Origin of the sequence: Parabacteroides sp. AF27-14, from assembly GCF_003635425.1 — a bacterium.
Classification (GTDB): Bacteria; Bacteroidota; Bacteroidia; order Bacteroidales; family Tannerellaceae; genus Parabacteroides; species Parabacteroides distasonis.
The window spans coordinates 1-56,944 of sequence record NZ_QTLZ01000027.1; the positions used below are offsets into that span (position 1 = coordinate 1).

At 44.4% G+C, this 56,944-nt stretch carries 49 protein-coding genes and 2 pseudogenes; 22 read left to right on the forward strand and 29 right to left on the reverse strand.

Going from position 1 to position 56,944, the window contains the following annotated elements; genetic code table 11:
- Nucleotides 1-44 precede the first annotated feature (44 nt).
- Nucleotides 45-350: pseudogene (locus tag DWY79_RS19435) on the reverse strand (DUF1349 domain-containing protein); the annotation flags it as partial.
- 161 nt (nucleotides 351-511) lie between these two features.
- Nucleotides 512-700: a ferredoxin gene (locus DWY79_RS19440; RefSeq protein ID WP_005854237.1), complete on the reverse strand. Its 189-nt coding sequence runs from the start codon at nucleotides 698-700 to the stop codon at nucleotides 512-514.
- Between the two features lie 216 nt (nucleotides 701-916).
- On the opposite strand from DWY79_RS19440, the gene pruA reads away from it, so the two are divergent.
- Complete coding sequence (gene pruA, locus DWY79_RS19445; RefSeq protein WP_005854238.1) at nucleotides 917-2,548, forward strand: L-glutamate gamma-semialdehyde dehydrogenase; 1,632 nt, start codon at nucleotides 917-919, stop codon at nucleotides 2,546-2,548.
- 90 nt (nucleotides 2,549-2,638) lie between these two features.
- Nucleotides 2,639-3,826: a proline dehydrogenase family protein gene (locus DWY79_RS19450; RefSeq protein WP_048927531.1), complete on the forward strand. Its 1,188-nt coding sequence runs from the start codon at nucleotides 2,639-2,641 to the stop codon at nucleotides 3,824-3,826.
- A 62-nt stretch (nucleotides 3,827-3,888) separates the two neighbouring features.
- On the opposite strand, the gene proC is transcribed toward DWY79_RS19450, so the two are convergent.
- Nucleotides 3,889-4,692 (reverse strand): pyrroline-5-carboxylate reductase, encoded by an 804-nt coding sequence (proC, locus tag DWY79_RS19455; protein ID WP_005854240.1) that lies wholly within the window; start codon nucleotides 4,690-4,692, stop codon nucleotides 3,889-3,891.
- A 154-nt stretch (nucleotides 4,693-4,846) separates the two neighbouring features.
- Between proC and DWY79_RS19460 the strand changes: the two genes are divergently transcribed.
- The gene (locus tag DWY79_RS19460) at nucleotides 4,847-6,064 is read left to right on the forward strand and encodes an aminopeptidase C (protein ID WP_122370126.1); all 1,218 of its coding nucleotides are present in this window, start codon (nucleotides 4,847-4,849) and stop codon (nucleotides 6,062-6,064) included.
- 105 nt (nucleotides 6,065-6,169) lie between these two features.
- On the opposite strand, the gene DWY79_RS19465 is transcribed toward DWY79_RS19460, so the two are convergent.
- The 3 genes from DWY79_RS19465 to DWY79_RS19475 all read right to left on the reverse strand — a co-directional run bounded on the left by DWY79_RS19465 (nucleotide 6,170) and on the right by DWY79_RS19475 (nucleotide 10,988).
- Nucleotides 6,170-6,778, reverse strand: coding sequence for a copper resistance protein NlpE (locus tag DWY79_RS19465; protein ID WP_122370128.1), 609 nt, complete (start codon nucleotides 6,776-6,778; stop codon nucleotides 6,170-6,172).
- Nucleotides 6,779-6,878: 100 nt separating this feature from the next.
- A complete protein-coding gene (locus DWY79_RS19470; RefSeq protein WP_122370130.1) occupies nucleotides 6,879-8,738 on the reverse strand; it encodes a mechanosensitive ion channel family protein in 1,860 nt (619 codons plus the stop codon).
- 15 nt (nucleotides 8,739-8,753) lie between these two features.
- Nucleotides 8,754-10,988: a S9 family peptidase gene (locus tag DWY79_RS19475; RefSeq protein WP_122370132.1), complete on the reverse strand. Its 2,235-nt coding sequence runs from the start codon at nucleotides 10,986-10,988 to the stop codon at nucleotides 8,754-8,756.
- Nucleotides 10,989-11,117: 129 nt separating this feature from the next.
- On the opposite strand from DWY79_RS19475, the gene DWY79_RS19480 reads away from it, so the two are divergent.
- Together DWY79_RS19480 and DWY79_RS19485 are read left to right on the forward strand one after the other, a co-directional pair.
- On the forward strand, nucleotides 11,118-11,633 hold the full coding sequence (locus DWY79_RS19480; RefSeq protein ID WP_057326332.1) for an FKBP-type peptidyl-prolyl cis-trans isomerase: 516 nt from the start codon (nucleotides 11,118-11,120) through the stop codon (nucleotides 11,631-11,633).
- Between the two features lie 365 nt (nucleotides 11,634-11,998).
- On the forward strand, nucleotides 11,999-14,113 hold the full coding sequence (locus tag DWY79_RS19485; protein WP_057326343.1) for an outer membrane beta-barrel protein: 2,115 nt from the start codon (nucleotides 11,999-12,001) through the stop codon (nucleotides 14,111-14,113).
- A gap of 5 nt (nucleotides 14,114-14,118) precedes the next feature.
- Here DWY79_RS19485 and DWY79_RS19490 read toward each other — a convergent pair whose 3' ends face one another.
- Nucleotides 14,119-14,706 (reverse strand): hypothetical protein, encoded by a 588-nt coding sequence (locus DWY79_RS19490; RefSeq protein ID WP_009275619.1) that lies wholly within the window; start codon nucleotides 14,704-14,706, stop codon nucleotides 14,119-14,121.
- Nucleotides 14,707-14,860: 154 nt separating this feature from the next.
- The gene (locus DWY79_RS19495; protein ID WP_122144596.1) at nucleotides 14,861-17,539 is read right to left on the reverse strand and encodes a calcium-translocating P-type ATPase, PMCA-type; all 2,679 of its coding nucleotides are present in this window, start codon (nucleotides 17,537-17,539) and stop codon (nucleotides 14,861-14,863) included.
- Nucleotides 17,540-17,661: 122 nt separating this feature from the next.
- Between DWY79_RS19495 and DWY79_RS19500 the strand changes: the two genes are divergently transcribed.
- The 3 genes from DWY79_RS19500 (at nucleotide 17,662) to DWY79_RS19510 (ending at nucleotide 19,600) form a co-directional block, all read left to right on the forward strand.
- The gene (locus DWY79_RS19500; RefSeq protein WP_008773659.1) at nucleotides 17,662-17,997 is read left to right on the forward strand and encodes a DUF6565 domain-containing protein; all 336 of its coding nucleotides are present in this window, start codon (nucleotides 17,662-17,664) and stop codon (nucleotides 17,995-17,997) included.
- Nucleotides 17,998-18,016: 19 nt separating this feature from the next.
- The gene (locus DWY79_RS19505; protein ID WP_009275621.1) at nucleotides 18,017-18,991 is read left to right on the forward strand and encodes a S9 family peptidase; all 975 of its coding nucleotides are present in this window, start codon (nucleotides 18,017-18,019) and stop codon (nucleotides 18,989-18,991) included.
- Between the two features lie 114 nt (nucleotides 18,992-19,105).
- Nucleotides 19,106-19,600 (forward strand): DUF4251 domain-containing protein, encoded by a 495-nt coding sequence (locus DWY79_RS19510; RefSeq protein WP_122370134.1) that lies wholly within the window; start codon nucleotides 19,106-19,108, stop codon nucleotides 19,598-19,600.
- On the opposite strand, the gene DWY79_RS19515 is transcribed toward DWY79_RS19510, so the two are convergent.
- Nucleotides 19,586-20,512: a TIGR01212 family radical SAM protein gene (locus DWY79_RS19515; protein ID WP_009275623.1), complete on the reverse strand. Its 927-nt coding sequence runs from the start codon at nucleotides 20,510-20,512 to the stop codon at nucleotides 19,586-19,588. The two genes, DWY79_RS19510 and DWY79_RS19515, sit on opposite strands and share 15 nt — an antisense overlap.
- Nucleotides 20,513-20,592: 80 nt before the next feature.
- On the opposite strand from DWY79_RS19515, the gene DWY79_RS19520 reads away from it, so the two are divergent.
- The 3 genes from DWY79_RS19520 to DWY79_RS19530 all read left to right on the forward strand — a co-directional run bounded on the left by DWY79_RS19520 (nucleotide 20,593) and on the right by DWY79_RS19530 (nucleotide 24,798).
- Nucleotides 20,593-22,767 carry a S9 family peptidase gene (locus DWY79_RS19520; protein ID WP_005864227.1) on the forward strand — a complete coding sequence of 725 codons (2,175 nt, stop codon included), beginning with the start codon at nucleotides 20,593-20,595 and terminating at the stop codon, nucleotides 22,765-22,767.
- 3 nt (nucleotides 22,768-22,770) lie between these two features.
- Nucleotides 22,771-23,616, forward strand: a complete 846-nt coding sequence (gene lipA, locus DWY79_RS19525) for a lipoyl synthase (protein WP_005864229.1) — start codon at nucleotides 22,771-22,773, stop codon at nucleotides 23,614-23,616.
- Between the two features lie 63 nt (nucleotides 23,617-23,679).
- Nucleotides 23,680-24,798 (forward strand): hypothetical protein, encoded by a 1,119-nt coding sequence (locus tag DWY79_RS19530; RefSeq protein ID WP_122370136.1) that lies wholly within the window; start codon nucleotides 23,680-23,682, stop codon nucleotides 24,796-24,798.
- A 5-nt stretch (nucleotides 24,799-24,803) separates the two neighbouring features.
- Here DWY79_RS19530 and DWY79_RS19535 read toward each other — a convergent pair whose 3' ends face one another.
- A complete protein-coding gene (locus DWY79_RS19535; RefSeq protein WP_005864233.1) occupies nucleotides 24,804-25,304 on the reverse strand; it encodes a metallophosphoesterase in 501 nt (166 codons plus the stop codon).
- A 58-nt stretch (nucleotides 25,305-25,362) separates the two neighbouring features.
- On the opposite strand from DWY79_RS19535, the gene DWY79_RS19540 reads away from it, so the two are divergent.
- The 3 genes from DWY79_RS19540 to DWY79_RS19550 all read left to right on the forward strand — a co-directional run bounded on the left by DWY79_RS19540 (nucleotide 25,363) and on the right by DWY79_RS19550 (nucleotide 29,332).
- Nucleotides 25,363-27,441 (forward strand): RNA degradosome polyphosphate kinase, encoded by a 2,079-nt coding sequence (locus tag DWY79_RS19540; RefSeq protein ID WP_122370138.1) that lies wholly within the window; start codon nucleotides 25,363-25,365, stop codon nucleotides 27,439-27,441.
- 5 nt (nucleotides 27,442-27,446) lie between these two features.
- Nucleotides 27,447-28,130: a hypothetical protein gene (locus DWY79_RS19545; RefSeq protein ID WP_005864237.1), complete on the forward strand. Its 684-nt coding sequence runs from the start codon at nucleotides 27,447-27,449 to the stop codon at nucleotides 28,128-28,130.
- Nucleotides 28,131-28,327: 197 nt separating this feature from the next.
- Nucleotides 28,328-29,332 (forward strand): DUF4837 family protein, encoded by a 1,005-nt coding sequence (locus tag DWY79_RS19550; RefSeq protein ID WP_048927539.1) that lies wholly within the window; start codon nucleotides 28,328-28,330, stop codon nucleotides 29,330-29,332.
- A gap of 116 nt (nucleotides 29,333-29,448) precedes the next feature.
- Here the strand turns inward: DWY79_RS19550 and DWY79_RS19555 are convergent, their stop codons facing one another.
- Nucleotides 29,449-30,846, reverse strand: coding sequence for an rRNA cytosine-C5-methyltransferase (locus tag DWY79_RS19555; RefSeq protein ID WP_121961763.1), 1,398 nt, complete (start codon nucleotides 30,844-30,846; stop codon nucleotides 29,449-29,451).
- 53 nt (nucleotides 30,847-30,899) lie between these two features.
- On the opposite strand from DWY79_RS19555, the gene DWY79_RS19560 reads away from it, so the two are divergent.
- The 5 genes from DWY79_RS19560 to DWY79_RS19580 all read left to right on the forward strand — a co-directional run bounded on the left by DWY79_RS19560 (nucleotide 30,900) and on the right by DWY79_RS19580 (nucleotide 36,331).
- Nucleotides 30,900-31,604, forward strand: a complete 705-nt coding sequence (locus tag DWY79_RS19560; protein ID WP_005854278.1) for an SAM-dependent methyltransferase — start codon at nucleotides 30,900-30,902, stop codon at nucleotides 31,602-31,604.
- Between the two features lie 10 nt (nucleotides 31,605-31,614).
- The gene (locus DWY79_RS19565; protein ID WP_122145486.1) at nucleotides 31,615-32,208 is read left to right on the forward strand and encodes an acyltransferase; all 594 of its coding nucleotides are present in this window, start codon (nucleotides 31,615-31,617) and stop codon (nucleotides 32,206-32,208) included.
- A gap of 86 nt (nucleotides 32,209-32,294) precedes the next feature.
- Complete coding sequence (locus DWY79_RS19570) at nucleotides 32,295-34,571, forward strand: GH92 family glycosyl hydrolase (protein ID WP_122370140.1); 2,277 nt, start codon at nucleotides 32,295-32,297, stop codon at nucleotides 34,569-34,571.
- A gap of 214 nt (nucleotides 34,572-34,785) precedes the next feature.
- Nucleotides 34,786-36,159, forward strand: a complete 1,374-nt coding sequence (locus DWY79_RS19575; protein WP_122370142.1) for an MATE family efflux transporter — start codon at nucleotides 34,786-34,788, stop codon at nucleotides 36,157-36,159.
- Nucleotides 36,128-36,331 (forward strand): hypothetical protein, encoded by a 204-nt coding sequence (locus DWY79_RS19580; RefSeq protein ID WP_005864247.1) that lies wholly within the window; start codon nucleotides 36,128-36,130, stop codon nucleotides 36,329-36,331. The genes DWY79_RS19575 and DWY79_RS19580 overlap by 32 nt, the downstream gene beginning before the upstream one ends.
- Nucleotides 36,332-36,351: 20 nt before the next feature.
- Here the strand turns inward: DWY79_RS19580 and DWY79_RS19585 are convergent, their stop codons facing one another.
- The 13 genes and pseudogenes from DWY79_RS19585 to DWY79_RS19640 form a co-directional block, all read right to left on the reverse strand.
- Nucleotides 36,352-36,954, reverse strand: a complete 603-nt coding sequence (locus DWY79_RS19585; protein WP_005854288.1) for a sugar O-acetyltransferase — start codon at nucleotides 36,952-36,954, stop codon at nucleotides 36,352-36,354.
- Nucleotides 36,955-36,982: 28 nt separating this feature from the next.
- Complete coding sequence (locus DWY79_RS19590) at nucleotides 36,983-37,213, reverse strand: hypothetical protein (protein WP_008778700.1); 231 nt, start codon at nucleotides 37,211-37,213, stop codon at nucleotides 36,983-36,985.
- A gap of 39 nt (nucleotides 37,214-37,252) precedes the next feature.
- Nucleotides 37,253-38,890 (reverse strand): RluA family pseudouridine synthase, encoded by a 1,638-nt coding sequence (locus tag DWY79_RS19595; RefSeq protein ID WP_122370152.1) that lies wholly within the window; start codon nucleotides 38,888-38,890, stop codon nucleotides 37,253-37,255.
- Entirely contained in the window at nucleotides 38,890-40,431 is a 1,542-nt protein-coding gene (locus DWY79_RS19600) for a family 43 glycosylhydrolase (RefSeq protein ID WP_122370144.1), read from the reverse strand. The genes DWY79_RS19595 and DWY79_RS19600 overlap by 1 nt, the downstream gene beginning before the upstream one ends.
- A 3-nt stretch (nucleotides 40,432-40,434) precedes the next feature.
- Nucleotides 40,435-40,947 (reverse strand): hypothetical protein, encoded by a 513-nt coding sequence (locus DWY79_RS19605; protein ID WP_057319350.1) that lies wholly within the window; start codon nucleotides 40,945-40,947, stop codon nucleotides 40,435-40,437.
- Between the two features lie 739 nt (nucleotides 40,948-41,686).
- Nucleotides 41,687-42,019 (reverse strand): CRISPR-associated endonuclease Cas2, encoded by a 333-nt coding sequence (gene cas2, locus DWY79_RS19610; protein ID WP_005864259.1) that lies wholly within the window; start codon nucleotides 42,017-42,019, stop codon nucleotides 41,687-41,689.
- Between the two features lie 5 nt (nucleotides 42,020-42,024).
- The gene (gene cas1, locus DWY79_RS19615) at nucleotides 42,025-42,960 is read right to left on the reverse strand and encodes a type II CRISPR-associated endonuclease Cas1 (RefSeq protein ID WP_005864261.1); all 936 of its coding nucleotides are present in this window, start codon (nucleotides 42,958-42,960) and stop codon (nucleotides 42,025-42,027) included.
- A 10-nt stretch (nucleotides 42,961-42,970) separates the two neighbouring features.
- A complete protein-coding gene (gene cas9, locus DWY79_RS19620; RefSeq protein WP_122370146.1) occupies nucleotides 42,971-47,533 on the reverse strand; it encodes a type II CRISPR RNA-guided endonuclease Cas9 in 4,563 nt (1,520 codons plus the stop codon).
- A gap of 265 nt (nucleotides 47,534-47,798) precedes the next feature.
- Nucleotides 47,799-48,242 (reverse strand): GNAT family N-acetyltransferase, encoded by a 444-nt coding sequence (locus DWY79_RS23420; RefSeq protein ID WP_309582963.1) that lies wholly within the window; start codon nucleotides 48,240-48,242, stop codon nucleotides 47,799-47,801.
- Nucleotides 48,222-48,659, reverse strand: a pseudogene (locus DWY79_RS23425) (GNAT family N-acetyltransferase); the annotation flags it as partial. The gene DWY79_RS23420 and the pseudogene DWY79_RS23425, both read right to left, overlap by 21 nt.
- Before the next feature lie 7 nt (nucleotides 48,660-48,666).
- A complete protein-coding gene (locus tag DWY79_RS19630; RefSeq protein ID WP_005864267.1) occupies nucleotides 48,667-49,212 on the reverse strand; it encodes a GNAT family N-acetyltransferase in 546 nt (181 codons plus the stop codon).
- Entirely contained in the window at nucleotides 49,209-49,766 is a 558-nt protein-coding gene (locus DWY79_RS19635; protein WP_122144971.1) for a GNAT family N-acetyltransferase, read from the reverse strand. The genes DWY79_RS19630 and DWY79_RS19635 overlap by 4 nt, the downstream gene beginning before the upstream one ends.
- Before the next feature lie 14 nt (nucleotides 49,767-49,780).
- Nucleotides 49,781-50,608 carry an SDR family NAD(P)-dependent oxidoreductase gene (locus tag DWY79_RS19640; protein ID WP_008773639.1) on the reverse strand — a complete coding sequence of 276 codons (828 nt, stop codon included), beginning with the start codon at nucleotides 50,606-50,608 and terminating at the stop codon, nucleotides 49,781-49,783.
- A 149-nt stretch (nucleotides 50,609-50,757) separates the two neighbouring features.
- Here DWY79_RS19640 and DWY79_RS19645 point away from each other — a divergent pair, with 149 nt between their 5' ends.
- Complete coding sequence (locus DWY79_RS19645) at nucleotides 50,758-52,044, forward strand: TIGR01777 family oxidoreductase (RefSeq protein WP_005864272.1); 1,287 nt, start codon at nucleotides 50,758-50,760, stop codon at nucleotides 52,042-52,044.
- A 106-nt stretch (nucleotides 52,045-52,150) separates the two neighbouring features.
- Here the strand turns inward: DWY79_RS19645 and DWY79_RS19650 are convergent, their stop codons facing one another.
- From DWY79_RS19650 to DWY79_RS19660, 3 genes are all read right to left on the reverse strand, one after another.
- Nucleotides 52,151-52,453 carry a helix-turn-helix domain-containing protein gene (locus DWY79_RS19650; protein ID WP_005864275.1) on the reverse strand — a complete coding sequence of 101 codons (303 nt, stop codon included), beginning with the start codon at nucleotides 52,451-52,453 and terminating at the stop codon, nucleotides 52,151-52,153.
- Nucleotides 52,454-52,527: 74 nt separating this feature from the next.
- The gene (locus DWY79_RS19655; protein ID WP_005864280.1) at nucleotides 52,528-53,091 is read right to left on the reverse strand and encodes a flavin reductase family protein; all 564 of its coding nucleotides are present in this window, start codon (nucleotides 53,089-53,091) and stop codon (nucleotides 52,528-52,530) included.
- Between the two features lie 6 nt (nucleotides 53,092-53,097).
- Nucleotides 53,098-53,640: a flavodoxin gene (locus DWY79_RS19660; protein ID WP_005854315.1), complete on the reverse strand. Its 543-nt coding sequence runs from the start codon at nucleotides 53,638-53,640 to the stop codon at nucleotides 53,098-53,100.
- 173 nt (nucleotides 53,641-53,813) lie between these two features.
- Here DWY79_RS19660 and DWY79_RS19670 point away from each other — a divergent pair, with 173 nt between their 5' ends.
- A complete protein-coding gene (locus DWY79_RS19670; RefSeq protein WP_122370150.1) occupies nucleotides 53,814-54,887 on the forward strand; it encodes an alcohol dehydrogenase in 1,074 nt (357 codons plus the stop codon).
- On the opposite strand, the gene DWY79_RS19675 is transcribed toward DWY79_RS19670, so the two are convergent.
- Complete coding sequence (locus tag DWY79_RS19675) at nucleotides 54,853-55,749, reverse strand: HEPN domain-containing protein (RefSeq protein WP_008773635.1); 897 nt, start codon at nucleotides 55,747-55,749, stop codon at nucleotides 54,853-54,855. The genes DWY79_RS19670 and DWY79_RS19675 overlap by 35 nt on opposite strands.
- 543 nt (nucleotides 55,750-56,292) lie before the next feature.
- Here DWY79_RS19675 and DWY79_RS19685 point away from each other — a divergent pair.
- Nucleotides 56,293-56,733 carry a DUF6078 family protein gene (locus DWY79_RS19685; protein WP_008773634.1) on the forward strand — a complete coding sequence of 147 codons (441 nt, stop codon included), beginning with the start codon at nucleotides 56,293-56,295 and terminating at the stop codon, nucleotides 56,731-56,733.
- Between the two features lie 19 nt (nucleotides 56,734-56,752).
- On the opposite strand, the gene DWY79_RS23145 is transcribed toward DWY79_RS19685, so the two are convergent.
- Nucleotides 56,753-56,944: hypothetical protein (locus DWY79_RS23145; protein WP_233564018.1), on the reverse strand; the 192-nt coding region annotated here is incomplete at its 5' end.

Genomic DNA, 56,944 nt, shown 5'->3' on the forward strand with positions numbered 1-56,944 from the left:
ATCATGCTAATTATCGTTAACCGTATTCAATTTTCTTATTATAGTTCATGATTGATACGAAGCATCAGGCCGGCTTGGTCAAAACGCTGCTTGTAATCGCCGGTTATCTTGACTTTCACTTCGAATTCACCCCCATAAGTAGCATAATAAAAAGGAGCGTCATCTACCGTAAACCCGTAATGGGAAATCCTCCAATAGTCACTTTGGGGAGTGACCTGCATGGAAAGCGACTTGTCTTTAATCTCCCATTGCTCCGGCTCGTTGAACCATTGCATCTTATCTAATGATTGCGCCCCGCAAAATTGCAAAGAGGCGACAATAACAAAACTCAGTAACACTAATTTTCTCATTTTACTTCTTATTTCTTATTTCTTATTTCGATTCTTTCTATTCCCGTAAGAGGTTAATGTTATTAACCTTACCTCTGGCAAAGGTAACGTGTTATTATAGATTGCGCAATGATTCTGAGATTTTATCTAGGAAGGAAAAGTAAGGGTTAATGTGTTTTTGTCTATTCGTATTTGATAACCTCGACCGGACAGCTTTCGGCAGCCTCTTTAATACCCGCCTCGAAATCATCGAAATTAACTCCTTCGTTTACACGTGAACGATCTGTAACAGTGAATACTTCCGGGCAAATGCCCTCGCATGTACCGCAAGCGATGCAATCCTCCTCAATCCAAACTCTTTTAATTGCCATAATTTTATTCCTTTAAGATGATTAATATGTTAATGTAACAAACAACTTTCGCGGATTGTTTTCGGGAGAGGTCTTTTAGATCATTGTATAGACCGTGAAATGAGCTTATCTTTGGTTGATATATATTAACGTTTATACGCCACTGTTTTAAAATAAATTTGCTACGTTTACAGCAGAAAGTTTCATTGAATAACCATTTAAAAAATCTGAAGTATTATGGATAATGCTATTTTTAGATTTCCTAAACCCATTAATGAACCGGTAAAAGCGTATGCTCCCGGATCAAGTGAAAAAGCATCCTTAAAGAAAGCGTTAGCGCAGATAAGTTCCGAGGAATGGGATATTCCTCTGGTAATTGGTGGAAAAGAGATCCGTACGGGTAATACCGGTAAGGTCGTTATGCCTCATGATCATCATCATGTATTGGCTACTTATCATAAGGCGGGCGAGAAAGAAGTACAAATGGCTATCGACGCCGCCATGAAAGCGCATAAGGAATGGTCAGAACTTCCATGGGTGGAACGTGCGTCTATTATGCTTCGTGTAGCTGAGTTGTTGGCTACGAAATATCGTTATATCCTGAACGCTTCGGTTATGTTGGGACAGAGCAAGAATCCGTTCCAAGCGGAGATCGACGCTCCCTGCGAATTGATCGATTTCTTGCGTTTCAGTACCTTCTACGCTAGTCAAGTATATGCCGATCAACCCTATTCCGAGACGGGTATATTGAATCGTATGGAATACCGAGCCTTGGAAGGTTTCGTGTTCTCGCTCACGCCGTTTAACTTTACGTCGATCGCTTCCAACTTGAATATGGCTCCGGCTATGATGGGTAACGTGGCGGTATGGAAACCGTCTACTACGGCGATCCATTCGAACTATTTCTTGATGAAGGTTTTCCAAGAGGCCGGCTTGCCCGATGGCGTAGTGAATTTCATCCCGGGACAGGGTAGCGTGATCGGTAAGGTGATTACGGGCAGCCGTGATTTGGCGGGGTTCCATTTTACGGGCTCTACCTCTACGTTCAATACTTTGTGGCGTCAGATCGGAGAGAACTTGGGGCATTATAAATCTTATCCAAAAATCGTAGGCGAGACAGGTGGCAAGAACTTTATCTTCGCTCATCCTTCCGCTCCGGCGTTGGATGTGGCTACCGCTATCGTACGCGGTGCGTTCGAGTATCAAGGGCAGAAGTGCTCAGCGGGTTCTCGGGCCTATATCCCGGCTTCTCTCTGGAAAGAGGTGAAAGATTATGTGGGCGATATGCTGAAAGAGATCAAGATGGGTGACGTGCAGGATTTCACGAACTTTGTCAATGCCGTGATCGATGAGGCTTCGTTCGATAACATCATGAGTTATATCGATTATGCGAAACAGTCTCCGGACGCAGAGGTTCTTTTTGGTGGTAACGGGGACAAATCTGTTGGTTATTTCGTGGAGCCAACGGTTATCCAGACCACGGACCCGATGTTCAAGAGCATGGTAGAGGAAATCTTCGGGCCGGTGATTACGATCTACGTATATGACGACGCTAAATATGAGGAGACTTTGGAACTTTGTGATCGTACTTCTCCGTACGGATTGACGGGTTCTATTTTCGCCCGTGATCGCTATGCGATTGATAAGGCATTCAATACCTTGCGCTATTCGGCCGGTAATTTCTATATCAATGATAAACCGACCGGCGCCGTGATCGCCCAGCAACCGTTCGGCGGTTCCCGTGCGTCCGGAACGAATGACAAGGCCGGTGGCCCGTTGAACTTGATTCGCTGGACGAATCCTCGTTGTATCAAGGAATGCTTGGTTCCTCCGACGAGCTACGGGTATCCGTTCTTAGGTGAGAAATAATTGTCATAATTAAGAAATACCAACTGATTGTGGGGGAGACGGGGCGTGCCCCGTCTCTACGCTATGACGTTACCTTTATCTACATACAATATGTTAGACTTTAACAATACCGAGATCGCTTTCTCGTCGAAGTCGCGGGGAGAACTACAAAATGCTTACTGGCTTTTTAATACGATAAAATATCCTTGGTTGGTAAAATGCGCTAAAGTAGCCACGAGTATAGCCTTGAAAATACATTTCCCGCTGGCTTGGGCGGTGAAGCCTACCTTATATAAACAGTTCGTAGGGGGGGAGACCTTGCAGGACTGCTCCGCTGCCATCAACCACTTGATGAAATACAACGTGAAATCGACGCTCGATTATTCGGCGGAGAGCGAGCAGACCCCGGAGGGCATACAGGCGACTTTCGAGGAAACCTTGCGCTCGATAGATTTTGCGAAAGGAAATACGAATCTGGCCTATGCCGTATTCAAACCATCCACGATCACGACCGATGAGTTACTGGCCAAAGCTTCCGAGAAACGGGAAGAGCTTACGATAGACGATGTCCGGCATTTCCGCGAGTTCCGCGAGCGTTTTATGGCGCTTTGCCAACGGGCTTACGATAACGACGTACGTATTTTAGTGGATGCGGAGGATTATTGTTTCCAAGATGCCATTGATGCGTTGACCGATGAGGCGATGCGTAAGTTCAACAAGAAACGTGCGATCGTATTCGCCACCTTGCAAATGTATCGTCATGACCGGATGCCTTATCTGCGTCGTATCTACGATGACGCCGTGGCGAAAGGTTATATTGCGGGCGTGAAATTCGTGCGCGGGGCTTATATGGAAGCGGAGCGTGCCCGTGCGGCGGCGTTGGATTATCCCGATCCGATTTGTAAGGATAAGCAGGCCACGGACGAGAATTATGATGCGGCGGTTCGTTTCACCATGGATCATTTAGATCGTTTTGAGATGTTTATGGGAACGCATAATGAGGAGAGTAATTATAAGTTGGCGAAATTGATGGACGAGAAGGGGATCGCCCGCGATGACTCCCGTGTTTTCTTTGCGCAGCTATTGGGAATGAGCGATAATATTTCCTTCAATTTAGCCCATGCGGGATATAACGTAACCAAATACGTACCGTACGCCTCGGTAAGGGATGTACTGCCGTATTTGATCCGGCGTGCGGAAGAGAATACTTCTGTCGCGGGGCAGACCAGCCGGGAACTCCGGATGTTGGAGATGGAAATGGCTAGGCGGAAAGAACATAAACCCGCCGAGGGCAGGTAAAGTAGTTTGTCAGCATATTTCGGGGCGTATTGGTGCTGGCAAACTACTTTGTCTGCCTATTTTTATTTACTGGCCTTCAGTCCCCGGATCACGGAAGAGGTAAAACCGGAAAGTTCCATCTCATTTAGACCCTTGATCGTGATTCCGCCCGGAGTCGTTACCTTATCGATTTCCATCTCCGGGTTACTTTTGTTCTCGAGCAATAAATCAACGGCGCCTTTCACGGTATGCACCACGATCTCTTGCGCTTGTTTCGGATAGAAACCCAATTCCACGCCGCCTTCTATCGCCGCACGGATATAACGCAAGGCGAAAGCGATGCCGCTGGAAGCCAATGCTGTTCCTGCGCCCATCAACCGTTCTTCTACCAACATGGCGTTGCCAAGCTCGTTGAAGATATGGATGATTAGATCCGTTTGCTCCTTGGAGGCGTTGCGGGCGGAAACGAAAGTCATGCTGCTCATCACCTCGATAGCCGTGTTGGGCATGATCCGGAAGATCGTGGGAGTAGCCAGACAATCGAAGTCCGTGTTCTTGGTCAAATAAGTATTTAACAGGTCGAAAGTCACGCCAGCCGCTACGGATACGATGATTTGTTTCTCGAAGTCGAGCACCGACTTAATCTCATCTATAATCATTTCTACACGCCAAGGTTTAACGGCGATTATAATGATATCAGCGTTTCGTGCCGCTTCCACGTTATCATGGGTCAAGATAAAGTCCGGATCGATCTTTCTCATCTTCTCCAAGGTCTCATCCGATTGGGCGGTACAAGTGATATCAGAGGCTTTGAACATGGTTCCTTTCGCTAAACCTCGGGCGATCGCTCCACCGATATTACCCGAACCGATAATAGATATTCTCATTTTGCAGATAATTAGTTATATATTATGTTTCCTGAGGAGGCAAACTTAGATAAAATATCTCAAATACGTACGACTTTGTAGAGTTAGCTACGGATAAAAAACTTACATTTGCGGTCGATACGGACTTAATACTAATATAAATATATAAAATTACATGAAAAAGACAATTCTAGTTTCAAGCATGCTATTCGCTCTGACTATGTCCGCTACGATCCAAGCGCAAGACACGGAGAAGAAGGAGAGTGAGGAGGGATTCGTGTTCACGACCGTGAAAGAGAACCCCATTACATCTGTTAAGAACCAAAATCGTGCGGGTACGTGCTGGTGCTACTCCTCGTACTCTTTCTTGGAGTCGGAGTTGCTTCGTATGGGAAAGGGCGAGTATGACTTATCCGAGATGTTTACGGTATATAACACCTATCTGGATCGTGCCGACGCTGCTGTGCGTACGCATGGGGATGTTTCGTTCTCGCAAGGTGGATCTTTCTATGATGCGCTTTATGGAATGGAAACATTCGGCTTGGTTCCGGAAGAGGAGATGCGCCCGGGCGTGATGTATGCCGATACGTTGAGTAACCATACCGAGCTTTCCGCCTTGACCGACGCTATGGTGGCCGCTATCGCCAAGGGAAAGTTACGCAAATTGCAGTCTGATGAGAATAACGCCATGTTATGGAAGAAGGCGGTCGCTGCGGTACATCAGATCTACTTGGGGGTTCCTCCTGAGAAATTCACGTATAAAGGGAAGGAATATACACCGAAATCTTTCTTCGAGTCTACAGGTTTGAAGGCTTCGGATTATGTCTCATTGACTTCTTATACGCATCATCCGTTCTATACCCAGTTCCCGCTAGAGATTCAGGATAACTGGCGTCACGGTATGTCGTATAACTTGCCGCTGGATGAGTTTATGGAGGTCTTTGATAATGCGATTAATACGGGTTATACGATCGCTTGGGGTTCCGATGTGAGCGAATCTGGTTTTACTCGTGACGGAGTGGCCGTTATGCCTGATGATGAGAAGGTACAGGAGTTGAGCGGTTCCGATATGGCTCATTGGTTGAAATTGAAACCGGAGGAAAAGAAGCTGAACACAAAACCGCAACCTCAGAAATGGTGTACCCAAGCAGAGCGTCAGTTGGCTTACGATAATTACGAGACGACAGACGACCATGGTATGCAGATCTACGGTATTGCCAAGGATCAAGAGGGGAACGAGTATTATATGGTAAAGAACTCTTGGGGAACCAACAGCAAGTATAACGGTATTTGGTATGCTTCCAAGGCGTTTGTCCGTTATAAGACCATGAATATCGTGGTTCATAAAGATGCCCTGCCTAAAGCGATCAAAGCCAAGTTAGGTATCAGATAATCGATCTGTTAAGGATGGTTTAAATAGAAACTAAACCCCGATAGCTTCCGGCGATCCGGTAAGACTATCGGGGTGATCTATATATACAAAGATGTGCTGCCTATATTACTGAACAAGTTTTAGTGTGTAGTTAAGATCTGCCGCCGCTTTTTGCAACGCGTCGTTCATCAAGGTCAAGTTATCCCCTTCTACTAGGAAATAGATGACGGGTTCGCCATCATTGGGAATCAACTCGTAGATTACCGCGCTAGCGTCATCGGGAGTTCCGTGCTTTACTTTTTGTTTACCGGTTGTAATGGCTTTCTGAGGAGCTTTCTTCGCCGCTCCGGTACTTGAGGCTACTGCTTCCGGTACGGTATAAAGAGCATCCAACTCGAATACGCCTTCCTCGTCTGCGTTATCTTGTTGATAATACAAGGTTAAGTCATAATCTACATTCACGCTATCCGGAGAAGTCAGGGTTCCCTTATACTTTTTTTGGATAACCGGTCCCTTTTTAGGATCAGCCTTCAAGGAATCTCTCATATTTACGGGTTTTGCCGGTTGAGTCGCCTTAACAGAATGGATCAGTGGCAGAGACGGAGCGTCCGGAGCCGCCGACATTATGGCGAATTCTTCTTCCTCTACTTCTACGGGTACATCCTTTTGGGCTTGTTTCCCGCTACATGCGGCCAAAAATGCCATAGCCGCTACTGCGATAAAATACTTTTTCATTACCATTATTTATTTTATTAGTGACGTTTGGACATATAACATAAAATCCCCCACGATTTGTTTCGTGAGGGATCATTTTTAACTATTTACCGTGAAATATTTATTTCTTTGAAGGCTCTACCCTGTCATCCAGATAGGGAGAGGCCGGGATCGTGGAAGCGCTTCCGTCTCGTCCGGCGAAATAGTGCGGTGACATGATCTCTACGCCAGCCTCATTGAATACGTCCTGTATGTTTTGATGCAGGTCGGAATAGATATCCCCGAGTTTATCGGCGTCCTTTATATAAGCGTTGATTTGATAACAGGGATAGTAATCGCTTAGTTCGGTCTCCAATACGAAAGGCTTCGGCTCTGGCAATACCCCGGTGGTTTGGCGGGCGGCATTGATCAATAATTGATGAACTTGCCGCCAAGGTACGTCGTAGCCGATCGTAACCGTGCTGTGGATGATTAATCCGTATTGCCGTGCGGATACGCTATAATTTGTTGTATGGGAGGACATGATAAAGGAGTTCGGGATGGTCACTACCTCATTCTTAGGGGTACGTAAACGGGTGACAAACGGAGTCTTCTCGATAACGTTGCCAGTCGTCTCGTTTAGTTGGATACGGTCACCCAATTTAAAGGGCCTCATATAAGTAATGACCAGCCCGGCGATGATATTTCCGATCACCGTACTGGAACCCAACGATATGATCAAACCGACAAATACGGATATGCCTTGAAATACCCCCGAGTCCGATCCCGGCAGATAAGGATAGATCATGGCGATCATAAAGGCGTATAGCAGGAAACGGATGATATTAAACGTCGGTTGCGCCCAATCCGGGTAAAAACCTGATATTTTCAGGTTCTCGCTCTCTATCTCGTTGGCTATGTATTGGATTCCTTTTACGATGTATTTGATACAGTAATAGATCACCAAGATGATAAACAAGTTCGGAATATAGGAGGCTACCGATTTAAAGATCATCTTTACCGGCTCCAACAAATAGGAGAATATCTTCAAGGCTAGATCTTCTGTTTGCGGGAAGATAGCGAAAAGGATCGGTACACTGATGGTTAACTGGATTAGTAACACGATCCATCGTATTACGTTGGTGAAAAACACCAATACACGTCCTTGGCGATGTGTGTTGAGAAATTCATAATCCCGGATGGTAATAGATCTGAGTCGGTTCTGCTTTAACCAGATAATTTTCCTGCGTAGTTTCTTAAACAGATAGTTGGTCAGCTTAAACAGGAAATATTGGATGATAATTACGAGGATGAACAATAATACCCGTTTCGCTATCTGCAAGATACTATGTTGCTCCCTTAACTCTTGTATCTTGTTTTGGATAATCGGTTGATATTGTTCTGCGAGGGCTATACGACTGAGATTTTGCCATAGGGCATCTTGGTCGGTGATACTTAGGATAACCTTATCTCCGTACATGATATCCGTTACGTATTCGCTGTCATAGATATAGATGGAATCCTTCTTCAAGGAATGCGAGGTCCCGATCTTTACCATGATATTGAGGATGTCCTCAGCCCGGTCAACCGGGGTGCGGCCTCCGCGCTTGGCGTATAGGTGAAATAAGGTATCCCCCTCCACGACTACAGGTACGCCGGGAGTCAGTGCCCGAAGGGAATCGATACGGTTTCGTTGCTCGGCCATTTTTAGGGAGTCGGCGGTAGCATTGCTGTTCTTCGTGCTTTCCAGCTCGTCTTTGAGCAAAATCTCGTTTAGTTTCATCTCTTGCAGCTGGAGGGCTAGCTCCTGCATTTTGATGGAATCCTTCCGGTGCTGCTCGTCGAGCGAAAACGTATCGGTCGAGGTAACTGGCTCCTTCGGCTCATTGCCTAATGTCGTAGACAATAGTTCTTCGGCCTTTTCCCTTAATTGGGCGTTGGATACCGTTGGCAGGAAACTGATTCCTGCCAAGATCACTAATCGCAATAAAAATTGTTTCATCGAATCGTGGATTAACTATTTACCACCGGCCGGAAGATGCTCCAGCCAGTATTTAGCCATTGTCTTACGTAGGTGAAGAGTCGTTCCTTCCCTTTCGTTGATGCTATGGCTACGCATCGGGTAACTGATTTGCGTAAACATCTTTCCGTTCTTGATCAACTTGTTCACCAGCATCTCGCAATTCTGGTAATGCACGTTGTCATCTCCCGTACCGTGGATAAGCAGCAGATTACCTTCCAGTCCCTCGGCATAGGTAATCGGGGAACCTTTGCGGTAGCCTTCCGGATTGTTCTGCGGAGTATTCATGTAACGTTCTTGGTAGATCGTGTCGTATAGGCGCTGGTCAGCGACAAAAGCGATCGCTATACCGGTATGGAATACTTTCGGATAACGGAACATGCAGTTCAAGGTTTGACTGCCGCCGCCGCTCCATCCGGTAATGCCGATCCGGCTGGCATCGATAAACGGATATTGACGGGCCATATCTAAAATACCTCTGCTTTGATCCTCGGAGGAGAAAGTGCCCACTTCCCCGTAAATACATTTACGCCATTCACGCCCACGAGGAGTATTCGCGCCCCGGTTCTCTATACTCACCACGATATAGCCTTGGTTCGCCATATATTGTTGCCATAAATCTCCGTTACCCCATACATCTTGTACGGTGGCGCTCGCCGGCTCGCCGTATACCTCTATGATAACCGGGTATTTCTTGGATGCGTCGAAATCGACAGGTTTTATCATCCATGCGTCCAAGGTTAGATTGCCGGACTTGACCTTGATAAATTCTTTCGGGTTTAATCCTAAGGCAGCGTATTGGTCCTTGGCTTGAGCATTATCCTCAAGCATGCGTACGGATTGATGTTTCGGAAAAGAAACCATGTCGATAACAGATGGGGTAGAGGCGTTACTATACGTATGTATGGCCCATTTGCCGGTGGGTGACATGTTGTAGCGGTGCTGTCCGGATTGTTCCATGGGGCTTACACGCTCCACTTCTCCATTGCCGAATGCTTTAGCCCGGTACAAGTAGCGTTGGGTGAAATTGTCCGGGGAGGCAATGAAATAGACCCAGCCCTTTTGTAGATCGGTCCCGACCGGCGAGATATAATCAAAATCACCTTTGGTGATGGGTTGTATCTCTTTTCCGTCACGGCTTATCCGGTATAAATGCCGCCAGCCACTACGCTCGCTTTCCCATGTGAAATAGCGGTTGTCCTTTAACCATTGTATGTTATCATTCGTGTCTAGCCATGCGGCATCCGTATCGGTGAAGATATTATTCAGCGAGTTATCGGATATCTTGGCGATCCATACCTTATTTGTATTCTGCGGGCGGTTTAGTTGCTGTATGAACAACTCGTCGCTTTCGGGGATGAATTCCATACGGGGCAGGTAGTTGTTCCGGGGATCTCCGGGTATGGCGATCCAAGTGGTGTTCCCGCCGGTAGAGGAAACGTAGCCTACTTTTACGGCTGAATTGGTGGTTCCTGCCTTGGGGTATGGGAAATGGATTACCTTTGCGTAGATGGAGTCTACATTATTAATAATGTCGAACACTCCCGTTCCTTTCGTATCGCTTTGCCAATAGGCGATATGCTTTCCGTCCGGGCTCCAGCGGAAACCATCCCGGCAACTGAACTCCTCCTCATATACCCAATCGAAGGTTCCGTTGACAATCGTATCGCTTCCGTCTTTTGTTAGCTGCGTGATTTTCCCGGAGTCTATATCTTCTACATATATATTATTGTTGGAAACATAGGCCACACGTGTGCCATCCGGAGAGAATTTAGCGAACATCATGGAGGATTCCGGCATTCCTTTTCCCAATTGACGTAAAGCGCCGTCCTTTAGGTTTAATACCCAATAGTCACCCCGTGTATCATAACGCCATACCCGTCGGGTATTGTTATAAATCAAGACTTTCTCATTATCCGCACTCCAAGAGACGCTACGTACGGGGATAGGCCTTCCGGTAGATTTGTCCGTCAATAGGGATGAGGGGATAATGACTTCACGGGAGTTATCTTTCGCTCGATAGGCGACGATATCCGTGCCTCCGGTTTGCTTATTATTTTCCAAGCGGCTATAACGTTCACCGTCTTTTAGCCAAGTCATGCTTCCGATGCCTTTTGTTTGTATGATGTTACCGGCAACTATATCCTCAAGATTCAACGCTTTTTGTGCCATGCTTATACCTCCCGACAGAAGGCTGATCGTGGCGATCGCTATTAATTTGTTTAGTTTCATGTTGTATTAGTTGGTTACTACTATATTTATGCAAAGAACGGAAAGTTAGTTGATATAACAAAATGGATTTGTATATTCGCGCCTCGGAAATCAAGAATAATCATAGTTTAATTTTATATAGAAATCGGAATGAAAGCACTTTCAATGTATGTATGGTCACTTGTAGTGATCATGATGATGGGATTTACTTCTTGTGGGGATGATGATGAGCTTCAATTCTCGGAAGAGCAATTGGCTTATATCAACAAAAACAAGGAATACATCTGGGAGAAGAAAGCGGAGAAAGACGAGAACGGTGAATTGAAATATAAGCAAGTTGTTATAGGAGGTGATACTGCCTTATATCGGATCATTCAGAAAGAAAATGAGTGGACAACGACACCTTCCGCAACCTCAGTGGTTTATTTGCTTGATCTGGAAGGAAAATATATTGACGGGAAAGTCTTTCAAAAGAAACTGGATAGATCAAGTTTTTCTATGAACGGCATTATCCCGGGCTTAAGCGGTGTCTTATTGAATATCCATCTGGATGAGACCGTGGAGGCGATTATCCCGGCTTCGCTAGGTTATGGATATGGAGATTATAGCGGTATCCCCGGAGGTTCTACTTTAATCTTTACTTTTACCTTGGATAAGGTAGAATGAATAATACCTTGATGGATAAGCCTATCTTCTATATCCGTCTCCGCTGAATGTTCGTTCGCCGCCGCTGAATGTATATTCGTCGCCGCCGAACGAACATTCAGCGGCGGCGAATAAAGAAGATATCGGGTTGCGGGAGGTTTTATATAGTACTGGGAGAACTTTTTATTCGGTTTGATCTGACTTTTATCTTTATAAGATTTGGCACGGTTGCTTAATTCAGCCAACGGGTTAATAGTATAAATAGGTGTGGTGTAATTTCTTTATTTTGAATATGTGTACGATTTGTTCGTAAATATTCGATAGTTTCGTTGATTATCTCCTTTTTTCTTTTTAATTTGGCGGATTATAAACATAATCTTGATATTATGAAGACTGCCATTGTTCCTTTCTTGTTGCTTCTGAATATTCTTGTCGCTGTAAATGCACAGACTAAGGATTCTGTTATCTTGGTGAAAGATAGTATTACGGTAAAATTGCCGGATGTCTACGTTACTTCCGAGCGTCCTTTGGTTACGGTTACGGACGATGCCTTATCTTTCGACGTGCCTAACTTGATCATGGCCAAACCGGTGAATACTGCATTTGATATTTTAGGAGAGATTCCCGGATTGGTGAAAGAAGGGGACAACGTTAGTATCATCGGCGTCCCTACTACGAACATTATTATTAACGGACGTAAAAGCTCAATGTCATTGTCCCAGATTGTAGAGCTTCTGAAATCTAACTCGGCCAGCAAAGTAAAGAGTATAGAGCTTTTGTATAGCTCTCCTCCAAAATATGGCGTAAAAGGAGGTAGTATAAATATCATTATGGAGAAGAAAGTGAATGAGGATTTAAGTGCCGATATCTCTTTGACCGGAAAGCAAGCTTTCTACTTCTCGCCAACCGGGTTAGTGAATTTATCTTACTCCAAAAAGAAATATAGTCTGGATCTATCTTATTCCGCTAATTATAACCATTCCCGTTCAACCGAGGATATGAACGCCTATCCTATCGTGAAGGATCGTCCTTATGAGATCCTGCAAGAAAATACGGCGGTAGGTCGTTCCATGAACCATACGATTGGGGCAAGTGCCAGTTGGTTTATGGATAAGGGGCGTGAGGTGGATATTTCTTATTATGCCAAGATAACGGATTCTAATTCCAAACGATATTCGAACACTCTATTTGTGGGTATTGAGAATGCGGAAAGTAATAATAAGTTATCGGGCCCGAAGAATCTTCAAAATGTACGGTTGAATTATGCACATTCCAAGAACTTGAACGCAGGGGTGGATTATACCTATTATAAGGATCGCAGGGATCAATATATGATCTCGGATTATCCCGATACGAAACAAGAGGTGGAGGCTACCTCCCGGCAAAATATCCATTTGGCGAATGTATTCGTTAACTACGAACGGGTATTAGGAAAAGGATGGAAAATTAACGTAGGCACGAATGTGCAGTTATCCTTTACGGATAATAGCTCCTTTACCTACCAAGATAAACAGGAGGATCTGTCAGCTACGTTTGCCCAAAAAGAAAAAGAGTATACGGCGGGATTGTATGCCGGTTTCTCTAAGCGTTTTGGCAAGAAACTGGTGTTGAGCGCTTCTCTTTCGGCGGAGTATAATAAGGCGGTGATTGATTCGGCGGGCCGGAAATGGACCTTATGGTCTGGGGTAAATCTCTATCCACAATTGAACTTGAGTTATACGATCGATCCATCGAATATGCTTCAAGTCAATTTCTCCAGCGATAAGAAGTATCCGGCGTATTGGGTCATGAGCTCGAATGTTTCTTATTTGAATGTGTATAGTCAGGTACGGGGAAATCCTTATTTGGAACCGGAACGTATTTATATGGCTAGGGCTAATTATATCTTGAAAAAGAAATATGTTTTTGGACTATTCGCCAATCATCATGTGAATTATATTCGCCAATTGTATTATCAAGATACGAAAGCGTTGAGAGCCTATTACCAATCGGTTAATTTCGATAAGCATAATACTTTCGGGGCGATGGCAGTTATCCCGTTTCGGATCGGTGGGGTGGTTAGCTCACGGTTCGTGGCATCGGGCTTCTTGATTCAAGATGAGGGAGTGTTTATCGATATTTCGTTTGATCGGAAAAAGTTGTTCGGGCAGTTGATGTTGTTCAATACGTTTACTTTATCAAGGAAAAAGAACTTATCGTTAGAAGTTAACGCTCGCTATAGTGCGCCTTCGATACAAGGTATCTATGATGTGGATGGTATTTATAATGTATCGGCAGGGCTTGTCTGGAACCCGATACCGAAAAAATTAAGCGTAATGCTACGAGGTGAGGACTTATTAAAGGGCTTACGTGCGAAAACGCATATTGATTATCCCAGCCAGAAGAGTGATATGACGATCTATTCGGATACTCGTTCTGTATCGCTCACCTTAAAGTATACATTGGGCAAGATGAACCGGAAGAATAAGAAAGAGATCGATTCTTCACGGTTTGGTCAATAAAGTTCTTATGGAATCCATTCGATAACGCCTGTGACTGGATGTTGTTTTTTCCAGTCCTCTAATTCCGCATACGTACGCACGCCGTCTTGAATGACTGCTTGGTAATATTCCACGCCCATGATTTTCGCTGTATCCGGTGTCTCATATTTCAGTTTTAAGATGGCCTGCCGGGTCTCGTCAGTCAGTACGGCGGTTATACGTTCGGCCATTTTCTCGAAATAACCGTCATAACGGGAACCTTTTACGATATGGATCATATCAATTTGCCAGAGTTCGTTATCCGGGTCTTGGAACCATGCGTGCCACTCTACGCATTGTTCTTCCGTATCGAGCGAATTTCCGTATTCGATCCGTTTAATGAGCGGGTTCTCCGCTAGTCGGGCCATCGCTAGGAAGCTGTCGGATATACGGAAAGGAGAAGTGTAAATATGAAAGTCGATATCCTTATGTTTCATGAGTAGTCCCATATTCAAGGAGCCTACTAGGTTTATTTCCGCCCCGACGGATTTCCATATATTTATAATGTCGGTTTGCCGGATCACTTCCCAAGCTCTATCTTGGTTTCTTTTCGCTAATTCTAATAGATGTTTCATGATTTAAATAATTTGAGGTGTGAAGTTAAGACACGAAGCGGGATAAGGAAATAGCTATTTATAGCTAGGTTGGTTTTAATATATCATACGGGTACACTATTTCCGGTTGTAGGGACGGGGCACGCCCCGTCCCTATAAGTTGGACAATATATATTTATCTTTTGAATAACCGGAATAACTCACCGATCCATAAAACCAGAGAGGAAGATCCGATAATGATCGCCCAATCTTCCAAGGGCAAAGGTATTACGCTGAACATCTCGCCTCCAAAAGTGACGATTAAGTATTGACCAATCAAAATCAGTAAAGCGACCAGCAAGAAGCTTTTACTATCCTTTAAATTGGCAAAAGCGGAACGTCCTTCCATAAATGCCTTTGCGTTAAACATATTCCAGAACTGTAGCATCACGAAGAAGCTGAAGAACCACGATAAATCGTGCGGCGTTAAACCGTCTTGCGCATGGAAATAGAACAACAAGCCCATCAAGATTACGACAAAAGCGAATCCGACGCCGAAAATATTATAGGCCATCGGGCGGGTGATAATGAAATCTCCATCCTTACCGCTCCGGCGAGGTTTATCTTTCATCACTCGCTCATTCGGTGGGAGAGAGGCCAACGCCCCGGCAGCGAATGTATCCATGATCAAGTTTACCCATAACATCTGCGTGATAGTCAAAGGAGATTCCGTACCTAATAAAGAACCCAATAGCACGATCAAACAAGCGGCTACATTGATGGTCAATTGGAATAACAAGAATTTCTGGATATTCCGGTACAAGGAACGTCCCCACATCACCGCACGGGTAATGCTACTGAACGAGTTGTCGATAATCGTAATGTCGCTGGCTTCCTTGGCAACTGAAGTACCGTCACCCATGGAGAGGCCTACTTGTGCCGCTTTCAAGGCGGGGGCATCGTTTGTCCCGTCGCCGGTAACCGCTACCACGGCGCCTTTCTGCTGTAATAATTGTACCAAACGCTGTTTGTCCGTAGGACGGGCACGGCACATGATCTTCAAGTCTAAGACACGATCCAAGGCCTCTTGGTCGCTAAGCGCCTCGAATGCGGGACCCGTGATAATGTTCCGGTCGGTATCATTCGCTTTCCACGTACCGATCTGTCGTCCGATTTCTTTAGCCGTACCCGGTGTATCTCCGGTGACGATCTTCACGTCGATACCTGCGTCCAAGCAACTTTGAACAGCGGGGGGCACATCCGCACGTACCGGATCGGAGATAGCGACGATACCTAGGTACGTTAAATCCGTATCATGTAAACGACCCTCAACGAAGAAGGTCTCATCCATTCCATCCTCAATTATCTGGTAAGCGAAGCCAAGCGTACGCATCGCTTGGTTCTGGTAATCCAATAATTGTTTTTCGATGCCGGCTTTACATTCCGCCACCGGTTTGTAAGTTCCGTCTATCGCCACCCGGTTACTGTTGGCCAGTACGATTTCGGGAGCACCTTTCACGTAAAGTACCTTCTTGCCGAGTAACGGTGATTGTACGATTGTAGCCATATATTTCCGTTCCGTAGAGAAGGTCAATTGATCTAGGATCGTAGCGTTCTCTCTTAATTCCAGATAATTTTGGTGTTGTCCGTTCAACCAGAGTAAAAGGGCGGCCTCCGTCGGGTTTCCAAGGGTTTTTACCTTTTCTTCCGAGAAATCGAGGAATGCCGTGGAGTTCGTGGAGATACCTTCTTTGATCAGGTTACTTAACTCATCCTCCCCAAGCTTTTGGTCTTTCAGGTTGTAGAAATTCGTTTGGTAGACTTGCATTTGGTTCTGCGTCAACGTTCCGGTCTTGTCCGTACAAATTACGGTAGTCGCTCCCATGGTCTCACAGGCGTGCATTTTGCGGACAAGATTATTCGTCTTCAACATACGGTTCATGCTGAGGGCCAAACTTAACGTGACACTCATCGGTAATCCTTCCGGAACGGATACCACGATCAACGTAACCGCTACCATAAAGTAGTTGAGGATATGGGCGATGATGTCCATCGCCGGCATCCCGGGGAAACTATCCGATAAAAGGAATTTTACGGTCAAGGCGATGAACGTCACCCCGGCGATCGTATATCCGGCTTTACTGATCACGCTAGCCAAGCCTTTCAACTGTATTTGTAAAGGAGTCTCTACATCGCTCTCGATTTGCGAGCCTTCGTAGACCTTACCGTATCCGGTAGCGTCACCCACCTTTTCTACTTGCATTACGCCATGTCCGTCCACGACCGTCGTTCCTCGCATGACTACATTGGACGGATAAGTCGCTTCCGTATCGAAATCCGCCTCGTTTGTAGTCTTGCTGATAATCGGTTCACCGGTTAGTGTGGATTCGTTGATCTGTAGGGAGATGGCTTCAAGCAAATGTCCATCTGCGGGAATTTCCTCACCTGTCTCCAAAACAACGATATCGCCTACGACGACCTCTTTTTTCGGTATTTGGCAGATATTCCCGTCACGGATTACCTTCACTAAAATATCATCATTGACTGTATTCAAGATATCGAATGCCTTGTTCGCTTTCACCTCGAAGAAAAAGCCCACGCAACTGGCAAGCATGATTGCGAAGAAAATGCCGATCGGCTCCAAGAAGGCCGTAAAACCTTTCGCCTCAGGTCCCCAGCAATGTACGCCAGCGATTATCATGGACAAGAGCCATGCCACTAATAATATACGAATAATAGGATCTTCGAATTTCTCCAAGAATTGGCTCCATAACGAAGCTTTCTTGGGCGGGGTAAGTACATTCTCGCCGTGAAGGCGCCTGCTCTCTTCTACTTCTTGTTTGGTTAATCCTCGGTACTGATGTTTTTTCTCCATAAATTTATTAATCTGATTAAGAAAATAGGATAGCAAATTACGTAAAGTTATACGACATATACAAGGGTTTAACCTTTTTGCATATATTTGTGTTGTATAACAAATTAATTTTTAATTAAAAGATGAAGAAAGTACTATTCATGTTATTGGTTATGTTCGCTTTGAGCGCCTGCCAATCAAAGGATTCATATGTGAAGGAGTTTAGTGATTTTGTAGATAAGGTGGAAATGGAGGCCGCTGATTATACCGATAAGGACTGGAAGAAGGCGGATCTGAAATTCTCGGATCTATCCACGGATCTTTACGCCAAGTTCGAGGAAGAGTTAAACGCTGATGAGAAAGCGGAGATCATTAAATTGCAAGCGACATACGCTGGATTGAAAATGAAAGCGGGCGTGAAAGACGCTGCCAAAAAAGTGGATAAGTTCTTGGATGGTTTGAAGGAAGGAACAAAATAACCTCTAATACGAAAATAAGATGAACAGAAATTGGGTGTATTCGCTATTTGCTTTATGGATCGTCTGTTCGTTCGCCTGTACGCAGCCTAAACCTGTGGCGAATGTGGATGTTCAAAAAGAGAATTTCGTATTCTCTATAAAAGGGACAGATACATTGTCCTTGGACAAGTATGAGTTGCCTTCTATATCGCCCGCCTCAAAAAAGCCTGTGATGATTTTTGCTTTTGGCGGTGGGTTTAAAGGGGGAGATAAGGCGGATAAAGGATATATTCCCTATTTCGAGTTCCTCGCCCGAAACGGATTTGTGGTCGTTTCTACGGATTATCGTACCACCTTGAAGAATCTGGATCCTTCTAAAGTCTCTTCTCCGATGGACTTTATCGCAGCCTTGCAGCATGCGATCGATACGGCGGTAGAGGATTTTTATGATGCTACCGGTTTCGTGATTAACCAAAGCTCGGATTGGAACATCGATGTGGAGCAGATCGTAGCGAGCGGTTCAAGTGCCGGGGCGATTACGGTATTGCAGGCAGAGTATGATTTATGTAACGGACATGAGTTGGCGAAAAGGCTACCGACAGGTTTCAACTATGCCGGTGTGATCTCATATGCCGGTGCGGTCTCTGGTGTGCTTCCTCCACATTGGGAAAAGATGCCTTGTCCGATTATGCTATTCCATGGCGATGCGGATAAAACCGTTCCTTTTGAACAAGCCGCTATGGAGAACCTCGGCGGTTTATGGGGATCATCCGCTGTAGCGAAAAGTCTGGAAAATCTTCAAGCTTCCTATTATTTTTATAAGGTAGAGAATGCGGGGCATGAGATCTCTGGGCTTCCTATGTCCCGGAACCAATACGATATCATGAGCTTCTTGAGCCGTCAAGTCTTAGGCGATGAGAATTTAGCGATCACGACAGACGAACGTGTTCCCGGTGATACGATCGTACGGAAAGATTTTACCGTACAGGATTATATCTTGGATAATTTGCGTTAATATAATAATGAAATATAAACAGCCTTAATTTGACCTTTTTAGATTAAACTATTCACCCGAAGGATTGTCTTTACTATATAGAGTGATTAATAGTGTGTTTAGTTTATTAAGGTTATGAGATTAACAAGGTTAGTTGGATTTTTAGGGATTGTCCTTTTTTGTGCAGGGCAATCCCTTTTTGCTCAAAGTAAGCAAGAGCGGAAGGAGCAAAAAGAGAAAGTAGTGAGGGAGATCGTGGATAGCGGTCGTATTAAGATCGATGTGGATCGTGCCGTACCGATGGCCGGGAGATCCGTCAATCTTACTTCCCCCTACTCATTGGAAATACATGGTGACTCGATCCTGTCTTATCTTCCTTACTTTGGACGTGCTTACTCTGCTCCTTATGGTGGTGGAGAGGGCTTGACGTTTAAAGAAGTGGCGACAGAGAAGGAGCAAACCTCTGAAAAGAAAGGTAGTTCCGAAATCAAGTTCCGTGTAAAGACCAAAGAGGATGTATACATGTTTCGGGTGGAAGTCTATCCGAATGGCTCGGTGACAATCAATGTGACACCCGTGAATAAACAGGCTATTACCTTTTATGGTGATGTCGCCTTAGACTTGAAATAGTCGTCCTTGCCGTGTATCTCTTTCCTCGATCCGCTTATTTACCTTAGCGGTAAATTCGAAATTCTTTAAACCCCAATCCGGTGCGATCAGTAGCTCTTTGGGGGATTGTGATACGAACCTCTCTACTACGATAGAGGGGTTCAGTCGTTCAATGAAGTCAATCACTAATTCGATATATTCATCAGCCGTATATAAATGGAAATCAGAAGGATCTTCCTTGAACTCTTTCGCCATGCGGGTATTCTTGATTAGCTGCAATTGGTGCAGTTTAAGTGTCGTGATCGGGAGGCGTGATAAGACATCCGCATGGTGTAATATTTCATCCCTACTTTCTCCCGGTAGTCCGAGTATCAGGTGTGCCCCGGTGTAAATACCTTTTGCCGCCGTACGACGGATAGCGGATTCCGATTCTTCATGGGTATGCCCTCTGTTTATGCGGACTAAGGTCTTATCAAGCGTACTTTCCAATCCATATTCAATCATGACGAATTTTCGCTGGGAAAGCTCCGCAAAATAATCCAATAAACCTTCCGGCATACAGTCCGGACGAGTGCCGACAATCAATCCTTCCACTCCAGGATAGGCAAGCGCTTCCTCATATTTGCGAATAAGAGAGTCTAATCGGTCGTATGTATTTGTGTAGGCTTGGAAGTAGGCCAGATACCGCATATCCGGATATTTGCGGGAAAAAAAACGTACGCCTTCCTCTAATTGCTCGGTAACGCTTTTCTCCGTATGACAGTATTCTGGACTGAATGTTTGGTTATTACAATAGGTGCAACCGCCCCATCCTTTAGACCCGTCTCGGTTCGGGCAGGTGAAGCCTGCGTTTATGGAAATCTTCTGAACCTTGAATTTGAATAGATCCCGTAGAAAATCCCCAAATTCATAATATCGTTTAGTTTTTTTCATAAGACAAAGATACGATTTCTCGCAATTTGAATCACTTTTTTATGCTAACTTCGCGTTTCAATCTGAAATAAAGAGTATAAATGAAACGATTAGGTTTTAGTTTATTGCTTTCGTTGGCCGTATTCGGAAGTGTGGCCGCACAAACCGGAAGCAAGCATGTTGACTTAAAAGAAATAACCGATGGGAAATTTCGTCAAGTGACGGCTATCGGAGAGATGCGATCCCTGCCGGATGGAGAACACTACACAGCCATGAACGCCGATAAGAGTATGATCATTAAATATTCCTATCGTACGGGAAATCCTGTGGATACATTGTTTAATGCCCGTAAAGCTCGTGAATGTACCTTTACGGATTTTGATGGATATACAATCAGCAGTACCGGGCATCATATCTTGGTTTGGAGGGATACGGAGTCTATTTATCGTCGCTCTACTAAGGCGGTGGTTTATGATTATGACGTGCGTCGTAATTATGTGAAGCCTATTTCCGATGCCAAGGGTAAGCAAATGATCCCGACTTTCTCGCCGGATGGTCGTATGTGCGCTTATGTACGGGATAATAATATTTGGATACGTAAGTTTGATTTCGACACGGAGGTACAAGTCACCAAGGACGGTGAGTTGAATAAGATATTGAATGGCATCACGGATTGGGTGTATGAGGAAGAATTTGCGGTGACAAATCTAATGGCGTGGTCTCCGGATAGCGAGTATCTGGCCTTTGTCCGTTTTGACGAGTCCGAGGTGCCCGAATATTCTATGCAGATGTATGGTGAGGGACTTTATCCGGGGTATTACGAATATAAATATCCGAAGGCCGGGCAGAAGAATTCAAAGGTTTCCGTACATTCTTATAGCGTAGTCACCAAAGACACGAAGGAGATGAAGGTCCCGGTAGAAGGTGACTTCTATATTCCCCGCATTACTTTCACGCAGAATCCGGATCAGTTGGCTATCATGACATTGAACCGCCAGCAGAATGTATTCAATATGTATTATGCAAATCCGAAGAGCGGTGTGTTCCGTTTGATCTTGCGTGAGGAAAATAAATGCTACGTGGATTCTGATTGGTTGACTTCTATCCAGTTCTTGAACAATGGGTTTACCTATGTGAGTGAACAAGATGGCTATTCTCATATTTATTTGTATTCCCCGACAGGTGTTATGCAACGTCAGGTAACTCAAGGGAACTGGGATGTCACGAAGTTCTTGGGCGTGGATGAGAATACGAAGACTTTCTATTACGAGTCTGCCGAAGAAAGCCCGATCCGCCGTTCTATCTATAAGATCGACGCTAAAGGCGTGAAGACAAAACTCTCTACGGAAGAGGGTATGAATAAGGCGGTCTTTAGTGACAATTTCGCTTATTTCGTGAATACCTATTCCAATGCGAATACCCCGGCGAAGATTACGGTGAATGAGACGAAGACCAAAAAGGAACTACGTGTTCTGCAAGATAACGCCGCGTTGAAGAGTAAGCTGAAGGAATATGTTTTTGCTAAGAAGGAATTTATGAAGGTACATACGGCTTCGGATTATGAGTTCAACGCTTGGATCGTAAAACCCGCTGATTTTGACCCGTCAAAGAAATATCCGGTGATGATGACGCAATATAGTGGTCCTAACTCCCAGCAAGTATTGGATCAATACGGTTTCGATTGGGAGCAATATCTGGCCTCAAATGGTATTATCGTGGTATGTGTGGATGGTCGTGGAACCGGTGCCCGTGGTGAGGCATTCCGTAAATGTACTTATTTGAGAATGGGCGAGCTGGAATCCAGAGACCAAGTGGAGGCTGCGCAAGCGTTGGGCAAGTTACCTTATATCGATAAGGATCGTATTGCGATCTGGGGTTGGAGTTTCGGAGGTTATAACACGTTGATGGCCTTGAGTACCGGAAACGGAACGTTTAAGGTGGGTATCGCCGTGGCTCCTCCGACGGACTGGAAATATTACGACTCCGTTTATACGGAGCGTTTCATGCGTACCCCGCAAGAGAATTTCGAGGGCTATGCGGCTACCTCCCCGTTACGCCGGGTGAAAAACTTGCAAGGCAAGTTATTGCTGGTTCATGGAACCGCCGATGATAATGTTCATTTTATGCAAACAATGGAATATGCCGAGGCTTTGGTTCAAGCGGGTAAGCAGTTCGATATGCATGTTTATAAAGATCGGAATCATAGCATATACGGTGGTAATACCCGTTACCATTTGTATACGAAGATGGCTAATTATTTATTCAATAATTTGTAAGACATGGCGCAGCATTTAAGAAAGCCGGATTGGTTGAAGATCCGGCTTGGCGGAAATGAGCAATTCACGAAGACAAAAAGTATTGTTGAATCTCATTGCCTTCACACAATATGCACAAGTGGTAAATGCCCGAATATGGGTGAATGTTGGAGCCGGGGAACAGCTACATTCATGATCGGTGGTGAGATCTGTACTCGCTCTTGTCGTTTTTGTAATACGCTAACGGGTAAACCTCTTCCGTTGGACCCGAAAGAGCCTGCGAATGTAGCGGAGAGCATCCGTTTAATGAATCTCAAGCATGCGGTGATCACGTCCGTTGATCGTGATGACTTACCAGACTTAGGCGCTTCTCATTGGGTAAATACGATCCGTACGATCAAAGAGGTGAATCCTCAAACGACTGTGGAAGTCTTAATCCCGGATTTTCAAGGACGATTGGATCTGGTTGATCAGGTCGTGGATGCGGCGCCTGAGATTATCTCCCATAATATGGAGACTGTACGCCGTATCAGTCCGCAAGTGCGTAGCGCCGCAAAGTATGACGTGAGCTTATCCGTTTTACGACGAATCGCTGAGCGGGGTGTGGTAGCCAAGACTGGTATCATGGTCGGACTGGGCGAGACCGAGGATGAGGTGCTTGAATTAATGGATGATGTTTTGCTGGCGGGTGTTTCTGTTTTAACAATCGGGCAGTATTTACAGCCCTCTCGCAAGAATATTCCCGTCTCTGAATATGTGACTCCTGAATGCTTTGAATATTATAGACAACAAGCCGTTGGCAAAGGTTTTAAGAAAGTAGAGAGCGCTCCGCTGGTACGCTCGTCGTACCATGCGGAAAAGCATATATGATTCATGAACTTTTGACAATCTTTGTTGTTATTAATATAAAAGTGGACTAAAGGGGGGGAAGGAATGAACAGAGTAAAGAAAGGTCTAGATAATCAGGCGATAGGTTTATTGCCATTGTTGTTATTCATGTTTTTGGATAACTATTTTTCTTATTTATTATCTTTTATAATTGGGGTTACTTTCTGTTTTGTTTGTATTTTTTTGTTTCAGGTGTTGAGCAAGGATAAGGTATACCAATTTATGCTTCTGCCATCGGCGGGCACATTGGTCTTATATTCCGTATTTCTTTGTCTCAAGCTTGAACCTGTGTTGTTTATATACTCTCCTCTTATCACGGAAGTATTACTGGTCGTGGCGTTAGCGATCGTGGGGTTCACGAGGAGAACGGTCATACAACGTATACGCGATTCGAAACGTCCCTCTTTTAAACGTACTTTGCTTCGTACTACCTTGAACGAATTTTATTTCCTCGCTCAGTTGGTACAGAACCTGTACACGTTGCATCTTTTCATCATCTTGTTATATAGTATCTTGCCGGAAACGATGCAGAATATACGTACCGAACGTTTTTTATACCGGGAGTTGGGATTGGTAATCGGTGTTTTGGTCATTGTTTATGAGCAAATACGTTTGTCCTTGATGCAAGGTAGCTTGAAAAAGGAAATGTGGCTTCCCGTATTGAATGACAATGGGAAGGTGATCGGTTGTATCGCACGTTCGGTCAGCCGCTCTTTACCGAAGAAATACTATCATCCGATCGTGCGTATCGCCGTTGTTTATAATGGTATGTTATATCTGGTGAGACGAAGTAAGGATGAGTTTGTCTCTCCGGATACGATGGATTATCCGTTCCATAATTACGTGCTCTTCCGACATAGTATAGATAGCACGGTCAAAGAGACTCTCGGAAGTTTGGCGCAAGATAAATCAATTGCTCCACGCTTCCTGATCCGTTATACATTTGAGAACGAGAAGGTGAAACATTTGGTATCTCTCTATGTTATTTGTTTACGTACGGAAGAGCAATTAAATCAATGTAAGCGCCGTAGCGGAAAGCTTTGGACAGCGAAACAAATCGAGGAGAACTTGAGCTCCGGGGTGTTTAGCGAATATTTTGAGAAAGAGTTCGCTTATTTGCAAAATACGATTCTTTTCGCCGAGAGTTTCTGTTGCGGTAACTAATCATCTTATAATGCCCGATTCCCTAGCTCTATAACTTCCAAATCTTTGATATCCTTTCCCGCAATAACGAAACGTAATAAGGTACGTACTTGATGAAAGCCACTTTTTCCAGCCGCTCCCGGATTCATATGCAGACACTTCAAGCTTCGATCGAATACTACTTTCAGGATATGCGAATGTCCGGAGATGAATAGATTTGGCCGTGTATCGTATAATTCTTTGCGGATCTCGGGATTGTAGCGGCCCGGATAACCTCCGATATGAGTCATCATAACGTTCACGTCTTCTACCTTGAAATGAGCTACTTTAGGATATTGCAGGCGAATGGCTTGTCCGTCTATATTTCCGTATACGGCCCTGAAAGGTTTCAATGCCTCGAATTTCGCGGCCAAAAGATCGGAGCCTATATCGCCCGCATGCCAGATTTCATCGCAATCTTTAAAATATTCGGCGTACTTATCATCCCAGTACGCATGGGTGTCTGAAAGCAATCCAACTTTAATCATAACAATTTCTTTTATTGCTCGAAAGTATCTATATTTACACGCCTAAGATAAGAATATTATGGAGAATTCATATCAATATTTTAAACGGGACTTAAGCTGGTTGTCGTTTAACTACCGTGTCTTGCTGGAAGCGGAAGATGATACGCTGCCTATTTATGAGCGTATTAAGTTCCTTTCTATCTATTCCTCGAATCTGGAAGAATTTTATGAGATCCGGGTTGCGGAACACCGGGGGGTAATCATGAAAAAGAATTATTCGGAGGAGAGCGCAGCTGAGGCGGAAGAGACCTTGGCGGCTATCACCCGGGAGGTTAACCGCCAGCAACGGGACTATTACCGTATTTTCTCGGAGAAGATATTGCCGGAATTGAATCGCCAGAATGTTTACTTATACCAGAATGAGAAGCCGGAACCTTTCCATGAAGAGTTTGTCCATAATTTCTTTAATGAGGAGGTTTTCCCATTCCTGTCGCCGGTCATGATTCAAGCCGGTGATATACGTACGTTCATCCGGGATCGTCGGCTTTACCTTGTGATCCGTATGATTAAGCGGAGCAAGCGGATGAATGAGCCGGGCTTCGTACCCGAGTATCATTATGCGTTGATGAAGATTCCTTATGCGAAAGTTCCCCGTTTTATCGAGTTGCCTCAGCATGACGGGAAATATTATATCATGTTTATCGACGACATTATCCGTGCGAATTTACAGAATGTTTTTCCCGGTTATATTATTGATGGCTGTTACAGCATCAAGATTTCCCGGGATGCGGATATTTATTTGGATGATGAGAGCCGGGCGAATATCGTGGAGAATATCCGTAAGAAGGTGAAGAAGCGCAAGATCGGAGCCTTGAGCCGTTTTATGTATGATCAAGCGATGCCGGGTGATTTTCTGGCTTTTGTTTGCGATGCCTTTGGTATTACGTCGGAGGACTTGGTGTTAGGTGGACGATATAATAATTTGCAGGACTTGATGAAATTGCCGAATCCGGCAGGAAAGCATTTGGAGCAGCAGCCACCGGTGCCTATGCGTGTGCCTTTCCTTGATGAGATGGGGTCGGTATTCAAGGCCGTGAAGAAGCGGGATATCTTATTGCATTTCCCTTATGAGTCGTTTGATTATTTGATCCGCTTTTTGATGGAGGCGGCCTTTGATCCGAAGGTGGATGAGATCAAGATTACCCAGTATCGAGTGGCAGAGAATTCGGCCGTGATTAATACGCTGGTCAGCGCTGCCCAGAATGGTAAGAAAGTGACGGTATTTGTGGAATTGAAAGCCCGTTTCGACGAGGAGAATAATATGAGTACGGCAGAGCGTATGGAGCAGGCCGGTATTCGTATCATTTATAGTATTCCGGGCTTGAAAGTACATGCGAAGGTTGCGGTCATTCTTCGGAAGGATACGTCCGAGGGACTTAAACGGCGTGATTTTGCCTATTTGAGTACCGGTAATTTCAATGAGAAGACGGCCAAGATCTATTCGGATATGGCGTTATTGACTTCGAATACGGAGATTATTACGGATATCAATAAAGTATTCGCTGTTTTGGAAGGGCGTATGAAAGAACCTACTTTCCGCCATTTGTTGGTGGCCCGTTTCAATATGGTCTCGGAATTGATTGGTAGGATTCGGCGGGAGATCGAGCATGTGCAGGAAGGCCGAAGAGGACGGATCATATTAAAGATGAACGGACTGCATGACCAACATATGATCGAGGAACTCTATCATGCGAGTGAGGCGGGGGTAGAGATCGATCTGATTGTCCGGGGGATTTGTTGCCTGGTACCGAACCAACCTTACAGCGCTAACATCCGGGTTACTCGTATCGTGGATATGTTTTTGGAGCATTCCCGGGTTTGGTATTTTCTGAATGATGGTCAGGAGGATCTTTTCCTTACCTCGGCGGATTGGATGCGTCGGAATTTGAACCGACGGATCGAGACGGCTTTCCCGATCCTTGATCCGGATCTGAAGAGGGAGATAATCGATATCTTGAATATCCAGCTAAGTGACAACGTGAAAGCTTGTTATTTGGATGGCGAGTTACGTAATAATTTTAAGTGTGATGATAATCCGGTAAAAGTGCGTTCGCAATTGGCTATCTATGATTATCTGAGAAATAAATCCATACGGTAACCGGGATGGGGGAGTTTTGGGGATTTGTTGATTGGGGGGCTGGTTGCTTAGCCTTGATCGTGGCGGTGGTATTTAGCTTTTTGTTGGGAGTACGTACGGGACGTATCCGGGAGAGAAATGAATCTGTCCGTTCTCGCATTCGGCAGAATAAAGCGAATATGTATCGTTATAAACAACAATTAGCCTCCTATCAAGAGCAAGTCGTACGCTTGGAGCGGGAACGGGATTCTCTGGTCATCCGCTCGGAGGCTTATGACCGGATCGAGACGGAGCTGACAGCCTATCGCCAGAAGATGGAGCAGTTGGAGAGAGAGATCCTTGTTCTTTCCGGCGATAATAACTTATTGGACAATGCTACCGGAAAAGTAGATGTGGATGTACCTAAGCTTTTATGTGCCCTTAAAGATGATCCTCTCCATGTGAATCCAAGTAAAGAGGAATGGGCTGAGATTATTGGTATGACCGATCTTCTGTTTAATAACTTCTTAACCGATCTGAGAAATAAATACAGTATTACCCGCCATGAGCAGGAAATATGTTGCTTGATCAAATGGAATTTCTCCCGAAAGGAGCAACTAGCCGTGTTTAATAATACTCCGGATGCGTTAACCAAATCGAAAGGCCGTTTAAAAAAACGTCTAGGCTTGGATGAAAAGACGGATTTGGATGCCTATGTCCGTTTATTATAAAGCTTAAAGTTATTTTGTTTGTCGTGATTGTCCGGCAATATTATCCGTTTATCTCCCATTGCGTGGTTTATATGTGTGATTATTAGTTGTTTGATGTTCGCTTGTTTTGTCCGGTACCATTTCTTTCCTCTTTACGATCCTTCCTGTACTTTTGCGATGTGTAGTTTAGTTTTTAAGAACGAATAATCAGGAATGCTATGAGAACACAAATTGTACTACTATGGATCAGCCTTAGCCTAATGGTGGGGCTTTCCGCTTGTGATTGGACTTCGTCCTCTCCGGTGGCCTCGCTACGGCGGGCTACCGGATGGCCTTTCGAGGTGGTGGTTGTAATGGATCGAGACGCATGGAATGGTGAGGTGGGGGAGTTGCTGCAAGAACAATTGCGAGCGCCGATACCTGCTTTGCCTCAAGCGGAAGCATCTATGCGTGTCACCTATTCGGAGCCATCGGGCTTTTCCGGTTTATTACGATACGTACGAAATATCTTGATCGTATCCGTAGATACTAACCGGTATACGAAAGCTGGAACAAGAGAGAGTCCCGATGAATGGGCCAGCGGTCAGAATGTTGTGACTCTGTATGCTCCGACTACCGCTGCTTTAACCGAGTTCCTTTTATTAAATGAAGGACGGTTGGTCAACCATTTCAATCGAGTGGAAAGGGAACGTTGGATAGTTGGACTTTCTAAGAGCCATAGCAGTTGGATCAATGAGAAGTTGAAGTCCCGTTTCGGTATCTCGCTGTTCGTGCCGGAAGATATGTCGGCCTATAAGGAAGAGACCGATTTCTTTTGGGGCTCGAATAACGCAAATAGGGGACGGACTGATATCTTGGTATATAGTTTTCCCTATACGGCTCAAGAGGCATTTACCGAAGATTATCTGGTCGCTATGCGTGATTCTGTAGTGAGGCGGAACGTACCGGGCTCTTTCCCGAATTCTTATATGAAGACAGAGAAGCGCTTCGAGCTTTCTTACGAGCCGATCACCTACCGTGGCGAATACCGCGGCGTATTGCGTGGTCTTTGGCGTATGGAAGGAGATAAGATGGGCGGCCCGTTCGTCAGCCATGCCCTGCTCGACAAGAAAAAAGGGCGGGTTATCGTAGCGGAAAGCTTTGTCTATGCCCCGGAATCAAAAAAGGCGAACTTGATCCGCCGGATGGAGGCCGCCTTGTTTACGTTGCGATTCGTGGATTAGGATTGATTCTCTCACGTATATAGGCGTAACCTCATGCGTATATACGCATCGGCCTACACGTACGTAAGTGTGGTCTTATACGTATATACGTGTGGCTTTGTGCCTATATAGTGGTCTTATCGTCCTAAAAATAGTTTGATTTCCTCCGGAATATATCCCGTCCGTATACGCCACTCTTGCGGATACAGGTTATTGGCCCGGTTGCCAAGGTTCTTTACAAAACCTAGCGGAAGTCCTTGGTAGCGTACCAACACATATCCCTTATCTGTACCGGAGGGTAAGACGAGCGCCTCTTTCTTTAAGAATTTAATAGCGTCTTCCCATTCCAGTTCCACGGATGGAAATGCATTGGGGGTTAAGGCAGTACTTAAAGCCAGCTCTTGAGATGGGATAAAGTCTTTCCCTTTCGCTTCTCCTAGGCAAATACCGGCGGAAAGTACCCGTAAAGGCTTGGCATTGATGAGTGAAAATAGATCCGAATGGGCTTTGGGATACGCTCGAAGGAAACTGCCGTTCCATTCGAGAGAAAACGAAGTTTCATCCGAAAGGAACAGACGGGCCTCCTGTGGGATAGACGGAGCGGCTTTTCCTCGCTCTTTTTTCCCTTTGGACTTGACACGAATCTCCTCGATCTCGCCTTCCGCTTTCCGGAGGGCGGCGAGGAAAAAGCCTTCACCCCGTGTCTTATGCGGGAAGAAGCGGTAAACCGGATGTTCAAACCGGAGGGCGCCGGTGATCTGCCATTCCTCTTGGGTAGGGATAGGCAATGCCTCGGCTCCCAGCTCCTCTATTATATAATGTATGTTCTCCTCATCCTCTTCCGTATTATAGGTACATGTACTGTAGATCAAGATACCTCCGGGTTTCAAGGCGTTCCAGATATCATGGATGATGCGCCGCCCACGGGAGGCGCAAAGCCGTACGTTATCTACGCTCCATTCGCCTGTGCTATCCGTATCTTTCCGGAACATGCCCTCACCGGAACAAGGTACGTCGGTGACGATCACGTCGAACAGATGAGGCAATGCCTCGCCGATCTCCTCCGGGTCATTATTGATAACGATCGTGTCCGGGCGGCCCCATTTAGCGATATTCTCGGCCAATACATAACTCCGGCTGCGGATCACCTCATTGCTCACTAACAGGCTTCCATCCGGCAATAAGCTCGCCAGATGCGTGGACTTGCCACCCGGGGCGGCGCATAAATCCAAGCAACGTACCGGCTCTTTTACGTATGCCTTGATCGCTTGTTCCAGAAACATGGAAGACGCTTCCTGCACGTAATAGGCCCCCGCATGGAATAGAGGATCGAAGGTGAAAGACAACCGTTCCGGCAAATAAAAACCGCTCTCGCACCAAGCAACCGGAGCACCTGCTTTGGGAGCGGGAGTCCCTTTCATCGAGTTGATACGGATACTTACGGGAACATCAGCGTTTAACGCTGCCTCTAAACGATCGAACTCCTCGCCAAGTAAAGCCCGTGTACGGGTAATAAAATCAATAGGAAGTGCCATGATTATTCTGTTAGTTTGCGGCAAAAGTACTACTTTCGCGGAAAACAAACAGTATGCGAGCATCTCTTTTCCTTATACCAGTTACCTTGGGCGATACGGAACATCGCCGTGTTTTACCAGAGTACAACCGTGACGTGATCTTATCTATCCGGCATTTTATCGTGGAAAACGTGCGTACGGCACGCCGTTTCTTGAAAAAGGTGGAGCCGGGGATTGTGATCGATGACTTGACATTTTATGAGCTGAATAAACATACCTCACCGGAACAAGTAGCTGGTTATCTGGCTCCTTTGGCGAAAGGCGAGAGTGTAGGCGTGATCTCGGAGGCGGGCTGTCCGGCGATCGCTGATCCGGGTGCTGACGTAGTGGCTATCGCCCAACGGAAGGATTATCCGGTGGTACCGTTGGTAGGGCCTTCGTCTATCTTGATGTCGGTGATGGGATCGGGCTTTAACGGACAGAGTTTCGCTTTTCACGGTTATCTGCCGATCGATGCTTCCGAGCGAACGAACACGATCAAGAAATTGGAAGGAAGGATCTATTCCGAGCATCAGACGCAATTGTTTATCGAGACTCCTTACCGGAATAATAAACTGGCCGAGGAGTTGATCCGTACGTGCCGTCCGTCTACGAAACTGTGTATCGCCTCGAATATAACCTGTGAGGATGAGTATATCCATACTCGCCCGGTCAAGGAATGGGCGGGTAAAGTTCCCGATCTGAGCAAGAAGCCCACTATTTTCCTAATCTATAAATAAAAGGATTGATATGAGTTATCAAGCGCACGAGACAGCGGTAATCGATGCCGGTTGTGAGATCGGGGAAGGAACCCATATCTGGCATTTTTCCCATATCATGACGGGATGCGTGATTGGCAGGGCGTGTAATATCGGCCAGAATGTAGTCGTATCGCCGGGCGTGGTCTTAGGGAATAACGTGAAGGTGCAGAACAATGTGTCTATTTATACGGGGGTGATTTGCGAGGATGATGTGTTCTTGGGGCCTAGTTGCGTGTTTACAAATGTAACCAATCCGCGTAGCGCTATCTCTCGGAAAGACCAGTATAAGGAGACGGTGATTGGCAAGGGAGCCTCGATCGGCGCTAATGCCACGATCATTTGCGGCCATTCGATCGGAAAATATGCCATGATCGGTGCCGGAGCGGTGGTTACGAAGGATATCCCGGCTTATGCGCTGGTCGTAGGGAATCCATCCCGCCTGATCGGTTGGGTAAGTGAGTACGGTCATCGCCTTGTATTTGACTCCGAGGGATTCGCTACTTGTCCGGAAAGCGGCCAACGTTACCGCCTACACAATCACCAAGTTGTAGAGACGGGGCGTGCCCCGTCTCCCACAGACTGATCGTATCTTAAATTACTATTTTGCAGGGATGAGACGGGGCACGCCCCGTCTCTACAATACAGACAATATTAATATTCTATACAAACATGAAAACATCTTTTTTCAAGCAAGGGTTCTTAGCGATAGGGATAGCCTGTTGCATGCAGCTTTCCGCCGTAGAGAATCCTGTAGACTACGTGAATACGTTAGTCGGTACCCAATCCAAGTACGAATTATCTACCGGAAATACCTATCCGGCCACGGCCATGCCTTGGGGTATGAACTTCTGGACTCCCCAGACCGGCGAGATGGGCAACGGCTGGACCTATCGTTACGACGCGGATAAGATCCGGGGGTTCAAGCAAACCCATCAACCGAGCCCGTGGATGAACGATTACGGGCAGTTCTCCATTATGCCTACTACCGAAGGCTTGGTCTTCGACGAGGAGAAACGGGCTAGCTGGTTCTCTCACAAAGGGGAAGTGGCTACACCTTATTATTATAAGGTCTATCTAGCCGATCATGACGTGACTACCGAGTTGGTTCCGACGGAACGTGCGGCTAAGTTCCGCTTTACATTCCCGGAAACCAAGAAAGCGTATATCGTCATCGACGCTTTCGATAAAGGCTCTTATATAAAGGTATTGCCTGCGGAACGTAAGATCATCGGTTATTCCACGAAGAACACGGGCGGTGTTCCCCGTAACTTCAAGAATTATTTCGTGATCCAATTCGATAAGCCATTCACGTTCTCCTCTACGGTTAAGAACGGGGCGATCCAGTTGGATGAGTCGGAGGTGAAGACAAACCATGCCGGCGCTATCATCGGTTTTGAGACAAAGGCCGGCGAGGTGGTGCATGCCAATGTGGCTTCTTCTTTCATCAGCACTGAGCAGGCCGAGTTAAACTTGCGTGAGGTGGGAGATACTGGTTTCGATCAGCTAGTGACCAAAGGGAAGGAAATCTGGAACCGGGAATTAGGTAAGATCGAGGTAGAGGATACGAACATCGATAACTTGCGTACTTTCTATTCTTGCTTGTATCGTTCCTTGCTTTTCCCTCGTAGCTTCTATGAGATCGATGCCAAAGGGCAAGTCATGCATTATAGCCCTTATAACGGTGAGGTCTTGCCGGGCTATATGTTTACCGATACCGGTTTCTGGGATACGTTCCGTTGTCTTTTCCCCTTCTTGAACCTGATGTATCCGGAGATGAACCAAAAGATGCAGGAAGGTTTGGTGAACGCTTATAAAGAGAGCGGTTTCTTGCCGGAATGGGCAAGTCCGGGCCACCGGGATTGCATGGTCGGCAATAACTCCGCTTCCGTGGTAGCCGACGCTTATATCAAAGGCTTGAGAGGATACGATATCGAGACGCTTTGGGAAGCTTTGAAGCATGACGCGAATAGCCAACTGCCGAGAACGGCTTCCGGTCGTGTCGCTTACGAGGAGTATAATAAACTGGGTTATGTACCGAATAATATCGGTATCGGACAAAACGTAGCTCGTACCTTGGAATATGCTTATAATGACTGGACGATTTATACCTTGGGCAAGAAACTAGGCAAGCCGGCAAGCGAGATCGATATCTTCAAGCAACGGGCTAACAACTATAAGAATGTGTACGACCCAAAATATAAGTTGATGGTCGGACGCTCTGATAAGGGCGAGTTCAACCCTTCTTTTAAAGGTACGGACTGGAGCCGTGATTTCTGCGAGGGTAATAGCTGGCATTGGAGTTTCTGTGTTTTCCACGACCCGCAAGGTCTTATCGACTTAATGGGAGGAAAGAAGGAATTCAACCACATGATGGATTCCGTCTTCAAGATGCCTAGTCGTTTGGGTATGGATAGCCGCGGTATGATCCATGAGATGCGTGAGATGCAAGTAATGAATATGGGACAATACGCCCATGGCAACCAACCCATCCAGCATATGGTGTATCTATACAACTATTCCGGCGAGCCTTGGAAAGCCCAATACTGGGTGCGCGAGATCATGCACAAACTTTATACCGCTGAGGCGGATGGCTATTGCGGCGATGAGGATAACGGACAGACTTCCGCATGGTATGTGTTCTCTGCCTTAGGCTTCTATACCGTATGTCCGGGTACCGACCAATATGTATTAGGTACCCCTTTGTTCAAATCCGTAAAGCTCCATCTGGATAACGGAAAGCAGGTGTTGATCCAAGCGGACAAGGCCGATCGGGAAAATCGTTACATCAAGGGTATGAAAGTAAACGGCAAGACCTACACCCGCAATTTCTTGACACACGAGCAGTTGCTAGGTGGCGCGAAGATCCAATACCAAATGAGTGATACCCCTAATAAACAGCGAGGTATACAAGATAGCGATCGTCCGTATTCTTTCTCGTTGGAATAAGAAAACCATGATGCCCATTGTAAGCCTGTTACAATAGGCATTCTAAGCACCTTACGATGCCCATTGTGAAGACCTTACGATGGGCATTGTTATTTTATGTGAATTCCGGTTTGAAATAATGATGGAGAGAGTTGCGTTTTACCTTAGGGTTGTTACCTTTGCGATGACTAATCAGTTTTTCTATCCTCTTTGTTTATCCTTTTAATTTAGATGTATGGCAAACTCAAAAGAGATGACGAGGGGTGCTGTATTCCCTCTTCTATTCAGTTTCACGATGCCATTGTTATTAGGGAATCTGCTTCAGCAGACTTATTCTTTGATCGATGCCGCTATCGTAGGTAAATTTCTAGGTATAAATTCGCTGGCTGCCGTAGGAGCCAGTACCTCGGTGATTTTCTTGATTCTGGGATTCTGTAACGGATGTTGCGCCGGTTTTGGCATCCCGGTAGCTCAAAAGTTCGGGGCGAGGGATTATGCGACGATGCGCCGTTACGTGGCGGTGGGGTTGCAATTGGCTACGGTGATGTCCGTGGTGATCGCCGCTGTCTCCGGTTTCTATTGCCGGGATATCTTGCGGGGGATGCAGACACCCGGGAATATCTTCGATGGGGCCTATGATTATTTGTTTGTTACTTTTATCGGTATTCCTTGTACATTCTTCTATAATTTGTTGGCAAGTATCATGCGGGCTTTGGGAGATAGCAAGACTCCATTCTGGTTCTTGCTGTTCTCTACGGTCTTGAATGTTTTCTTGGATTTATTCTGCATCTTGGTGCTAGGATGGGGCGTGATGGGAGCGGCTATCGCTACGGTTTTCTCGCAAGGGCTTTCCGCCATTCTATGTTATTTATATATGCTTCGGAAATTTCCGATCTTACGGGCTACTTCTTCCGAGGATCGAAGGTTTCATGCCGGGCTGGCCCGTACCTTATTGGCGATGGGGGTTCCGATGGGATTGCAATTTTCTATTACCGCTATTGGCAGTATCATGTTGCAGAGCGCCAATAACGCCTTGGGCACGGCCTGTGTCGCTGCCTTTACTTCCGCCGCCCGTATCAAGATGTTCTTCATTTGCGCTTTTGAGAGTTTGGGTATCGCCATGGCTACGTATTGCGGACAGAATTATGGGGCGGGAAAGCCGGAGCGTATTTTGCAGGGAATTAAGGTGAGTTCGTTGATGATGCTTACGTATGCCGCCGCTACATGGATGATCTTGATGCTGGGGTCTCGTTGGCTGGCCTTGTTGTTTGTGGCTCCATCTGAGGTCGAGATACTGGACTATACGGAGCAGTTTTTGCATATTTCTTGCTGGTTCTTCCCGGCTGTCGGGCTACTGTGTATCTTGCGTTACGCGATACAAGGGGTAGGTTTTAGCAACCTTGCGATGCTCTCGGGTGTTTCAGAGATGATCGCACGTGTCTTGGTGAGCTTGTATGCGGTTCCCGCTTTTGGGTTCTTGGGCGTTTGCTTCGGTGATCCGTTGGCTTGGGTTGCCGCTGACTTATTCTTGATACCTGCGTTTTTGTATGTTTATAAAAAGATAAAGAAAAGATTAGATGATGAGAAAGTATCGGTGTCCGCAGTGTGATATCCCTTCTATGTATGTAAAGAATGCGGCAGGGGAACGTCTTTTAGTGTATGTTCACGAGAATGGGGAGGTCGTTCCCAAAGATCCCACTACGGATCTGTCCGGATTTGACTTGACAGAGGTATTTTGCCTAGGATGCTCATGGCATGGAGCGCCTAGGAAATGCCGGTGATTTTAATGGGTGGCAAGTTCTTATAAGTCTTCTTTGGGTAATTCTCTGATCACTCTACATGGGTTACCGACGGCCACGCTATAGGTGGGAATGGATTTTGTCACTACACTGCCTGCCCCGATCACGCTGTTCCTCCCGATCGTGATACCGGGTAAGACGATCGTTCCACCACCAATCCAAACATTGTCTTCAATGGTGATGGGGAGGGCTTTTGTCCTGAAAAATAAATCCCCCGATCGTTCGTCCCAATCATTCACGAAGCGTTCGTTCGCATTTATCGGGTGCGTAGCCGTATATAATTGTACGTTGGGGGCGATGAGGACGTTATTTCCTATTTTGATAATATTATCGTCTAAAAACGTACAGTTCATATTGATAATGACCTTGTCACCAATAAAGATGTGCTTCCCGCATTCGCAATGGAAATTTATATCAATGCTGGAATACTTGCCAATGCTTCCTAGCATTTGGCGTAAGAGGGCATCTCTTGTAGCGCTGTCGGTTATATTGGTTGCGTTCAAACGAGCGAGTAGGTTTTTCGTCTGGACGATCATTTGCAGGACTTCTTGATCCAGATGGTTGCAATACTCGCCCGCCAAGAACTTTTGATAATTTGTTTCCATAATGATTACAGGGATTTGATACGGTTATTTACATATGTTGAAGTTGTATATAGAAGACGATGAAAAAGGCGATAGTCGCAATCAGGGCGATAGAAGAATATAGACGGAAAGGCTTATCTTGTTTATAGACTCCATAGGCTAGTCCTATCAAGGCGCACAGTAGTATACCAGTAGGGATGCCGAAGAAGCCTAAAACAATGACGTTAATAAGCATTACCCATCCCATGGCTATTAATATTTTACTTCTGATAGTTCTCATCTTTAGTATCTGTTTAGTTATTGGATATAATAGACAATTTTAGTGTTGAGAAAATGGAATCTTGGCACGTATCTCTATCCTCTCGAAAGTGATAGGATGCGTGAATGCTAGATATTCAGCGTGCAGATAGAGCCGTTCCGCCTTTCGTCCGTAAAGCTCGTCGCCAAGGATGGGGCAATGAAGACCTAGGGGATGGGCGGCGTGTACCCGTAGCTGGTGGGTACGTCCGGTTTGGGGATAAAAGGCGATAAGGGTTTTTCCGGAAGTCCGTTCCAATACCCGGTAGCGTGTAAAGGCAGGTTTCCCGAATTCTTCGCTTACGATTTGCCGGGGTCTGTCCAAAGGATCGGGACATAGCGGGAGACGGATCTCGCCCTCATCTTGGGGAACTTCGCCCTCTAATAAGGCGATATACCTTTTCTGGATGGTTCGGTTCTTGAATTGGGCTTGCAGGTTCTGATGCGCTTCTTTGGTCTTGGCGGCGAGTAGCAAGCCGGATGTCGCCATATCCAAGCGATGTACGATAATTGGGCCGGTGGCTTCCGGATAAAGGATCGATAGCCTTTGATAGACGGAGTCCACATCTCCCTTGCCGGGAACGGAGAGCATACCTTCCGGTTTATTGATGACCAACAAATAGTCGTCCTCATAAAGGATATCCAGCTTCGTCTCCTGGTGAGAGTCCGCCAATAACGGATTTTCATCTACCCGCAATCCCTGTAGCATATGATGGAGGATCGGCTCGCATTTTCCTTTGCAAGCCGGATAATAATATCCATGGTGCCGAATCTCCGTCTTGGGAGAATCGCCCCACCAGAACTCAGCCATGGCAATCGGTTCCAACTGATGCTGGTAGGCGTATTGCAAGAGTTTAGGGGCGGCGCACTCACCCGCTCCGGCAGGCGGCGCACCTTGGTAGGTAGGGGCGAACAATTCGCATAAGTCCTTCACCTCGCCCCGGGCGTTCAGGATTCGGAATTGTTCGAACAACTTGCGTTGCAAGGCCGCCGACCGTCGCTTGCGTTCTTGCTTCAGTTGCTCGATCTCCTGCTCAAGCCGATCCACCTTGGCTTGATCCTCCTCCAGTATAGACCGCAATGATTTCTTGGTTAGCTTGTGAGCGGCTTTCATGTGTTGGCTCTCTTTAATAAGAAGTGCGGTCTCTTCTTCCGTGAGAGGGAACTGCCGAAGTCGGTCGCGCTCCTCTTTCCTCTTTTTCATCAAGTCTTTTGCGGCCTGTAATACGAAATCGCAGTATTCGATCGTGCTTTGTAACCTCGACCGTGCGTCTTCGAGAGCTGGAGAGGCTTGCAGGGTTCGGATACGGGCATTGATCTCATTGATCCGCTCCTCCTCTTGCCGGAAGAAACCATCCGGTTGTAATAGGTCATAGATCGGGGGGACGAAGAAAGGATGTACATTCTTCCCCGCTAGGTTACCGGAGAACGCGGCCAGATAGCCGACCTCTCCGGCGGGAGTACGAACCACCAATACGCCGAACATTTTTCCGGTTTGTAACTCTTCCCGCCATTCGGTTCGTTCTTTCAGGTATGCCTGCGTCTCCTCAGCCGCTATTACGCATAGAGGATGCGGTGTATAGTGAAAAGGATACGTGAATCGTTCCGGTAAGGGGATCGATTGTATCGGCTGGGCAAACGTGTGAAACTTAGATTCCATCATTCATTTTTTAATAGACAATAAGCGTAAATGGCCGATGCCGTAGGATCTCCCTCTTGATACAATCCCGGACGGGAGATACGATCCCATTGGATCAACGACCGGGTCTCTTTCGCGGAGAGAGCTTCGCCGACGATCTCGTTCCATGCTTGTCCGTCCTTACTCCAGTAGAACGTGCTATGCGTACCGTCGGTCACTTTCATCCGTAGATATAAAGGCGAGGCGGGAAGAGGAAGATCGGCCAATGGATGTTCTTTCCCCTCTAGGATATATTTCAATATCAAACGGTCTCCTACGCATCCGCAGGTGATTAGGTTATTTGCGTCTCCGTACATCGTGATTCCTTTCCAACTGTCATTCCGGTTTACGATCGCTGTTTCCAACGTGTAATCCGGGGAGGTTGGGCGTAAACAAAGTGCCGCTCCGGTCTTTACGCCGGGTTTCGGTGTTCCGGATAGAGATAATTTACCGTTCTTGATCTCGGTCTTGACATCCGTGTAAGGATAGTTCCAACTCCATTCGGGACGCAAGGTAGCACCGGTGAAATCATCCGAGAAATCGAATACCGGCACTTGTGCGGACTCGGCAAATGGCATGGGTTGCGTGCGGCTCGCGTATTCCCCGGTTACGAAGTGAGGCCAATGATCCTCGCCCATTCTCACCTCTTGCAGGTAAGGTTGGCGACCTTGGTAGAAGCCGCTTCCCGGTTGGTAAGCGTGGCATAGGTAATACATGCGTCCGTCCGGTGTAGTCGTAATCGTTCCGTGACCGATGGAGAGAACCTCCTTGCTTCCGTGCAAGATCGGGTTTCCTTGGTATTTCTCGTAAGGGCCTTCCAGCTTCTTCGAGCGAGCCACGGATACGGCATAATCGCTTTGCGGGCCACAACAGCCTCTCACGGAGTAGATGATATAGTAATATCCGTCTTTCTTGAACCAATGCTGACCTTCCATACCTTGACGCTCATCGTCACGCAGCAGGCTGAAAGGCTTTCCGTCTAGGCGAAGCCCATCGTCCGTCAACTTACAGGCCAATAACTCTATGGGTTGGTTATCCAATCCATAAGCCTTCCAACTGATGTAAAGTTTGCCTTTGTCCTCCAAGATAAATGCGTCTATCGCTTCCTTCCCAAACTCTACCACCGGGCCGTAATCCTTGAACTTGCCCGTAGGTGAATCCGCCACGGCGACACCGATGCACGAGATGTTATCCGATTGCTTCCGGGCCGTATAATAGACATATACCTTCCCTTTATGCTGATACCATTCCGGAGCCCAGAATGAGGATTTAGTCCATTCCGGCTTCTCGTCGAATACATGTCCGGTTTGCTGCCAGTTCACCAAATCGGTAGAGGTGAAAACCGGATAATAGGGGGCCCATTCCGAGGAGGTGCCAGTGATATAGTAAGTCTGGTCGATCCGGATAATGGAAGGATCGGCTACGTCACCGTGGATCACGGGATTGGTAAAATAGGATTCTTGTTGCGCTAGTCCTGTGGCCAAGGAGGCGGCACAGAAGAATAGTGTGAAAATCTTTCTCATGTTTTATCGTATTTTTTTTAAGATATTCTTACGTACGGTTCGCAAAGAGATTTGTAGTAAATCGGGTTCCGCCAGATCGAGTAGTGTCTTATATTCCTGTAATAGCTCTGGAATGGGACGGCATAACTCATATCCCAGTTTCATGCAAAGCGTTTGCACACCGGGTAATTCCTTCGCTGAAAGCATCCGGTCCAGGCAGAAGTTCAGGAAATCTACCCGTGGGGGATTCGTCTGGGGTTGTCGTACAAGCAAGTTCAAGAGAATGCGTCGCTTTCCGGAGTGCTCACAGTTAAGCACCTCATTTATCAGCTCATCCTGTTTATCATATAGCCATTCGTTTTCCTTGGTCGAGAAATGGCTACAGACCCATAACGCTTGATAACTAACGGCATCATCCGGATCGAATATCAGATCGTATAGCTCTGCTTTCCGTTCTTGGTTCCCTTGTACATAAAATAATATCTCATGGATATCCTCTATATGACAGCGGCTTGATAGTCTCTCTTTTAGGTCCATTCTCAATCTTTGTTGTTGTCTCTTTATCTTTTCTGCCGTAAAGTTATAGTCTTTTTAGCAAAGTTTCCTTAGTTCGCTTACTTTTGTGCCCCATTGATAAAAGAATGGATAGATATGCGATATATGAATTTATTAAATGATTTAACAATTGATTGTAAAAATAACGGAGGGTGTTACCGAGTAAAGGATCAGTTGAAGAAGGTTAAGTATTTATTAAAATAGTATCTTTGCTCCACAAGAAACAGTCTTGGGGCGAATGGTGACGGTTGGCTTGCGTTGTGATTTGTTTTTAAATTAGTATCTTTGATCCATTGGAAACAGCTCTCCTACCAAGGTGATACCCCTGATCAGCGTTGTGATTTGCTTTCAAATTAGTATCTTTGATCCATTGGAAACAGCGGAAGAGGTGAAAGAGTTAAGAGAAGAGTTGTTGTGATTTGCTTTCAAATTAGTATCTTTGATCCATTGGAAACAGCTATACCGTTTGATAGGTACGGCACACTTTAGTTGTGATTTGCTTTCAAATTAGTATCTTTGATCCATTGGAAACAGCTGGCACGGCGCGAACGTATGGACACTGCCAGTTGTGATTTGCTTTCAAATTAGTATCTTTGATCCATTGGAAACAGCTTAATCTGTATTATATGCTGTATATCAACTAGATGATAGAATGGTTAGAAAATAAAAAAGAAAAGTTTCCAATGTAATAAATCCCGTTTTATGACGGGATTTATTATTTCTAGAAAAGCTCTAATTGTTGGCCGGGTGTATTAGGAGGTTGTACTTTTTTCCCATAGAACAACTCAATATTCCCAAATTGTTTGTCTGTAATGCACATTATTCCTATTTGCCCGTGTTCTGGTAAAAATGATTTTACTCGTTTTATGTGTACTTCTGCATTTTCTTGGCTGGCGCAATGTCGCACATAAATAGAGAACTGAAACATGGTAAAGCCATCACGCTGCAGATTCTTACGGAAATCACTATAAGCTTTCTTTTCTTTTTTTGTTTCCGTAGGTAAGTCAAATAATACCAACACCCACATAATACGATATTCGCTAAATCGATCCATGATTATTACCGTTCTGGATACACGATTCTTCGTTGCTCTCCACTGAAACATTTGTAAAGAGAGGCTGTTGTTTGAGCGACAGCGATCATTAACGGACTTCGTTTACCTCCAATCTTAACTTCTAATGTAGGAATAGAAAGAAGTGATGCTTTCCATTCTTTTGTTAATATTTCGGGTGATATACCCTTTGTTCTTATTAAACCAAATACAAGCTCATCAACATAAGGTCTATAAGGTTCCATGATGTCATCAGCTAAACAATAAGCATTATATCGGTTATGGTGATGAATACCCAATGTGGGTAACATACCACTTGTGACTAGTCCACGTGCAACAATAGCACGAAGGATTGCATAACCATAATTTAATAAATTATTAGGAGGTATACCTTCCCGATCTCTTGTAAAACCTTCTATGTGTCCGAACAGATACTTCCAATAATAAGCAGCTGCACGTCCTTCCAAATTGTCAGGATCTCCACTACGTACATCATTGGCCCATATTCGCATACATTTTATTTCTTCGTTTTTACAAGAGCATAATACTGATGCTTGATTGTTGATTTTCGCTTGAATAGTCTGTTGCCAAAGTTGTTTCTTTAAAGGTAAGGAAGCGTCTAATTGATCTCGAAAGCGCTCATTTTGTGTCGTGTTTCCATAAAGCGGAAGCATGAGGCCTACTGGCATACTTCGTCCATCACATGTAATAACTGCGCAATTATTCTCTAGTAATGCTTCCAATACACCCTGGGTAATAGTAATTTGTTTGTTGTCAAGAACTATCACTGCAATATCTTCAATTGGTTTAGTAATTTCTGATTGTCGTTTGAAGCTTTCGGGCACAGTATCATTCTTTACTATCTCCGGTAACTTAATAACTAATTGCTGGTTACGAAGTGACAGGTAAGCAGGATTACCAAAATAAAATGTTTTCTTAATCATAGGATAAAATCTAATTAGTTAGTATACATGAACCTACTTGAATTATATTTCCTAATCTATCAACTTTAATGGGAAAACATATTTCTTTAACCATTTCACCTGTTATAGCTTTTTGATTTTTAGATTGAGGACTACCAATACCATATTCATTCTGAATGCAATTTTCACCATTACAATAGATTTCTGCAGTAGCTTTAGGTAAAGCAAAAATCAAATTGGCTGTTGAAGCTGGGATGAAATTAGCGGTAATGCCACTTGAGTCAACCATTTTGTATATTCGATCCCTATCTATCGGCATTACGACTTCCCCCTTATTAATCTCCTCCTGTGTCGGTACATATACCAGATCATTAGGAGAGAGTATATATTTAGGTAGATTACCATTCTCATCTTCAGGAGCCGAGGAAAGTCCCTGCTTTTGGCGTTCGATCACTACATTTAAGGGAATCGTGCTATAACTTCTTTTACGGATTACTTTTTTCGTATCCTTATCAATCTCTTCTGTTTCATAGATAGCAAAGAACAGGTTGGTTCCTTTTGCTGCCTCTACAAATTTAGTTCGCTTATTCCCTTTTTGTCCTACAGTAAACTTTTCAGCTTTTTCGTAGACACGCACTTTATAAATGGGCTGATGCTTTTTTCCTTTATTCAATATAAGAATATTACGGTTCATTTCATCAATACCATCTGGAGAGAATGCCAATGTGGGATCATTGTCTTTAGTTTCCAAATGTCGAAGCATAATTTGTTGGATACCTGTATCTGTAATGCTTTCCTTTATCTTCTTTTTGTCGAAACTAGTATCTATAGGCTTCCGCACCGCAAAATAGCGGTCTTTCGTCTCTTTTGTAAAGTAATAGACTTTGATTTTTGATGGATTAATATCTTGCCAAGTATCTTTATTTTCCTCGAAATAGTTCTTTATTCTTTTAGTGTCATAGCCTAACTCGAGCATAGCGAGTATTTTCTTCTTCAAGTCCATTTCTACTATTGCCTGTGGTTTCTTTAAGGCCTCATTAAGTGATACGGTTTTTATCATACGCAAATTTACTTCTCCGTGGACCGTTTCCTTATGCATTGATTTACGGATAGCCCAACTATCCCCTTTTGATTGGTTGGAGACTATCTTCTTTCCATTTTCATAATGCTGATAGTGGTTTGTTGTCTTGTTGATCACACGCAAATTTTGCTTAAAGCTAACCGTTATTTTCTGCAAAGCTGTCAATGTATCTTGAGTGAATGTTTCCCAAGGCTTGTCAATAACCCATTTGTAATTACCGTTATTATCAGTCTTGTCCTTGTGACATAATAGGGTTTGCAAATCTCGCCGTGTTATCTTTGTGTTTTTACTAGCCGACACATTATTGAGATAGTTCACGATGTTACGATTTGCGCATGCAATGATAATGGCATCCATCGCATGATGGCGGTGATCAATACGTTTTTTATTGAATCCCTTTTGTAACTCTAAGGGCATGGAGGGGATCATTGTATTATTGGTATTGATAGAAGTGAAACGGGTACTTTCAGTCAGTTCATTCAACCGAATGAAACGAGGAAGTACAATCTTATTCCAAACATCGTTGATGCCCCAATCCTTTTTTAATCGATCGGTAATACCTCCTGTACAAGGAATGACATTCTTGGAGATAGCCTCTTGCTCGTTTTCTTCACGCACTATATTAGAAAGCAGAGATTTTACTACTTTACTAATATAGCGGCTGTCGTTGAGTTGCCGTTCTATAAATTGATCTGGAATATCTTCCATGAGTAACTTTTTCATTTTACTTCTGTTATGTGAATAAGATTCATGCACAAGTTTTTCATAGGCTTCCACGGAAAGTACCTCAACAGGCTTGTCAAAAGCTAATTCCACCTTTTCTCCATGATGGTTTTTAATAAACTCATAGCCGAGGCTCCTATCCTTCAATTTATTTATCTCAGATTCACAGATCACCTTGTTGCTAAGTGAATCATCGAAATAACGTGATTGAGGAATAATATGTTCTATTTCATAAGCAGGAGTGAATAATTTACTTAATGGTATCATTTCGCCTGTATAAGGTGAACGATATTTTTGCTCCAACCATAGTTTGTAACGTAGTATTTCCGAGCGTGTTGGACGTTTTAGAGTATCTGTTTGGTTGAATTTTCCTAATATAATTCCTATATCTTCCGGTAATTCTAATATACTATTTAGTACGCCTTCTTCATAAATACGCAATAAATCCTGCTGGCTGGGGGAATATGGACGTACATTCTCTATTCCAAATTCCGGATTCAAAAATTCAGTCAATAGTGCTTTTATGCGTAAATTGGTATTCTCGTTCTTTATCATTTGTTGTGACATCCGGGCACGCTTGTCCGCCGGATTTTTCATTTCCCGTCCTAATTCAATATGTATCTCATCGATATGGCCTACTTGTTGCCAAATATCTCGTACGGTACGCAAGGTTTCCGTTATCACTTGCTCCACGATTGGGTTGCGTAACGAATGTTGTTTAAACGATTTTAAATAGAGATCTATATCCTTGGGAGTCTTCCATTTAACTATATCCTTGACTTCGGAGTGACGATCGTAAACTAGATAACAAGCTAACCATAAAGGCAAAGCTCGAAAATGGGTAATATCAGTTAGGTTAATAGCTTTTTGTCTAACTCTCTCACGAATGTTCTCGTCATACTCTCCATCTATAATTTTATTAATTCGTATTCTTGTCCCATTATCTATGTTTTCGATACTCCAATATTTACCCATTCGCATCAATGGAAGCAATTTCTTTATCGCCTTAGCCGAGTAAGAGCCATATTCCTTCTTGAAAGGAGGGAAATTCTTGAATTGTTCAATAAACTCTTCGCTTAGGTTATTCTTATTGGCAAAAGAGTGTAAGGCTTTTTCTATTTCTTTTTTATCTTCTATGGAATATAATATATGCCATAATGTCTCTTCCTTTTCCTTAGAAAGAAAAGCTTTTGGGATATGCGCTTTTCCTAAACGAGTTATTATTTGTGCATGGGTTTCATTACAGGGATAAGGTTTATCTTCCACATAATTCCAACGATAGTTTGAAGTTGTTTTCTTAAAGCCGAATGGCGGGTATTTAAAAAAGGCTTTTTGATCGATTTCTTTCTTTTCATTCAGCCACTCAAATAAAGTGACATAATCAGCCTCGGTAGGGAGTAATTCTTGTGTTACGTCAACATCCGTTTCCTTCCTGTAGATACGTAGGTTTACAATAAATTGCCAAAGGCGAAATTCTTGATAGAGAGGATGAGACTTGGCTATACATTTAATGGATGCATGTTTGATTTCTCCACTCTCTTTATCAATATACCTATTTTCCTCATAGGGACAATTGTCGATCAATGATTTCTTGCTCTTCAGTGGACGTTGATAGAAAATGATATCTTCTATAAATAAATGACAGAAATCTCGTGTGGAAATACTATTCCTACGTGGTTCGTTATTGGGATAAAGCTCATTAAGGCAAGCAATATATAACTGTTTATCTCGTAATTCCTCATGAAATTCACTTTGGGTCTTTAGTATTTGATAGAGTTCGTTTTTATAGTATTTACGTTCGATAGTACGTACTAGCTTCCCACGTATTTTCTGGTCTGGTTTTTGCAGAAGTGTATCATAAATATAAGCGCCGACAGTCATCTTGATCTTGTCGATATCTGCTTCCGTCTTCTTTTTAATTAATGTCCAATCATCATCTTTTGGCGCACGGAAAGAACGCTTTATATTTCCTTCCTTATCTTTCTTAGGACTACCATCAGCCTCTAGATCAGTGGTGACTATAAATTCTTTAGTTTTACCTTCCCAATCCAATGGTATATTACTTGTGCGCCGGTAAATCATCCCATTCTCCAAATGTACGTTATACCAGGTATCCTTGCCTTTTCTCTCTCCCGAGTCTTCGACTTTTTCTACTTTCAATGAATAATATTCTACTAGTTTATTTGGAGTTTCCTCCTCTTCACCTCGAAGTTGATAGTATCCTCGTTTCTGATTAAAGTTCAAAAGAATCCAAGCGAGTTCCTCTTTTGATATTTTTTGTGTTAATGCTTTCTTTCTAAGGTAATAGATCGTCCAATCGTAGGGTACTTTTTTGTTGTTTGCGATAAGTATGGGATGATGTTCGGTAAAATTGGCCAACATCTCTTTAAAAGACTCCTGAAAGATAAATTTGTAAGAACCTGTTTCGTCTTTTACCCAAGGTAATTTACATTCTATGTCATTTAAGAATTTGCCATAGCGATTGAGAGAATCGGAATAATGCTTTGGTAAAAAGCCGAGTAAATCGAGAATTCTATGCAGGCGCTCACGTCTTAATAGATGGCGTTCACGCAATCTACGTATACCACGATAGCTTGTTCGATCCGCAGTTTGTGAGATAGAATTTCCCTTATCGAAATTTCCTAAAATGGCTGCGTCCATAGGTATAATACGACTGCCACAAGCTTCTATACCATATAAGTGTTCTTTATTATATTCATCTATATAAGCATTGATTAATGCCCATCCTATACTATTTGTACCTAAATCTAATCCTACTATTTTTTTCATGACTAGTATTGTGTTAACGATTTTTTCAAAGATAAAATAAATTATCAAGAAATACTTGCTTTATAAATATATTCTTTATTTCTTTGCTATACTAATTTGAAGCAAATCACAATAAGGATTATTCCGTTGTGAAAACATTTAGGTTCTAGCCCATCGTCCTTTATCGGTGGGCTTTTTTTATGTGTAACTAGTCCTATTTTTTGATAAGAATGCCCTCGTTAGGCTACACATATAGTCTGATAGCCTACACGATTCCCTTAAATTTTTAAGGAAGTGTAACTTGAAGATGAAGTATCGGGAATGGCTTGTGGGAGGAATCCGTCTCGTCTCTTCCTATCACTTGGAATCCCAGATGCTGATAGAAATGAAGTGCGGTTGTGTTTTGCTCATTTACGTCGACTTTTCGGATGGGTGTCTCTTGCAAGGCGAATTGGATAAGTCGTTTACCTAATCCTTTGCCTTGCTCTTCCGGATGTACGAAAAGCATCTCGATAAGCTCATCGCTTAAGCCCATGAAGGCGGCGATCTTTCCTCGTTCATTTCGGATGATATAAAGTTCTACCAATGGGAAATATCCGGGAACAAGTTCTTTATAAAATAAGATATCCTCTTCTTTTAGGAAATGATGGGTACTACGTACGGACGCTTCCCAAAGCAGAAGAAGCTCATTGAAGTCCTCGAAGGAGGGACGGGTTATCGTTCGCTTCATCGGGGTGTACTTCATCCCATGTGTAGTTTGTTCTTCGCAGATTGGTTCGAACCCGAATTTCCGGTAGATTGGGATTGCATAGGAAGAGGAATTGACTGTCATTTCCGAGACTGGCTTATCTTGGATAGCGGCCTCGAATAATCGTTTGCCGATACCTTTTCCATGATACATAGGCGTGATGAAGAATAAGGAGATATGCTTTCCTTCATTTTTTGTCGCGATTAGACCTATTAATGACTCACCCTCGAATGCTCCGTAAATGGTTAGCTCATTTACCAGATCCTTATTGTAAATGAAACTCTTGAAGGTTTCCAATCCCTCTTCGTCGAAGTCATTCTTGCCACATTGGATGAACACGTCCAAAGACAAGGTTAATGCCTTATCGTATTCGTTTACCTGTAATTGTCTTATTTGCATAAATGGATTATAAGTCTTTGTTCCCAACTAATTTCTCATCCGCTACGATCTCAAAATGATGCGCATCGATGAATCGCCCGTTTTTGTAACAAGCTTTTCGGAAGATGCCAGTCTTCTTGAATCCCACTTTCTCTAATACCCGCATGGATGCCAGATTATATTCATACACCGTGGCGAATATACGAATAACCTCCGTATGCTCAAAATAATACTGGATCGCATCGGCTAACGCTTCAGAGGTAATCCCTTGGTTCCAATATCTCTCACTGATCCAATAACCGACTTCCGCATTGAAACGTTCCACATCCGTTCCTCTCACAAAACCTATATTGCCGATTGCCTCACCATGAACCACAATGCAGAAATCCGATATTTCAGTTTTTTCTCGTGCTTGGCTGATGAAGCAGCGGGCATTTTCTTTTGTATAAGGATGAGGCAATCCATCCCGACAGTTATCCCAGATCTTCTTGTTATTAAGGTGCAAGGTTAAGGATTCCGTATCTTGACCTTCCCAACTCCTGAGCGTATATAAATCTTTTGTTACTACTATCATAAACTATTGTTTTTGTTTGAAAAGGAATGATGGTCAAGATAATAGCACAAATGATCCTCTATTTGTCCAGTATGCATTAGCTCTGCTTGATGAAGCCGTCCTTCGTATACGAATCCATTCTTCTCTAATACACGTTGTGAGCGTTGATTGTGAGGATAACAATTCGCCGTGATCAAATGTAAATTCATTTGAGTGAACCCATAATTCAATACGGATTGCACTGCTTCTGTCATGAAGCCTTGTCCCCAACACTCTTCTTTTAGCCAATAACCCAGCATGCGAGCATGTGGGTTTTCTCTTTTGGGATCAGGAATGATGCCAATGGAGCCAATGACTTGTTGAGTCTCTTTTGATACGATAGCCCAAACCCCTTCTTTTCCGATAAATATGGTATTTAGTACATCAATAGTCTCTTCGATCGTTTCGAGAGGTTTCCATCCGGCGTTATTGCCTAGGTTTGGATTCTTACAGCTCTCAAAAACATCAGGAGCATCGCTTTCGCTAAAAGGACGGAGCACGAGACGGTTGGTTTCTATGTTCGATGTTTGTGTCATATACGGATGTTTATTTAGTCGAGATAGATCATTTTCTTGGTCATCCCACCGTCAATCGTAATATTCTCGCCATTAATGAAATCGTTTTCCTCTTGACAGAGAAATAAGCACATACGGGCGATATCCTCCGGCTTTCCCACCCTTCCGGACGGATGTTGAGCATGATCCTCCGGACGAAGCTGGTCGTAATTGTTATTCTGTATCCAACCGGGAGCGATAGAGTTTACCGTGATATGCCATTCCGAGAGCGATAAGGCCAACGCATGCGTCAAAGAATAGATACCTCCTTTAGAGGCGGCATATCCCTCGCTACCGGGTTCACTCATCAAGTAACGGGTAGAGCAGATGTTGATAATCCTGCCGTATGGATTGGGGGTATCGAGAGATTGCCGATGGAGCGCTAATCGCCGGGAGGTGATAAACGCCGGGCGTAAGTTTATGGATAGTATCTTGTCGAAATCCTCTACGCTTGTTTCCGTGATGGGAGAGAACTGACTGACACCTGCGTTGTTGATAATGATATCAATATCTCCCCACTCCTCGATGATCTTTCGCAGGCAATCTTCTAGTGCGGTTTTATCACTAACGTCCACGAGATGGAATTGTGTCCCGGTTTGTAGGGCAGTCTCTTTTCCTAAGGTCTCGTTCTTGTCGCAGAAGGCCACACGATGTCCGGCTCCTCTGAAAGCCCTTACAATCGCTTTCCCGATCCCCTCGGCTCCACCGGTGATGAAGACTCTTCTTGTTTTATGAAGTGTCTTCGTTGTATGCCCCGTTCTAGTGCCGGAAGTCTTCCGGGCTTGGTATTCTGCGTACTTATTTTCCAGATAATTGTCTGCCATGATTCAGTCACTATTAAATGAGGACAAATATAGTTGTTTTCTGTCGAACCGATTTCTTTTAGTCGATATTCTGTTTGGGATACTAAAATAGAACCGGAAATTGCCATCTAAATTGCTTGTGGATTTGTTTTAATAGAAAAGTATTGATTATGAGAATAGCGATCAGCGGGGCAAGCGGATATATCGGTCAGCATCTTTCATCTTTTTTGGAGGGAAAAGGATATGATGTTATCCCTTTAGGGCGGGATTTGTTTAAGGAAGATTGTTTTGATGAATTATGCCGATGCGTGGAATCCTGTGAAGTCGTCATTAATTTGGCGGGTGCTTCCATTAATAAACGTTGGACGGAGGCTTACAAACAAGAGTTGTATGATAGCCGTATTTGCGTGACCAGACAGTTGGTGCATGCCATAAACACGAGAAGCGTGAAACTTGAGTTGTTTATTTCGGCCTCCGCCGTAGGTTATTATCCGGCTTTCGGGGAATATGACGAGTATCATGATTGCCGGGGAATGGATTTTTTGGCCCGGTTGTGTGGGGCGTGGGAGGAGGAAGCGTCCGCATGCTCATCGGATGTGAGGCTTGTCATTACCCGTTTTGGTGTCGTATTGTCTGAGGATGGAGGGGCCTTGAAAGAGATGCTTCGTTTGCAACGCTTCTCACGGGTAAGTGTCGTGATCGGTAACGGGCAACAGCGTTTTCCATGGATCAGCCTGTTTGATCTATGCCGCTCTTTTGGGTATATCATACGGAATAGGCAGATGAGGGGTGTGGTAAATTTGGTTTCTCCAGACCTTATCACCCAAAAGCAGTTGGCTCATACGTTAGCGAGAGCGGATAAGATCCGTAGGATCATCCCTTTGCCTGAGTTCTTTTTTCGGCTGAAGTTTGGCGAGGGAGCGTCGTTCGTGACAAAAGGGCAAACCGTCCATCCCTCTAAATTACAGGAATCTGGGTTTACATACATTTATCCAACAATAGAGAAACTTATGAATATAACAGATCATCATACCGTACCGGAACTGGATATTAAACGGTATATGGGGCGATGGTATGAAATCGCCCGTTATGAGAATCATTTTGAGAGAGGCATGACGGATGTGACGGCCACGTATACGTTGCTTCCGGACGGAAAGATCCGTGTGGAGAACGAAGGATATAAAGGCGGCGTTCACAAGAAAGCCACCGGTCGTGCGAAACAACCGGACCCTAAAAATAATCCCGGAAAATTGAAAGTGGCTTTCTTCTTATGGTTCTATGCGGATTATTATATCTTAGAACTTGATGCGGATTATCAATATGCGGTGATAGGAAGCAGCACGGATAAATACCTCTGGATCTTGAGCCGTGAGAGGAACTTACCGGAGGCGGTTCGGGAAGATTTACTGGGGAAGATAACGGAACGTGGGTATGATATCTCTAAATTGATTTCATGAGCTGATGTATAAAGGGGTAAAGCCGTAGTGATTACGCCTTTGCCCCTTTTATTACTCATATTGGAAAACAATCTTAACAGAGGCGATCTGAGAGAGTTCCTTTTGCTCACATGATAGGCTTTACGATTTCAATTTTAAGGCCAAGCGCATCAATAATACGGAAAAATAAACCAACTCCCGGTTCTATGATTCCTTTTTCAATTCTTGATATATAGGTCTTATTAGTTCCTACTTTTTCGGCCAACTCGGATTGTGTCATTTTCTCTTGCTTCCGTGCGTCACTAATAATTTGCCCCACACAATAAGAATATGCTTCTTTGCGAAACTCCTCTCTTTCTGGTGAGCCAACCTTGCCGTATAATTTATCTAATACAGCGTCCATACTCCCGATCTTAGGATTTGCTTGCATAATATTCATTTTTTTTCCATAGTGCAAATATAAATTAAGTTTACATATATAATAACTTTAGATAGACTTTTCTTTTATGTTTTCAGTTGCTTCCCATCGGAAAAGGCATTTCCTACCTTTTCGCCCACTCTCAAATAGTCGTTGTTGAATGGATCAAAGATGATGGGAGCGGCTTTAGCTACATTCACCTTGCCGTTCTCATCAAGTACACGCTCGTCAACACTGACATTTACGATCTCGCCACGGAGTATGCAAGTATCTGGATCGTAATCTTTCAATTTACATTCGATAGCCACGGCCAATTCGTCGATCAACGGAGCATCTACGAAGTCTGATTTTGTAGCGTGAAATCCTGCTTTGGCAAACTTGTCGGTAACTTTATTGCCTGACACGATACCTACATAATCACAAGCTACGACATGATCGGCATCTGCCATGCTTACCGTGAAAGCTCTACGCTTCAGGATATTCTTAACTGTCTTGTGACCGGCGCTAAGACACATGCTGATCTCATTCATCTCACTGATACCGCCCCAAGCGGCGTTCATCGCGTCGGGAGTTCCATCTTCTCCATACGTGGCGATAATAAATACGGGTTGCGGATAGCTCAAAGGCTTCGCTCCAAAATTCTTTCTCATAATCATTTATTTTTTAGTCCAATTCTTGATATCTTCTTCTGTCGCTCCGTTCATCAACTTCCCTTTTTGCCAGTTCACATCCGGATAGGCTTTCCGCAATTCACTCTCTGCGTTCGAGATATTGCTGCTGCCTGATGTGGCGAATGGGATAACGGTTTTGCCCGAGAGATCGTATTTCTCCAAAAAGGTGTTGATGAGTCTTGGGGCTTGATTCCACCAGATGGGAAATCCTAGGTAAACGGTGTCATACTCCGCTAGGTTCTTCAAATCATCGATAATGGCCGGTCGTGATGTAGGATCGTCCATCTCTACGCTGCTGCGTGAGGATTTATCCCGCCAGTTCAGATCGGCGGAGGTATAGCTTTTCTCAGGTTGGATCTTGTGAAGATCACCGCTGACAATAGATGCGACTTGTTGGGCCGCTTTTTCAGTATTTCCCGTTGCCGAGAAGTAAGCCACTAAAACTTTTGTCCCTTCGGCAGCCTTTTGCGCATAAGAGGCGATACATACCATTGAGACCATGACCATGAATAATACGATTCGTTTCATACTTCTTGAATTTTTGTTGTTTTTATATTCATTACGAGAATGCTATGTATTTATGGCGATAAAGATAGGAGAGAAAAATGAAACAGTTTGTACCCAAATTACTGATATATCTGATATTTTTGGCGATACGATCCTTATCTTTGTAAGGCGATTAACTAAAAGAAGAAAATATCATGCTTGCGTACACTTATATTGAACAAGGGAAATTTGAATTGCGGGAGAAACCGATACCGGAAATACAGGATTCATGGGACGCTATCGTACGTGTGACTTTGGGTAGTATCTGTTCTAGCGATCTTCATATCAAACATGGTAGCGTACCACGTGCGGTACCCGGAATAACCGTTGGGCATGAGATGGTTGGTGTGGTGGAAAAGGTGGGTGCCGATGTTACTGCAGTCAAGCCGGGTGACAGGGTGACCGTGAATGTCGAGACCTTTTGCGGAGAGTGTTTCTTCTGCCGGCGTGGATATGTCAATAATTGTACCGATCCCAATGGCGGTTGGGCGTTGGGCTGTCGTATCGATGGGGGGCAGGCGGAGTATGTCCGGGTTCCTTATGCGGATCGAGGCTTGAATCGTATCCCAGATACGGTTAGCGATGAGCAGGCTTTGCTGGTCGGTGATGTGTTAGCGACAGGTTTTTGGGCTGCTCGCATCTCGGAGGTCTCAGAGGAGGATACGGTTCTCATTATTGGCGCTGGTCCTACGGGGACCTGTACTTTGTTGTGCGTGTTGTTGAAGAAGCCACGACGTATTATTGTTTGCGAGAAGTCTCCGGAAAGGGCCCGGTTCGTTCGCCAGCGTTATCCGGAAGTCTTGGTGACAGGTCCCGAAAACTGTAAGGAATTTGTTCTTCGTAACAGCGATCATGGCGGTGCGGATGTCGTATTGGAGGTCGCGGGGAGTGAGGATACCTTCCGCTTGGCATGGGATTGTGCCCGTCCGAACGCCATTGTCACCATCGTAGCCCTCTATGATAAACCTCAGCTTCTTCCTTTGCCAGACATGTATGGCAAGAACTTGACGTTCAAGACTGGTGGGGTGGATGGCTGCGATTGCGCCGAGATTCTTAACCTAATAGAAGAAGGTAAGATAGACACGACGCCTCTTATTACCCATAAGTTTCCATTGAACGAGATTGAGGAGGCTTACCGTATCTTCGAAAACAGGTTGGATGGGGTTATAAAGGTGGCGATTGAGGGGAATCTCATCAAACCTGTCTTTGTTTTGCCGCATACACCTTGATTCTCTCCTCGCAACATTGTCGCGTGATATCCCGGAGCCGTTCTACTTTGGGTATAAGCGCCTCGATATCTTCTTTAGTGACGCGGAAGTGTAAATTATAACGAGCTTGAACGTATGCGTCCTGCAGCAAGTCGAAAAGTCGTTTCTCCTCTTCCGTATCCCGGGGAAAGGCTTCGGATGACTCTAGGGAATGCGTTTTGGCTCTGCCGGATAACGTTATTAGGCTATGCTCTTTGGGGCTATACAATGTAAAAGTCAAGATTATGCTGTTGTAATAATTCTCACAAGCTTGATGAAGGTGGAACGATGCTATTTTGTAATCCTGATCCTTGTATGAATATCGGGCACTACGTAAGAAACTATTCGCACGTTCAAACCTGTCGTTGTAATACTCCTCCGCCAACTCTTTTATTTCGCGATAGTTCAGTTTACGACGGCGGGCCAACTTATAACGGCCGCTGTTGTAAAGCATGATACCTTCTCGCTTGATATCGGTATAGAAATATCGGTTTTTATCGATGGCTTTATTCAAGTCGTCGATGCTTTCGTCTATAAACTGTACGGTGGTGGATACGTATCTGTTCTTCCCTTTGTAGTAATTATCGGTGGCCTTACTCAAGATGTGATTGATAATATATCTTTGGAAACGGGTACTGGTAACTACCAAAATATCATAATCGCTCATAAAACAGGTGCGGATACCGTATTCGATGCGTTGGTCGTAGTCAACGTATGTATTCCGGGCATAACTTCCGTAGAGAATGATCATCTCACAATCGGGAAGTACTTCCAGTACGCACTCTACAATTCTTCTGAGGTCATCCCGTTTCTGTTCGGGAAGGTAATTGATGGATGTTTTCATTCTTCGTTTATCTATGCAAATTGTTTGTAATCACTTTTTACTTTCAATGAACATTGTTCTGTCCCGATAGCCTTTACGATAGCTAAAAGCGGTGCGCTGAACTGTTCGGTTAGCTTGTTCGGTACTTGTTCGGTCGACTTGTTCGGTTGGCTGTTGTGGGGTATTGATGATGAATGTTACCCTCACTACCACGGATGTATGATTCGAAATCTATGTCCATATGTATCCAATCATGATTATAAATAGGCAATAAAGATATAAAATATCCTGCTATGTGATAGTGAAAAGATGAAGAAGTTGTATTGGCTCGGTCTTTTACGTATTATGAGTTTCCTGTAACATTGAATTTATAAAAATATCTACAATATCTACCACTCTATTGTGTACTCTCTGTAAATAAGAATATTACCTATAGGTTGTAGATCTCCAAACATCTACAATTATTATTCAATATCTACCACTTATTATTGATTTTCATGTGTTTTTCTTTGCGGGTAAAGAGAAAAAGTGTTATATTTGAAGAATACTGAAAATCTAAAAGATATGATAGAAAAACTCGATTACGCTATGGTGCCGACAGGCTTTGTACATTGTTTTAATGAAAATTGTAAGAACGCCAACCGCTGCTTGCGGCATCAAATTGTCCGTTTTATCCCCGATACGCTTTGGGCGGTGAGCATCGTGAATCCCGCACGTACCAGTCCTACCGGAAAGTGTGCGGCTTTCATGGCGGATACTCCCGTGCAATACGCTGTCGGCATGGATCACCTATTAGACCAGATACCTTATCTGGAGGCGAAACGCATCAAGCAACGTCTGTTGATGACATACGGTAAGAATAAGTTTTATCAGTTTAAGCGCAAGGAAAGAACCTTCTCGCCCGAAGACCAACAGTATATCCGTCAGGTCTTTCGGGCGTACGGAGTAGAGGATGAACCAGTCTTTGATGCTTGGCAGAGTGGCTACCGATGGACGAAGGGATAAGAGCTGATAAGAGTTTCCCTTAGGAGAACAAAGAGTTTCTCTTAGGGAAAACAAAAGTTTCTCCTAGAGGAAACAAAAGTTTCTTTAGGAAGAAACAAAAGTTTTCCCCTAATAAAACTTTAGTTTTTCTATAGGAAAAACTGTAAGCATAAGTTATTCTGTCTTTTCCTGATTTATCTAGACACTTTTTTTGTTTATAAACGTAATCAGT

What these genes read in the sequence shown, in the direction of transcription:
- DWY79_RS19570 (WP_122370140.1), top strand. Translation starts at nt 32,295, where the DNA reads ATGAAAACATCTTTTTTCAAGCAAGGGTTCTTAGCGATAGGGATAGCC.
- DWY79_RS19595 (WP_122370152.1), bottom strand. Translation starts at nt 38,890, where the DNA reads ATGGAATCTAAGTTTCACACGTTTGCCCAGCCGATACAATCGATCCCC.
- DWY79_RS19605 (WP_057319350.1), bottom strand. Translation starts at nt 40,947, where the DNA reads ATGGACCTAAAAGAGAGACTATCAAGCCGCTGTCATATAGAGGATATC.
- DWY79_RS19645 (WP_005864272.1), top strand. Translation starts at nt 50,758, where the DNA reads ATGAGAATAGCGATCAGCGGGGCAAGCGGATATATCGGTCAGCATCTT.
- DWY79_RS19555 (WP_121961763.1), bottom strand. Translation starts at nt 30,846, where the DNA reads ATGGCACTTCCTATTGATTTTATTACCCGTACACGGGCTTTACTTGGC.
- DWY79_RS19580 (WP_005864247.1), top strand. Translation starts at nt 36,128, where the DNA reads ATGATGAGAAAGTATCGGTGTCCGCAGTGTGATATCCCTTCTATGTAT.
- DWY79_RS19485 (WP_057326343.1), top strand. Translation starts at nt 11,999, where the DNA reads ATGAAGACTGCCATTGTTCCTTTCTTGTTGCTTCTGAATATTCTTGTC.
- DWY79_RS19500 (WP_008773659.1), top strand. Translation starts at nt 17,662, where the DNA reads ATGAAGAAAGTACTATTCATGTTATTGGTTATGTTCGCTTTGAGCGCC.
- DWY79_RS19685 (WP_008773634.1), top strand. Translation starts at nt 56,293, where the DNA reads ATGATAGAAAAACTCGATTACGCTATGGTGCCGACAGGCTTTGTACAT.
- lipA (WP_005864229.1), top strand. Translation starts at nt 22,771, where the DNA reads ATGGCGCAGCATTTAAGAAAGCCGGATTGGTTGAAGATCCGGCTTGGC.
- DWY79_RS19560 (WP_005854278.1), top strand. Translation starts at nt 30,900, where the DNA reads ATGCGAGCATCTCTTTTCCTTATACCAGTTACCTTGGGCGATACGGAA.
- DWY79_RS19660 (WP_005854315.1), bottom strand. Translation starts at nt 53,640, where the DNA reads ATGAAACGAATCGTATTATTCATGGTCATGGTCTCAATGGTATGTATC.
- pruA (WP_005854238.1), top strand. Translation starts at nt 917, where the DNA reads ATGGATAATGCTATTTTTAGATTTCCTAAACCCATTAATGAACCGGTA.
- DWY79_RS19600 (WP_122370144.1), bottom strand. Translation starts at nt 40,431, where the DNA reads ATGAGAAAGATTTTCACACTATTCTTCTGTGCCGCCTCCTTGGCCACA.
- DWY79_RS19675 (WP_008773635.1), bottom strand. Translation starts at nt 55,749, where the DNA reads ATGAAAACATCCATCAATTACCTTCCCGAACAGAAACGGGATGACCTC.
- DWY79_RS19540 (WP_122370138.1), top strand. Translation starts at nt 25,363, where the DNA reads ATGGAGAATTCATATCAATATTTTAAACGGGACTTAAGCTGGTTGTCG.
- DWY79_RS19450 (WP_048927531.1), top strand. Translation starts at nt 2,639, where the DNA reads ATGTTAGACTTTAACAATACCGAGATCGCTTTCTCGTCGAAGTCGCGG.
- DWY79_RS19530 (WP_122370136.1), top strand. Translation starts at nt 23,680, where the DNA reads ATGAACAGAGTAAAGAAAGGTCTAGATAATCAGGCGATAGGTTTATTG.
- DWY79_RS19670 (WP_122370150.1), top strand. Translation starts at nt 53,814, where the DNA reads ATGCTTGCGTACACTTATATTGAACAAGGGAAATTTGAATTGCGGGAG.
- DWY79_RS19545 (WP_005864237.1), top strand. Translation starts at nt 27,447, where the DNA reads ATGGGGGAGTTTTGGGGATTTGTTGATTGGGGGGCTGGTTGCTTAGCC.
- DWY79_RS19585 (WP_005854288.1), bottom strand. Translation starts at nt 36,954, where the DNA reads ATGGAAACAAATTATCAAAAGTTCTTGGCGGGCGAGTATTGCAACCAT.
- DWY79_RS19465 (WP_122370128.1), bottom strand. Translation starts at nt 6,778, where the DNA reads ATGAAAAAGTATTTTATCGCAGTAGCGGCTATGGCATTTTTGGCCGCA.
- proC (WP_005854240.1), bottom strand. Translation starts at nt 4,692, where the DNA reads ATGAGAATATCTATTATCGGTTCGGGTAATATCGGTGGAGCGATCGCC.
- DWY79_RS19440 (WP_005854237.1), bottom strand. Translation starts at nt 700, where the DNA reads ATGGCAATTAAAAGAGTTTGGATTGAGGAGGATTGCATCGCTTGCGGT.
- DWY79_RS19495 (WP_122144596.1), bottom strand. Translation starts at nt 17,539, where the DNA reads ATGGAGAAAAAACATCAGTACCGAGGATTAACCAAACAAGAAGTAGAA.
- DWY79_RS19510 (WP_122370134.1), top strand. Translation starts at nt 19,106, where the DNA reads ATGAGATTAACAAGGTTAGTTGGATTTTTAGGGATTGTCCTTTTTTGT.
- DWY79_RS19655 (WP_005864280.1), bottom strand. Translation starts at nt 53,091, where the DNA reads ATGAGAAAGAATTTTGGAGCGAAGCCTTTGAGCTATCCGCAACCCGTA.
- DWY79_RS19520 (WP_005864227.1), top strand. Translation starts at nt 20,593, where the DNA reads ATGAAACGATTAGGTTTTAGTTTATTGCTTTCGTTGGCCGTATTCGGA.
- DWY79_RS19630 (WP_005864267.1), bottom strand. Translation starts at nt 49,212, where the DNA reads ATGATAGTAGTAACAAAAGATTTATATACGCTCAGGAGTTGGGAAGGT.
- cas1 (WP_005864261.1), bottom strand. Translation starts at nt 42,960, where the DNA reads ATGATTAAGAAAACATTTTATTTTGGTAATCCTGCTTACCTGTCACTT.
- DWY79_RS19490 (WP_009275619.1), bottom strand. Translation starts at nt 14,706, where the DNA reads ATGAAACATCTATTAGAATTAGCGAAAAGAAACCAAGATAGAGCTTGG.
- cas9 (WP_122370146.1), bottom strand. Translation starts at nt 47,533, where the DNA reads ATGAAAAAAATAGTAGGATTAGATTTAGGTACAAATAGTATAGGATGG.
- DWY79_RS23420 (WP_309582963.1), bottom strand. Translation starts at nt 48,242, where the DNA reads ATGAAGCGAACGATAACCCGTCCCTCCTTCGAGGACTTCAATGAGCTT.
- DWY79_RS19650 (WP_005864275.1), bottom strand. Translation starts at nt 52,453, where the DNA reads ATGCAAGCAAATCCTAAGATCGGGAGTATGGACGCTGTATTAGATAAA.
- DWY79_RS19505 (WP_009275621.1), top strand. Translation starts at nt 18,017, where the DNA reads ATGAACAGAAATTGGGTGTATTCGCTATTTGCTTTATGGATCGTCTGT.
- DWY79_RS19590 (WP_008778700.1), bottom strand. Translation starts at nt 37,213, where the DNA reads ATGAGAACTATCAGAAGTAAAATATTAATAGCCATGGGATGGGTAATG.
- DWY79_RS19535 (WP_005864233.1), bottom strand. Translation starts at nt 25,304, where the DNA reads ATGATTAAAGTTGGATTGCTTTCAGACACCCATGCGTACTGGGATGAT.
- cas2 (WP_005864259.1), bottom strand. Translation starts at nt 42,019, where the DNA reads ATGGATCGATTTAGCGAATATCGTATTATGTGGGTGTTGGTATTATTT.
- DWY79_RS19460 (WP_122370126.1), top strand. Translation starts at nt 4,847, where the DNA reads ATGAAAAAGACAATTCTAGTTTCAAGCATGCTATTCGCTCTGACTATG.
- DWY79_RS19565 (WP_122145486.1), top strand. Translation starts at nt 31,615, where the DNA reads ATGAGTTATCAAGCGCACGAGACAGCGGTAATCGATGCCGGTTGTGAG.
- DWY79_RS19635 (WP_122144971.1), bottom strand. Translation starts at nt 49,766, where the DNA reads ATGACACAAACATCGAACATAGAAACCAACCGTCTCGTGCTCCGTCCT.
- DWY79_RS19640 (WP_008773639.1), bottom strand. Translation starts at nt 50,608, where the DNA reads ATGGCAGACAATTATCTGGAAAATAAGTACGCAGAATACCAAGCCCGG.
- DWY79_RS19475 (WP_122370132.1), bottom strand. Translation starts at nt 10,988, where the DNA reads ATGAAACTAAACAAATTAATAGCGATCGCCACGATCAGCCTTCTGTCG.
- DWY79_RS19550 (WP_048927539.1), top strand. Translation starts at nt 28,328, where the DNA reads ATGAGAACACAAATTGTACTACTATGGATCAGCCTTAGCCTAATGGTG.
- DWY79_RS19515 (WP_009275623.1), bottom strand. Translation starts at nt 20,512, where the DNA reads ATGAAAAAAACTAAACGATATTATGAATTTGGGGATTTTCTACGGGAT.
- DWY79_RS19470 (WP_122370130.1), bottom strand. Translation starts at nt 8,738, where the DNA reads ATGAAACAATTTTTATTGCGATTAGTGATCTTGGCAGGAATCAGTTTC.
- DWY79_RS19480 (WP_057326332.1), top strand. Translation starts at nt 11,118, where the DNA reads ATGAAAGCACTTTCAATGTATGTATGGTCACTTGTAGTGATCATGATG.
- DWY79_RS19575 (WP_122370142.1), top strand. Translation starts at nt 34,786, where the DNA reads ATGGCAAACTCAAAAGAGATGACGAGGGGTGCTGTATTCCCTCTTCTA.